The organism is Shewanella scandinavica (genome assembly GCF_031932065.1).
Lineage (GTDB): Bacteria > Pseudomonadota > Gammaproteobacteria > Enterobacterales > Shewanellaceae > Shewanella > Shewanella baltica.
Genome location: NZ_JAUOES010000016.1, coordinates 57,672 through 105,252, shown reverse-complemented (window position 1 = coordinate 105,252; position 47,581 = coordinate 57,672). Strand labels below are relative to the sequence as shown.

Sequence of the window (47,581 nt, the reverse complement as noted above, 5' to 3'; positions counted from 1 at the left end):
GGGGCGTTCATAATTTTGAACGCTATCTATAGTATTGATTGTAATTGATTATTTTCCTTGCTTTCTCAGAATCTCAAAAAAGAGGTGTGCTCGGATATACCAACTTCAACAGATCGATTTTGTGATCCTTTGATCTTTGTTGAATGAGGCCGATATAAGAGTGAGATATGCGATGAACTCTTGGTTAGTTCTATTACGATGCTCATGATATTTTGTACTTTCAGCTAGTGCAGTACCGAAATGACTTTCGTCATCTCGGCTGTAATACATTCTTCATTAGAAGCTTGGGTAAAGAAAAATAATAGGTTGTACATCTTTAATTCAGAATTTCTAATGCACAAGCAATTCTTACTTTAAGGCAAGCGATTGAGCAAATTCTATAATGTGAGTTGGCTGCCAAACTGATTGGTTTCGGTGCGAAACGACAACCAGTGTGCAGCTTTGTTCGCAAATAGCTTTGGCAACGCGCTTTTCCGTCTCCTCATCCAATGCCGAGGTGGCCTCATCCATTATCAGAATCGATGCATTTTTGATAAGCGCGCGTGCTAAGGCAAGCCTTTGGCGTTCCCCTCCCGATAACCCCGCACCTTGTAAGCCGACTTCTTGGTATATGCCCAGTTCTGATCTGTCTAATACTTCATCCAGTGCCACTTGGCGTGCCGCTTTATCTACGGCTTGATCGTCGGCATCAGGGTTACCAATGCGAATATTACTGGCAATGGTGCCTGTAAAGATGAGTGGATCCTGCGGCACATAGGCGAAAAAGCGGGCAAGTTCAGCAGCAGGGATTGACGTGAGTGGTACCTTGCCCAAATTGATCAGGCCTAGGGTGGGATCATCAAAGCGCATTAATAGCTTAAGTAGGGTTGTTTTTCCAGAACCGCTAGGGCCACAAATCAGTACGCGTTCACCTGGTTCGATAATGGCATTGATATTTTGCACCGCAGGGGGAAATGTTACGTTATTCAGTTCGATTGTATGATTGTGCGGTGTCTTTTGTTGCGCTTGGCTTGGCTCTTTGAGCGTTGGCGCATTAGTCGCTTGTCGATAGTGTTTAATAGCCGCTAACTGATCATTAATGCCTATTGCCGCCACGGCGAGAGTCTCAAGTGGCGCTGATGCGCGCATGGTCAACATCAAGACAGCGAGCAGCATTGTCGTATTGTTTACGCCTGATAACACGAGATAGAGAGCCATGCCGGCAATAGGTAAAAAGCTGGCGATAGCCGACAGTAATGTTGCTATAGCGGCGGCGCGATTAGTTCGACCCAGTGCGATTTCTTGCGCCTGCCAGTTTTGCTCTAAACGCTCGGTCGCACGATTGTATCCCGCTGCTGTACGGAGTAATTCTACGTGATCTATAAGTTCAAGAGTGGATTGATTCGTTGCCAGTTCAGCGTTGTTTCGGTCCATATCTGCGCGGGCAAGGGCCCGTTGCGCCATACTCTGAATCACAAATGATATGAGCAACAAGCTAGCCAACATCATTACCAGTGGTATGCCACCGATCAATCCGATGCCAAAAGTAATGCAGAGCGGAATAAGCGGTGCATGAATAAAGACCTGAAATTGATGTGCCGGAATACTCATAAAGCCAGGAATACTCCGAGAGACGGTTTCTATAAGTAGTGTCCTGACACTGGGTGTAAACCAAGAGAGCTTAGCTTGTTGCATGGTCGCGCCTAGGGCACTGTAGAGCGCATTAGCTAGCCTTGCGCCAGCCCAAAAACCAGAACGCGAAGCCTGTATTGTGGTGAGTATGGTTATCGCGGCAATGAATAGCACTATTTGTGGTGATTGCTGCTCAATAATGGCTAAAGCCAGTTGAATGTAGCATGCCGCTTCCAATATGGCCGCCACAGCCCAACCGAAGGCAACAGGTATTAAGTGTTTTATGGCGGCGTAATCTTGGGGACGATTTATCATTGGCCTTCTCCTTCTATGTGATGATGCTTGAGTGTGAGCTTGTCATCCGCCAGCTCAGAAAGCGTTAAGTCATGGGTGACCATCACAATCGTTTTGTGGTTTGTTTTTGCGTGATGGCTTAGTGCTGTGAACACGTTAAATGCCGTTTCGCTGTCTAGGGCCGATGTAGGTTCATCAAGCAATATCACGCGAGCGGGTGAAAGAAACACACGGGCAAGATTAACCTGTTGTATTTCACCACCAGACAAGGTGTTTGCATGAGTATTTAAGGGTTTATCCAATTGTGCACAGTGTAATGCCACTAAGTAATCTTCATCCGTGGCATCAGGTGCGGTGAGCGCGAGATTGTCGGCGATGGAGGTTGCCAGTAGTCCCGCACTTTGCGGTAATAGCATGATCGCGCGATTAATTGAGGCTTCATCCATCTCATTGAGTGCAATACCAGCGAGTCGAATATCTCCGGTATTTAGCGGCTCCATGCCAGCTAATAAGCGCAGCAATGTGGATTTGCCAACACCGCTGATCCCTGTCACTGCCGTGATTCTGCCAGATCTAAATTGATAGTTAATTGGCACTGTTTTACTGCTTGTAGACAGTGAAGGCACGACATCGGTGAGAGTGAGCGGCATAGGTGTATTAAGCTCAATATTGCCGCTACCAACAGGGACTCTCGACTGCCCAAGAAAATCCGTTAGTCGCTGAGCTGCAGCGCGGCCCGTGGCAAGATAATCGAGCCCATGCCCAAGCTTTAGGGCTGGCGTGACTATGGCCAGACTGAAGAACAAGACTGCAGCAAGCTTTTCTGGGGGCCATTCATACCCGATGGCATAGACAATAGCAAAAGTGCAAACAGCCTGCAGTAATGATGTGGCCACTGCGACTGAAGTGGATACCTTGCTTACCCGCTCTATGATCTCCTCAATAAAATGCTTAGTTGCCTTTTGGTAGTCGGCTATTGCGCCAGTTTGATCGCCATAAATTCTAAATACTGGTGCACCACGTGAGTAATCATCCACTGCAGCAGTGATATTTCCCATCACATTAACTCTTGCTTCACCCTGTTTAGCAGCAAGCCTTGGTACCACCACCAAATAGAAAAGCGCGGCGACGAGGCCTGGGATAAGGGCAAGTAATGACACTGGGCCCGCGCTTAAGATCAGCAAACCGATAGTAATGGCAGGGACAATGATAAAGGTCGCTAATTCTGAGGGTAAATGCGCGATCATATGATGCAATGACGCTATGTCATCGACCATTAATCGCTTTAACTTTTCGCCCTTATATTTTGCCAAAGTACTTGGTGGCAACCTAACAAGATGCGCTGCAACATCACGCTTAAATCTTCCAGAAAATTGCGCCTCAGCATTGTGATTAATCCAAGAGGCGCTACCAGAAAGCTGTGCCGACAATATCCAAAATATGAGCGCACCCGCTAACCAAAATGAATGATACCCAGCAATAAGCTGTATTACGCACCAGAGTGCGCTTAGTGCCATCACGCCGGTACCAGCCGCTAGTAATGTTCCGATAGTGAGTGCGGGAATCATCGGACGTAAGGCCAAAGCTAGTTTTGAATGGGGGCTGAAAAGTAACTGCATTTTAATGTTCACCTAAAAAATCGAAGTGGATCAGGCCGGGCTTCTGTCTGGAAAGTGTGATTAACACAAGGCCAATGAAGCGATGAAGTCTTGATATCACTGAGTAAAAAATAGTCTGAGTGCCAGAGTTTATGGGCAAATGAACATCCACGAGCCAAATTCCTTGTTTCATAAAAATTGAACCGCCATGAGATGGCGACCATATTAAGCGGTCATTTTTATTTATCAACATGGTGTTGATAAATGTTTTGAACGGCGATAATATAATTGATAACTATTCTCATTGGCAACAAATCTTTCGTATAAGGAGTTATTAAACATGCCCCGATTTGGTAAGTTTTACCCACAATCAAAGTGGGTTATCGGTTCTCTTGCGCTGGGGCTTAGCGCTATTTCCGGCTCAACTATTGCTGACAGTGGAGCTGCTCCAGATAAGCAATCCAAGCAACAAGATGCAGCGGGAAACATTGAAGTCATTACCGTTTACGGTCAGAAAATCGAGCGAACGTTGAAAGAAACTGTGAGTTCAGTGACGGTCATCACTGAAGAACAGTTGAGGAAAAATGCGGACCAATCAACGATTTCAGAAATTCTCGGCGGTACACCAAATTTAATTTATGCCGGAAATACCGATGCGCCCATTATCCGCGGCACGGATACCAAAGGGCCTGTAGCAGCGGGTAATGCCTATTTATCTAAGCCTGTACCCGGAGCAACTATCAGTGTTGATGGTAAATATCTGAGCCCCGCAGAACTGGATTTAGGCGCCGCAGGCGTGTGGGATGTGTCGTCTATTGAAGTCTATCGTGGTCCGCAAACGACCAGTCAAGGAGCCAACAGTATTGCTGGCGCCGTAGTCATTCATACCCATAACCCCACTTATACGCCAGAGTTTGCAGCGCAAGCACTTTATGGCAGTCGGAATAAGAAGCGCTTTTCGGTCATGGCGTCCGGTGCGCTAAGCAATGACTTTGCCGCAAGAATTAGCGCAGATTACAGCGCTAGAGATACCTTTGTTGATTACGTTAATCCAGAATTTACTGCCCATGATTTGGATTTTGAGTTTAAAAACCAAAATCTACGGGCGAAGTTGCTATGGGAACCAGAAAAATACAGTAACTTTTCCGCCATGCTGACTTATTCCTCCACTGAGGCTAAACGTCCCAGAAATGAGGTGGTATCAGAACCCTATGATGACTTAGAAAATCGTTCAATTTTTCAGGACAATCAAGAAGTCAGTAATCATGTCGGGATTTTTGATCTTGAATATGTGTTCGACAATGGGATGAAGTTACATAACCAACTGCAGTACTCAGAAGGGCAGTTTGATTATCGATTTGCAGCACCTTATCAAGGGATCGCAAAACGAGATAATGAAAACTTTTCGAATGATATAAGGCTGAACTTTGGTGACAAGAGTTCAGAGTTTAGTGGGGTTGCCGGTGTCTTCTACTGGGACGATAAAACGAATAACAAGTTGAACAACGTATTTGGTAATGCCGACGCCGATCTGAGGCATACCAGTTTTGCCCCCTACGGTGAAGTCATATGGCGCTTCTCGCCTAAGTGGGCATTCACCAGCGCACTTCGTTATCAGTCTGATGAAATTAGCCACGATGGTATTGCCAGCTACATCCCAGGTGTGCGCCATCAATATGAAGAGACGTTTACGGCGTTATTACCTAAGGTTGCCCTGTCCTATGATCTGACTGATAACGTCCTAATCGGCGCTATGATCAGTGAAGGCAATATTCCTGGTGGTACAGGCATTAACTTCCGCGGTGGCGAATATTATACATTCGATGCCGAGTCGGCATGGAACTATGAACTTTTTACCCGTATCGATCTGCTTGAACAACGCTTGATCATAAATAGCAATCTCTTTTACACCCGCTTTAAAGATTCACAACGTTCAGTTACTGACTACCTAGATGGACGACCCTTTGGTTCTGTCATTATTAATGCTGATGAAGCGCAAAGCTATGGGATTGAATTAGATTGGAACTTTAAAGTTGCCGATAGTTTTAGCTTATATGGTGGGCTGGGTTTACTTGAAACTGAGATCAGTGAATTTAATGACTACCGTGGCGAGGAGTTTGTCGGCAACGAGTTTAGTAAAGCGCCAGGATATATGTTCAATCTTGGGTTTGACTATGCGATCACAGACGCCTTTAAAGTGAGCGGTGATGTGCGTCATACGGATGGATACTTTTCAACGGATACCAATGAGCCTGAGTTAAGAGTGGGGTCTTACACAACGGTAAACCTGAATTCTTCCTATCAAATCAATCAATATTTTGAAGCCTTTGTTTATGCACGCAATTTACTGGATGAACGTGCTCCTGTGGCAAAAATGGCTGACAGAAGTACCGGAGGCGTGGATGCATATTTACTTGAACCACGAGAAATAGGCGTGGGCGTTAGGGCGAAGTTTTAGCGGCTAGCTTCTACCCGCTGTATTGGGTATTGCCATGCAGCGGCTAGCTTCTACCCGCTGTATTGGGTATTGCCATGCAGCGGGTAGCAAGAGCGGTTAGAATGGCATTTTTGCCTTGGAAACCTTATCGATATGACACAAGTACCGGATCAACCGACTCAAAAACGCCAGCGAGGCAGACCTAGCCGTATTTCCCGTGAGGCTATCGCTAGAGCCGCGTTGGAGATTGGAGTTGATCAAGCGACCATCCCAGCTATAGCGGCGCATTTAAAGGTCGATCATTCTTCACTCTACCATCACGTAGCAGGTCGGAATGATGTTATCTCCATTGCCGCAGAGCTTGCAATTAATGAGTTGGACTGGCGAGCGCCAGCAGCCACAGATTGGCGGAGTGAATTGATCATATTGACCGATGCCATTTGGACACTCTATGAGCGTCATCCTGGCCTCGCTGAATCTATCCATCAGGCCAGTGTTACACCGTCATCGGGTATACGTTCTTTTGCTGAATCGGTCGAAAAGCTGCAACTCAAAGGCTTCTCCCTTGATGAGGCAGTGCTTGCCGTTGATATCTTAGTTGACATGGTGGGGGAGTGTTTTTTGGGATGGTGGTCAACCACTAAACCAGAAGCCGATGGCCGAACGCGTAAAGAGCGAATTATCGCAATTTGGGAAGATGAAGCCACCAAGCTCCCTGATAAAGCTGAGCAGATAAATGCGATGGTAGACATCATGAAGGTCGGTGCCCGCAAATGGTGGGAGCGAAAACGTGACTTAGTGTTAGCGGGTATTGCCGTTACCCATGCTCAAAAGGCAGGGGGATCCGATAAGGTTCAAACATAGTGCATCGATATGAACATTTCATAGCGGCTGCAGATTAGTACAAGATTTATTGCGTATAGGAAGTATCAGTTTGTGAAGGTAGTTTATGCACTGACGTGCTTTTTTGTGCTTTGTTTCGCCTCACTGCTGCTAGGTGCAAAGTATGCCTCTGTGACGCAGATGCTGACGTTCTCGGATGATGTCTGGTTGGTGTTATCTGCGAGTCGTCTACCGCGGCTTTTTGCCTTGATTTGCTCAGGCGCAGGGCTCGCTGTCTGTGGTGTGATTTTGCAGCAGATTGTGCAAAACAAGTTTGTTGAACCTGCTACTTGTGGCGGGCTTGATGCCGCCAAACTAGGCATATTAATTTCAATCATTCATGCTCCAAGTATGGGTGTCACCGCCAGAATGTTAGGCGCTTTGGTTTTTTGCCTGCTTGCGAGCTTAGCCTTTATTCTGATTATTCGTGGTATTCGGTATAAGAGTCCGGTGCTCATTCCAATTATTGGGATTATGTTTGGCAGTGTACTCAGTGCGATAGCGGAACTCTATGCCTATCAAAACAATATGATGCAGAGTATGCAGGGATGGATGCTGGGTGATTTTTCAAAAATCGTGCAAGGTAACTACGAAATCATCTATCTGATCCTTCCCATAGTCATGCTGACCTACCTTTATGCGCAGCGCTTTACCATTGTAGGAATGGGCGAAGGCTTGGCTACCACACTAGGACTGAGTTATTTCAGTCTAGTTATCTTAGGGTTAGTACTGGTTTCCCTAACCATAGCCACCACAGTTATCACAGTCGGGAGTATTCCATTTATTGGTTTAATTATTCCTAACCTTGTCGCTATGCGTTACGGCGATAATTTAAAACGTACTTTGCCTATTATCGCCTTTGCTGGCGCAACGCTATTGATTATCTGTGACCTACTTGGTCGGCTTATTTTATATCCGTTTGAAATTCCTATAGGTCTAACGGCAAGCTGTTTAGGTGGGCTCATCTTTTTAGTTATCGTTTGGAAAATCAAATGAAAAACAGTGCATGGCATTTTTTGAGCTGGGGGCTGCTTGTAATATTAGCAGTCACATTTTTATTGATGGGCTCAGGTTTTGATTTTGACTATGTCATACCTAATCGATTGGTGCGTTTGGGTACAATTTGCCTTGGTGGTGTCTGTATTGCGTTTTCCTCGATACTGTTTCAGACCTTAGCTGGAAATCGCATTTTAACGCCATCTATCATGGGGTATGAAGGGGTTTACTTGATTTTGCAGGCACTGCTGATCCTTATCTTAGGGACGGGCAGCAGTATTTTGATCACCGCTAACAGTAATTTCTTTGTTTCAGTCGTAGTGATGTTGCTTTACTCAATGGCGATTCATCGTTGGCTATTTAGCGGAGATCGACATGATGTATTCTTCCTACTGCTTGTTGGCTTAGTACTTACTGTGGTGTTAGGCAGTTTTACTCAGTTAATCCAATATTCTATCAGTCCTAGTGAATTTTCAATTTTCCAGAGCTATAGCCTAGCGTCGTTCAACCGCGCTCAACCAGAGCAATTACTTATTTCTTTAGTGCTTGTCGGTGCCGTGTGTATTGTCGCTTGGAGATCGCGAGCTGTGCTCGATGTATTACTGATGGGACGAGAGCCGGCAATTTCTCTCGGTATTGATTATCAAAAAGTGGTCCGCCTGTTATTAGGCCTTATCGCGGTATTGGTCGCAATATCAACCAGCTTAGTAGGGCCTACGGCCTTTATGGGGATATTTGTCGCGAATATGGCCTATACACTGGCAAGGCATCCGTCGCACTCATTTACCTTGATAACAGGATGCGCCGTTGCTATCTCAGTTTTTCTTATCGCACAAATACTTGTTGAGCACCTGTTTAATTATCAAACCAGTGTTGGGCTGTTAATTAACTTATTTTGTGGTGCCTATTTCTTTGTATTAATTCTTAAACCTCGGAGCGCAGTGTGATTACCGTCAATAACTTACATCATTCTTATGGCGCGAAACCTGTGCTTAAAAATGTTACCACGCAATTTCCCGAACATCAGATTACATCACTCATTGGTCCCAACGGCGCTGGCAAAAGTACCTTATTGATGTCGATTGGTCGGTTACTGAATATCCAGCAGGGCGAGGTATTACTCAAAGGTACTGCTATCCACAACATTCCCCTGAAGGATTACGCCAAGCAAGTGGCAACTATGCGTCAGTTTAACAGCCTCAATTTACGCCTGACGGTCAGGGAGTTAGTGGCATTTGGTCGCTTTCCCTATAGTCGAGGCACACTCACAAAGGCAGATCATTGTGCCATTGATGAAGCTCTGTCGTTTTTAGCCTTACAGTCATTAGCTAATGCATTTATCGATGAGCTTAGCGGCGGACAACGCCAAATGGCCTTTCTGGCAATGGCGATTGCACAGCAAACAGATTATTTATTGTTAGATGAACCACTCAATAATCTGGATATGAAACATGGCGTTAGCATAATGCGGGCGCTTCGCCATCTGTGTGACGACTTCAAGCGAACGGTAGTGTTAGTGGTTCACGATATTAATTTTGCGGCTAATTACTCCGACTATATTGTCGGCATGAAGCAAGGCGCTGTGCATTGCGAAGGACCCGTTGAAGAGGTTGTTACAGCACAAAGGTTAAAAGCACTGTACGAACTGGATCTTGAAGTGCTGAAAACGAGCCAAGGAACAGTTTGTAACTATTTCAACTTCAACTTACAAGGAGAATACAAGTGACGTCGAAATGTAAAAGCGGTACTAAAGTGATGGCGATTCTGTTATTTAGCTCGGCTTTTTTGCTGGCCTGCGACAATAAAAGCGAGCCAGTACAGCAGACGATTCTTGCAACGTCTGATACTAGCGAGTCAAATTTTACACCTGTTGAAATAACCCATAAGTTGGGCACTACAGTTATTACAAAACGGCCGGTACGCGTTGCGGCCCTCGATATGAATGAAGTCGATTATCTCGAACAGCTAGATATTCCCATTATCGGCATGCCAAAGGATTTTGTTCCTTACTACCTGCAGGACTATAGCAACAACAATGATATCGTTGATTTAGGCGCCATAGTTCAGCCCAATATGGAACGTATTTATGCACTTAAACCCGATTTGGTGCTGATGTCATCTATTCAAGCAACTCATTATCAGGCGCTTTCGAATTTGGCTCCGACCATTCATTTGGATATTGATTATCAAGACAGCAACAGCGATTACTTTGATATAGTCAAACAACACTTGTTGGTGCTGGGGAAAGTATTTGATAAGCAAACCTTGGCAAAACATAAAGTGGATGAACTGGAAAGTAAGATCGAAGCCGCCAGAATGGTTATTCAGGATAGGCCTGAGAAAGCACTCGTGGTGTTACATAATAATGGTGCTTTTCGATTCTTAGGTATTCGTTCTCGGTATGGGTTCATTTACAGTGGGCTAGGGGTTAAACCCGCTAGTTTATCAGAGCAGATGGGATTGCATGGCCAACCCGTGTCAAGCGAGTTCATTCTTGAAAACAATCCTGACATCATTTACGTGGTAGACAGAACCGCAGTAATGGAGCGAAGCCCTGTATTGGATAAACAGTCCATAGATAACCCTCTCTTACGTGAGACGAATGCTTGGAAGACGGGGAACATCATTTTTGTAGATCCTGAGGCTTGGTATATCACAGGGGCCGGAATAACATCCCTTAACATCATTATTGATGATGTATTAAAGGGCTATGTAAAGTAGCAGGTTGCAAATCGTCTATGGACGGCATAGCTAATGACTCATGAGATAAGTTACCTCTTGTAACATTTAAGCCCTACGGCTTAGGTAAATCGGTTTGCAACTTTAGTAGTGCTTAACATACAATCGCCTGCCAAATTATCTGAGGAAGTAGGGTTTGAATAGTGTGATACAAACAAGACGCACCCTAGCAATATGGCTTGCTGCCATATTGGTGCTATTGTCTGTTGCCATTGCTGTTCACAGTGTTTCCCATGCTAGTGAAGACTCCAAGGCCAATTGTTCGCTGTGCTTACATCAGCACCAGTTGCAACATGCGCTAACCAGTACACCCTTTCATTTCCAACTCGCTCAACAGGGTTATATTTCGGTTGAGTTTCAGGCCGTTTCCTTTAAGCGACCTTTTAGTCGTTTCTTCAATAGTCGTGCTCCGCCCATAACAGCATAAGTTACTGTTTATTTAATTTATCTTAATTAACTTTGAGCGCCTTGGCTTAGCTAAGGCGCCGATGCTGTTTATTTTCGGAGTGAAAATGACTTCTTTTTATGTCCCTAAGCGCACTGCGCTGTTGCTGGGCGCCTTGTTTGTGCTCAATCCTATTTCAATGCTGTTGGCCGCAGAAAGCAGTCAATCGAGTTCACAAGCTATTGATACTGTAAGTGACGCAGTGCTTGACACTGACATTGAACGTTTAAGTATCCACTATCGCCAAGCCTATCGTGGCAATGTGTCCTCAACTGAACTTCCCCAAGCGATCAGTGTGTTAGACGAGCAATTGATAAAAGATGCGGGACTGACGCGGTTTCAAGATGTACTGGACTATTCCGCGAGTGTGGCGCGGCAAAATAATGGCGGCGGCTTATGGGATAGTTTTTCCCTACGCGGCTTTCCGGGCAACGAAAACATGCCATCGGGGTATTTAATTAATGGATTTAATGGTGGCCGAGGTTTTAGTGGTCATAGAGATTTATCAAACGTTGCCTATGTCGAGATTTTAAAAGGCCCAGGTTCGGCACTTTATGGCCGCTCGGAGCCCGGTGGCACAGTTAATATCGTCACTAAGAAACCCCAATATGAAACCAGTGGTTATTTAAAGGCGTCGGCTGGGAGTTTCGACCAATATCGGTTAGAAGGTGATGTGACCTCTGGTTTAACCGATAACTTGGCATTTCGGATTAATGGCGCTTGGCAGGAACACGATAGTTTTCGTGATTATGTGTTTAGCGATAAAAAAATCGTTACGCCGTCTATGCGTTGGCAGATTTCCGAAAAAGCTTCCTTGCTGTATGAAATGGAATACCTCAAGCAGGAACAGCTATTCGATCGCGGTATTATTGTGCTCAATAACGATATTAATACCGTACCCCGCTCGCGTTATTTAGGTGAGCCTAATGATGGCGCAACGGAGGTGAATGCCACAGGGCATCAGCTGACCTATGACTATGAATTAAATGATGATTGGTCATTAACTGCTGGCTATAACTACCGAGACTCTAGCTTGAAGGGGTATTCGTCTGATGCTGAGTTAGCAAAGGGGCGGCAATCGCTATTTGATGATGGTCGCACACTGACTAGGCAGCACAGATATCGTGACTACGCCTCTGAGGATAATTCGCTGCGTCTAGAGTTAAGTGGCCATATGGATACGGGTTTTATTCGCCACAATTTGCTGCTCGGCGCCGATGCCTATCGCTACAGTTTAAAAACAGGCTTGTATCGCTATCGCGGCCAAAAGGGCGAATATGCCATTGATATTTATGAGCCGCAATATGGCGGACCTCAGCCAGAGGTGAGTTTGTTGTATGAGAATAACGAGACTCAAAAGGCGTGGGGGACCTATCTGCAAGATCAAATGGATTTAACAGAAAAGTGGAAGTTGCACCTTGGGTTAAGGTTCGATAGTTATCAGCAAGATATCAGTGAAGTCGCGAAAGATACTCTGTCAGAGCAAACCGATAGTAGAGTCAGCCCCAAGGTGGGTCTGGTGTATTTATGGTCCGATGCCTTAAGTTTCTATAGCTCTTATTCTGAAGGCTTTTTACCGCTTTCTGGAACTGACTTTGCGGGTAAGCCCTTCGAAGCGGAAGAGAGTCAGTCGGTTGAACTGGGGATGAAGTTTAATGGTACTTGGTTAAACGATCTTCCTATAAACGGTAGTTTAGCCGTGTTCGATGCCCAAAAGAGCAATATCTTGACCTCAGATCCTATCAATGTTGGTTTTTCTGCCACCTTAGGTAAAGCCAAAAGTAGCGGCGTTGAACTCGATTTAGTTGCCGAGCTGACGGAGGATTTACAGGCAAAATTATCCTACGCCTATTTGAATACCCGCACTGCCAACGACAGCTTGAATCCCGACTGGGGCGTGCTTATCCCTGCGGGAAGTCCATTGGTGAATGTGCCCAAACATACCGCGAGTGTGATTCTGAAACAGGATTTGAATAGGCTTTCTATTGATGGACATTTAGGACTGAGCTGGCGATATGTGGATTCGCGCCTCGGTGATTCTGCCGATCCTAGCTTTCAATTGCCTTCTTATCAGTTAGTTGGACTGTTTATGAATACTCACCTGAGCGATAACTTCATCCTTGGCGTCAATCTGGACAACTTATTGGATGAAGATTACATCGCCAGCAGTTATTCAGCGCTCTGGGCTGTGCCGGGTGAGCCACGTAGCATTAAAGTGAGTGTCAGCTATGAGTTCTAACATTTCTAATAACAGCTCTAACATCAGTTCGTGCATAAACACAAGTCCTGAGTTACCGTCAGGTTTTGCCGTCCAAGAATCGACTCCAGCTATCGTCCGAACTGGTATCAAGAGTCGCATCAATAGTATCGATATGATGCGCGGCCTGGTGATGCTCATCATGCTGCTCGACCATGTGCGGGAACGGTTTTTCCTGCATATGCAGGTGAGCGACCCCATGGATTTGAGTTCGACCTCTTGGGGACTTTTTCTAAGCCGCTTTGCCGCGCATTTTTGTGCGCCAGTGTTTGTGTTTCTAACGGGCGTTTCTGCTTGGCTTTATGCCAATCGCAGTCATGGACAGCCGCGTTCAGCGCGGGCGTTTTTGATTAAACGTGGCTTATTTTTAATCGTGCTCGAAATCTTAGTGATTAATATCTCTTGGATGGGCAACTACCACACGCTCTGGTTGCAGGTCATTTGGGTGATCGGCCTGAGCATGTTAACGCTGGCGGCACTGATAAATCTGCCTAGACATTGGATGGCTGTTTTAGGGTTAGCGATTGTCTTTGGTCATAATCTGTTGACGCCAATTCATTTTCAGCCGAGTGAATGGGCTTATAGCCTGTGGACCCTATTGCACGACCGCGGATATCTTGTCAGTGAAGGGGCGCTTAAGATCAAAGTGAGTTATCCTGCGCTGCCTTGGATGGGCGTGATTTTACTGGGTTATGTGGCTGGGCCTATTTTCAGTCAAAAACTGAATAGTAATCTGCTTGAAGCCTCGCAGCGCCAGCAAACACTGCTGAGGTTAGGGATAAGCTGTTGGGTACTTTTTGCAGTGCTACGCGGGTTTAACCTCTATGGCGAAACCTTGCCTTGGCAGGCGGGGGCACATTTGGGTGAAACCTTAATGTCGGTATTCAACTTAACCAAATACCCACCATCATTAAGCTTTTTACTGGTGACCTTAGGCGGCATGTTTTTCTGCTTGGTGGTGTTTGAGCGACACTTTTCATCAGCAGGAAAAGCGGGCGAGAGTGGTAGTGAGAGATTAGCGCGAGTCGGCCATGGGTTGTCTGTGTTTGGCTCAGTACCTATGTTCTTCTATATCTTACATTTGTACGTGTTATTAATGCTTTATAGCTTAGCGAAATTCATTTTTGGTGCGAACCATGGTGAATTATTTGGGGTGAATAGTATGGGATGGATTTGGTTCATCGCGGGCGTGTTAGCTATCGCGCTGTATTATCCCGTTAAGCGGTTTAGCGAGTATAAAAAACACAGCACTCAGGCTTGGATTAAGTACCTCTAAATTAAAAAGCTTCTAAATTTAAGCGCTTCTAAACCTAAGTACTTTTAAACCTGAGTCATGTCGCTTTAAAGAAAAGTCGCCAAGCGGTTATGCTTGGCGACTTTTTGTTTGACTTGTGCCGCAATCGGGTTAGTTAATTATTCCGTTAATAAGCTGCGTAGCATCCAGGCATTTTTCTCATGCTGTTGAATGCGCTGGGTAAGCAAGTCCGCAGTGGCTTCATCATTAGCTTGATTCACCTGTGGATACAGGGCTCTAGCATTACGGATCACTAACTCTTGATCGTTTAACAATTCGCGGATCATGGTTTCGGCTTTGGTGACGCCCTGATCTTCTTTAATTTCAGTCAGTGCGGCATAAGCCGAATAGGACCCTAGCGCTCTGGCGCCTAATGCACGTACTCGCTCTGCGATAAGGTCGACCGCAAGGGCAAGCTCGGTATACTGCTGTTCAAATAGCAAATGCAGGCTAGTGAACATGGGGCCGGTAACGTTCCAGTGAAAGCTGTGAGTCTTAAGGTAAAGACTGTAGCTGTCTGCCAATAGTTGGTTAAGGCCAGCGGCGATTTCTTCTCTGTTGGCTTGATTGATACCTATGTTAATCATGGCGTTCTCCTGCTATTGTCTTACTGAGTGCGTTCAGTCTAATCTTCTGATATTAAATGTAAAATTAGTAAATTAGATTTTGTAAATCTATAAATTCGATTGAACTTTCCTGCGTTAAACGTCGTAATTGTGCTGCCATTAATCGGCTTGTGCCCAACTCCCTTAGCCGCATGGCAGTAACAATGCCTAGGCAGAACTGCTATCCTAGCGGCATGTTGTGAGTCGATACTTGAATTGAATAAAACTGACCCTAATGAATAAATCAGCCTATTTAACCGCCATGAATGTGACAACTTGGCGAGTGCGCGACACTAAGGTGAAACCTTATTTAGTGATTTGGGATGAACACGGTGAGTTACCCGAGGCTGAGCCACTGATTGACGCTGTGCTAACACTTATCGACATAAAGCGTGATGAATGTGATTTTGATTGTGAGCCCCATACGGGTAAACAGATTGTCTGGGATTTGCGCCGCCATAAAGTTAGGCCACGTACCGCATGGTTAGTGTCTGAACCCTTGGCCGATTTATTAGTGGGTTGGCAGGCTAAAAGCGCGCTCTGGCAGCAGATTTACCAATGGCGCGAGCAAGTGAGTGGCCAAGCTCCAAGCAAGTCTTGATCTTTACTCGTAAATATCATTAATAACCAATACTTTGGAATACCAGCGTTGAACATCCCACCAGAAGATAGTCTATTCACAACACCCTTCGCAGCACAATTGACAGCAGGTTTGCCTGTTGAGCTTGTGGCACTCACGCTTAAAGATGTTCCTCAAATGGCGCAGCTTGAATCTATGGCCCATAGCCACCCCATGAGTGAGGGCAATCTTGCTGATTGTTTCGGGCATTTATACCGAGTTCTAGGTTTAAAGCAGGCGAAACCTAACGCAGCTTCAGTTTCGGATTCGGTCGATGGTCTTTTAGGCTTTGCGATAGTGCAGCAAATTGTTGATGAAGTGACTTTGTTGGATATTTGCCTATTACCAAGCCAGCAGGGCAAAGGTTACGGCAAGTTATTACTTAAGGCTGTGGTAGCTTCGGCCAAGGCTTCGGACGCCGTGGTGCTTATGCTAGAAGTGCGAGAATCCAATCTTGCCGCCCGTGCTTTATATCAAAAGGCTGGCTTTATTGAATCGGGACGTCGCAAAGGTTACTACCCAATAGCTGGCGGTAAAGAAGATGCTATCTTGATGGATTTAGCGATAACCCAAGAATAAGTTGAGCATTAGCATTCATGTTGTAAAACGATGGCTAGTTGAGTAGTGGTTATAAACAACAGCTATAAAACATTTCATAAAAAAAACAGCGCTTAAGCGCTGCTTTTATATTTTATTAACCCTGAACTCTACATCACTTGAGCTCTACATCTAAGCAAGAAGGTTATTTCACTTCTTTACCTTGGGCTTGCAGGTCTGCATGGTAGCTTGAACGCACTAATGGGCCACAGGCTGCATGGGTAAAACCTAATTCATCGGCTAAGGCTTTAAGCTCATCAAACTCTGCTGGTGGCACATAACGTTCAACCGGCAAGTGGAACTTAGACGGTTGTAGGTATTGGCCTAAGGTCAGCATTTCAACCTTGTGCTCACGCAGGTCACGTAGCACTTGGGCGATTTCTTCATTGGTTTCACCCAGTCCCATCATCAGGCCAGATTTAGTCGGCACATTTGGATGACGTTCTTTAAAGCGTTTGAGCAGATCGAGCGACCATTGGTAATTTGCACCCGGGCGCGCTTTACGATAATGCATTGGCGCTGTTTCTAAGTTGTGGTTGAACACATCAGGCGGCTCAGTCGATAAAATATCTAAGGCGGCATCGATACGACCACGGAAATCAGGCACTAAGGTTTCGATCTTGATATCTGGATTCAGTTTACGAATTTCGCGGATACAATCGGCAAAATGCTGGGCGCCACCATCACGTAAATCGTCACGATCTACCGAAGTGATAACCACGTATTTCAGCTTCATATCGCGGATCGTTTGCGCCAATTTAACCGGCTCTTCAGCGTCAGGCTTAAGCGGACGACCATGGGCTACGTCGCAGAATGGACAACGACGGGTACAAATCGCACCCAAAATCATAAAGGTCGCTGTGCCGTGGTTAAAGCATTCGGCGAGGTTAGGGCAAGAAGCCTCTTCACAGACCGAGTGCAGGCCATTTTTACGCAGTGCTTGCTTGATCTCTAAAATGCGTTGATTCGATGCCGGCAGTTTAACCCGTAACCAATCGGGTTTACGCAACATAGTGTCGCGCTCTGAGGGGACGATTTTGACCGGAATACGAGACACTTTATCGGCATCTCTTAATTTTACTCCGGGTTGTAAACGTTCAGGCCTATTCATGACGCTGCTAATCCTTGATGATGAACTAGGTGTTGATAGCCCAGTAATTGGCTAAAAGTAATGGTGAGTTGCTCGCCTGCTTCAATCACGGTTTGTGGTCCGCCAAGCGCTTTGCATTGCACCATTTCAAGACCGGCATAACCACAAGGGTTGATGCGGCGAAATGGCGCCAGATCCATGTCGACATTGAGGGCTAATCCATGGAATGAACAGCCTTTACGAATGCGTAATCCTAGGGAGGCGATTTTGCGTTCATCCACATATACGCCCGGCGCATCGGCCTTGGCATAAGCGTTAATGCCGTACTTGGCGAGCATATCGACAATGCTTTGCTCTATATGGGTGACGAGTTGACGTACGCCGACTTTACTACGTTTTATATCGAGAAGAGGATATACCACTAGTTGGCCTGGGCCGTGGTAAGTGACTTGACCGCCGCGATCTACTTGGATAACCGGAATATCGCCAGCATTTAAAATATGCTCGCTCTTGCCGGCTTGGCCTTGGGTAAACACGGGCGGATGCTCGACAATCCACAGTTCATCATGGCTTTCGCTGTCGCGCGTATCCGTGTAATGCTGCATCGCATGCCACACTGATTCGTAATCTTGTTTTCCAAGATGTCGAATGTGCAAAGTCGTGTCTTGCAAGGGCAACCTCTCCCCTTAGAATTGAGTGGCGCTATTATACGCCTCTTGACCATAAATGTAAGACAGATCACATTTCATGGCCTTGAGGAATATTTATAGTACGCGGCGTACGCCTTCAATGGCGGCAAGTTCTGTGTACAAAATTTCGATATGGTCTTTGCTGGTCACAGTCACGCGGATAGTAATGGAGTGATAGCTACCTTTGCTCGATGTTTTGGTCGATGGCGAATAATCACCTGGTGCATGTTTTTGGACCACAGCCACGACTTTGTCAGTTAGCGTTTCATGGGCTTCGCCGACGACCTTGAAAGGAAATGCGCAGGGGAAATCCATCAGTTCATCAAATTTAGTGCCTAACATAATCAGTACTCTTAGCTGTTTCAATGAAGTCTATATGGTGGTTATTATACCCGATTCAAGGGCGGCGGCAGCCAAAAAAATAAAGCCACCCAGAGGTGGCTTTATTTATATGATTTAGCTTAGCTAAACCAACCAGAAAACAGTTGTTTAAAGTAATCAACTAATTTACTAAACCAGCTGCCTTCGTTGACTTCTTGCAATGTCACCAGTGGGAACTGGGCAATATCTTTACCGTCAAGTTGGAAGAATAGACGGCCAACCGTTTCGCCTTTCTTCAAAGGAGCATCTAATGGTTTAGTCAGTTCAAAGTTGGCTTTTAAGTCTTTACCACGGCCACGGCTAATGGTGATAGGTGTGTCAGTTGCCACGCCTAAATCAACCGTGCTCTTGTCACCGTACCAAATCGGCTGAGTAATAAAGCTGTCGCCAGCTTTATAGGGGGTTACCGTTTCGAAAAAGCGGAAGCCATAGGTCAGTAATTTCTTACTTTCAGCTTTACGGGCTGATTCACTTTGCGTGCCCATTACCACTGAAATTAAGCGCATGCCGTCTTTGGTGGCCGATGCCACTAAGTTGTAGCCTGCACCTGATGTGTGGCCGGTTTTAATGCCGTCCACGTTCATGCTGTTATCCCACAATAAGCCATTACGGTTGTATTGTTTGATACCATTGAAGGTATAGAATTTCTCGCTGTAGACGCGGTATTCTTCTGGTACGTCGCGAATTAACGCGGCGCCCAGTAATGCCATATCATAGGCGGTAGATTTGTGATTTTCTGCATCTAAACCGTGGGAGTTTTCGAAGTAGCTATCACGCATTCCCAGTTGTTTGGCCCATGAATTCATCATGTCAACGAAGGCGCCTTCAGTACCAGCTATGTGTTCGGCCATGGCCACACATGCATCGTTACCCGATTGAATAATGATACCGCGGTTTAGATCACCCACTTTAACCGTAGTGCCGACTTCAATGAACATCTTAGAAGAGTCAGAGAAGTTTTTAGACCAAGCATTTTTACTGATAGTCACATCATCATCAACGGAGACATTGCCCGCTTTGATTTCTTGACCGATCACGTAACTGGTCATCATCTTAGTTAGACTGGCTGGGTTAAGGCTTTCGTAAGCGTTACTTTCAGCGATAATCTGGCCCGAATTATAATCCATCAATACGAACGCTTTGGCGGCTACTGAAGGTGCATCAGGTGTAATAATAGGCTGCGCAGCATAAACGGGGAGAGAGACACTGGAAATTAGCAGCAATGTTTTAATGGGACTTTTTACAAAATTCATCATTAACTTGGCACGTCTTTTAGTTGTATTAAATGGAAAGGATTCGAGAAGATCTTCAACAGTGTACCACTTTCGGACAGTGAGTTTTAGTGAAGGTTCCTTCATCTCTATTTTTAAATCAATTCTGTTCAGAGCAAACGGTCATTATTCATGGACGATATAGCCCTCAGGAAACCCATTTTGCTTGACGTTATTGAGTAGCTTATCGGCTAACTCTGGCTGGCCTATGGGGCCGAGCTGTAGTCTAAACATATTGTTTGCCGCTTGTACACGGGTCTTGACCTGATATTTCTGTTCAAGCTCTTTCGCCATGGCATTGAGTTTGGCCCTATCTTTGGAGGCAACTAACTGAATGTAATGATTGCCCGTATCTTGCGCGCTGGCTACGCCAGAATTAGTGGCTGCAACACTGCCAACATAAACCACATCCAGTTTGATCCGTGCTGTGCCTTTGCCGAGCATACCGAGTTTATAGGCGGCGGCGTAGGAGACATCGAGAATACGATCTGAGTGGAATGGTCCACGGTCGTTGATGCGAATGATCACTTGCTTATTGTTATCTAAGTTAGTGATCCGAGCGTAACTCGGCAGTGGCAGTGTCTTATGGGCGCCCGACATGGAATACATGTCATAGGGCTCGCCATTAGAGGTCTCGTAGCCATGGAATTTTTCACCATACCAAGAGGCGCGACCAGTTTCACTAAAGCCTTGGCCCGTGTTCATCACAGTATAAGACTCACCGTAAACCGTATAAGGTTTGTTGCCACGGCGGCTATAGGGCTCGTACTTAGGCGTCGCGTTCGGCACATTATCCACATTCGGTGGATTCAGTGGCAGCTTGTCATTTTTCAGCGAATAACGGCCCTTGTTCGGGTCCATATTTTTCTTGCTGGCGTTGTTTGGGCTCGAAGAACACGCCGCAAGGGCGAAGCACATAACTAAGGCGGCAAGCTGTAAAAGATTATTTTTTAGAGGCATGCTGTTCTTTTAATTGTTGGCTAAATTGATAAACGGCCATTGAATACAAAGGGCTACGATTATAGCGAGTGATCACATAAAAGTTATTTAAGCCAAGCCAGTAGTCACTGTGATCGGCTTGTTCTAGCTCAATCAATAAGGCTTTTTGCGAAACATCTAAGTCCCGGGCATCGGCGAGGGCTAAGGTCGGCGTTAAAATATCTGCAACTTTATAGTTCAGCTTTTCACCTGCCCACACTTTCGCTTTAGGTGCTGCTTTGCTGTTATTGACTAACGGTAAAGCGACCGGCGCATTGGCTTGCCAACCGTGTTCATGGAAATAATTGGCCACACTGCCGATAGCATCCTCTGGACTTTGTAATAGATCGCGATTGCCACTGCCATCGAAATCAACCGCGTAATGGCGGTAACTTGAGGGAATAAACTGCCCATAACCCATAGCACCCGCGTAGGAGCCCTTGAGGGTATCGATATCTAAATGTTCTTCTTTCACTAACTTCATCAGCTCGCCAAATTCCTTACGGAAAAAGGTGGCGCGCGGCGGATAGTGAAAACCTAGGGTATAGAGGGCATCAATCACAGGATAATTGCCCGTGTATTGGCCGTAGAAGGTTTCAATGCCGATGATGGCGACAATAACCTGTGGATCAACTTGGTACTTGGCCGCCGCTTTGGCGATGGTTTTCTCGTGTTTTTTCCAAAAGGCAAGACCTGCGTCGAGGCGTTTCTCGGTTAAGAAGATGGGATAATACACATGCCAAGGTTTTGCTTCCCATGGGCGGGTCATTGCATCGATAACCCCTTGGTTGTATGTTGCTTTATCGAGAAAAGCGAGCACTTCTGCCCGAGTAAAACCTTGTTTTACTTGAGCTTGGATAAACTCTTCTTTGAGTTCAGCGGGAATTGTGGGCGCGATTTCAGCGGCCGGCGCCACTGGCGTGCTTGGAGCGGGTGCCTGCATGGGTGTCGGTTCGTTCGCCGTGGTACAGGCGACTAAGCATGAGCTTAAACACAGTAAGCCGAGTGGAGCTAAAAAAGCTCGGAGAGTAGGCATGAAAAGTCCCTAAAAATTATCTATCTACGAAACGTCTATGGGTATGAATGCTCATAAGAATGCCAAACCCTGTCATCAATGTCAGCATGGAGGTTCCACCGTAACTGACAAGGGGCAGTGGTACACCGACCACGGGCAGGATACCTGAAACCATGCCAATATTCACAAAAACATAAACGAAAAAGGTCAGCGTGATACTACCTGCGAGTAGTCGAGCGAAACTGGTTTGGGCGCGCGAAGCGATGACTAAGCCGCGGCCAATAATATAAAGGTACATAATTAACAGTAAGATACTGCCAATTAAGCCAAATTCTTCACCGATCACCGCAAAGATAAAATCGGTATGGCGCTCGGGGATAAATTCAAGTTGCGATTGAGTACCGTCGAGCCAGCCTTTGCCCCAAAGTCCGCCGGAGCCAATTGCGATTTTCGACTGAATAATGTGATAACCCGCCCCCAATGGATCTTGCTCAGGATCGAGTAAGGTTAATACCCGCGTTCTTTGGTAATCGTGCATCAAGAAATACCAAAGAATAGGCAGGAAGGCGAGTACTGCCGCGATAAAACCGCCGACAATGATCCAACTCATGCCCGATAAAAACAACACGAAAATCCCCGATGCGGCCACCAGAATCGAGGTTCCGAGATCGGGTTGTTTTGCGATAAGCAGAGTCGGCACCAGTAAGATTACAGCAGCACCAGCAAGATAGCGTTTCTTCGGCGGCAGAGGGAACTTACTGATATACCAAGCCATTGTGATGGGGAAGGCAAGCTTAATCAGTTCTGAGGGTTGAAACTCCATAAAGCCTAAGTTCAACCAGCGTTGTGCGCCTTTGTTAATTTCACCGAAAAAATGTACCCCGAGCAGCAAGACAATCCCCGCCAGATAAATGGGTAGGGCCCAGCGTTTAAGCGCCTCAGGATTGATCTGAGCCATAGTGAACATAATGCCGAGCGACAACACCATACGGAATAGCTGCCGCTCCATCATCTCTAAATCTTCGCCGCTGGCAGAATAGATGACGAACAGGCCAAAGCCCATGACAGCCAATAGGCCGAGCAATAATGGCAAGTCTATGTGCAAGCGTTGCCAGATGTTTTGATATTGGCTATGGCTACTCATGGCTGCGGTTTCCAAGTATCTCTAAGCATATATTCATCGAGCATGGCGCGGGCGACAGGGCCAGCATTTGCGCCACCCCATCCTGCGTTTTCCATCACGACGGCGAGGACGATTTTAGGATCTTCGAAGGGCGCATAGGCCACAACTAAGGCATTATCGCGGAAATGTTCGGCAATTTTATTTGCATCATATTTGGTATTTTCGGCCACGCCAATGACCTGCGCCGTACCGGTTTTCATTGCGGCGGTGTAAGTGGCATCAGTGAAACGTGACTTATGTGCCGTCTGGCGCATCGCTTCGTTAATGATATTCCAGTTACGGGGATTTTTAAGTTCGATTGGTGGTAACTCATTAATCGGAGAGTCAATTTTGGCAGTATTGTCTTTAATCGATCTCAGCAGATGCGGCGGGAAACGACGGCCCTTATTCGCCATAATGCCTACTGCATTCGCCAATTGTAATGGGGTTGCCGTCCAATAACCTTGGCCAATACCGACGGAAATGGTATCGCCTATGTACCAAGCTTGATTGTACTTTAAGCGTTTCCATTCTTTGGATGGCATGTTGCCAGAAGATTCTTCAAAGATATCGATTCCGGTATTTTGACCAAAGCCAAATTGCTCCATAAAGCGAGCAATATGGTCTACCCCAACTTTGTAGGCGAGTTCGTAGAAGAAGGTATCACAGGATTCAGTAATGGCACTGTAGACGTTAACCCAGCCGTGTCCCCAGCGTTTCCAGTCGCGGTACTTACGTTCAACACCAGGAATCTGCCAAAAACCTGGGTCCCATACGCGGGTGCTCTCGGTAATGACTTTTTCATCAAGCCCTAAAAGTCCAAGATGTGGCTTGATGGTTGATGCTGGCGCATATTGGCCTTGGGTTGCACGGTTGATCAAAGGTCGTGATTTATCATTGAGCAAGGCGCTGTAATCTTTGTTATTAATCCCTTGCACAAATTGGTTTGGATCATAGCTTGGACTCGATACCATAGCTAAAACCCCACCATCACGGGGATCGATTGCGACAATAGAACCACGCAAACCTGTGAGTAGCTCAACCGCTTTTTGTTGCAGCTTGAGATCTAAGGTCAGGTAAATATCTTGTCCCGGCTCTGGCGGTACTATTTTTAAGGTACGAATTGCGCGGCCGCGGTTGTTCACTTCTTCTTCTAAGTGCCCCGGTTTGCCATGCAGTAGGGATTCATAAAACTTTTCAATGCCTTGCTTACCAATGTCCTTGGTGGCCGCATAGTTTTTCCACAGATCGCTGCGCTCTAACTGGGCTCTGTCTCGGGTGTTAATCTTGCCAACATAACCCAGCACATGGGTGATTTGCGCGCCGTAGGGATAATTACGCTTCAGACCCGCTTCGACGGAAATGCCTGGAAATTTATGTTGGTTAACACTGAAAATCGCCACTTGCTCTTCGGTGAGCTGGTTTTTGAGCGTCAGTGGTTTGAAGCGGCGATGAAATTTCAGCGCTTCGGTAAAGGTTTCGCGTTCATCTTCACTGATCTCAATTAACTTGCCGAGCTCATCTAAGGTCTCTGACATGTTACTGATTTTTTCAGGAACCAGATCGAGGGAATAGAAGGGTAAGTTTTCGGCTAACAGCACGCCGTTACGATCGTAAATGAGGCCGCGACTAGGAGCAATGGGAACAACACGAATGCGATTATCATTCGAGCGAGTTGCATAATCCTTATAGGATTCAACCTGTAAATGATAAAGGTTGGTGACTAATACGCTTAATAGGGCGAAAACGCAAAAAAAAGTGAATAGCGCTCGGCGCTTAAAAAGAGACGCCTCGGCGGCGTGATCATGCATTGTTATCCGCTTTTTTGGCGACACTTATGCTATCTCCGGCTGATCCCATGACGGGTGGTTGACACTCGTTAACATCAAGATCCCGCTATTCTCTATGGTAGGGGTGATTCGTGTTCACGCTCCACGCGCGGTACAAACTTTCGGCGACCACAACCCTAACTAAGGGATGAGGTAAGGTTAATGCCGATAGGCACCAACTTTGGTTTGCCGCTTCTTTGCAAGCTGGCGCTAATCCTTCAGGTCCGCCGATCAGTAAACTGACGTCGCGACCATCGAGTTGCCATTTAGTCAACGCGGTTGCAAGCTCGGGGGTCGTCCAGTTTTTTCCGGGGAGATCTAAGCTAACAATATGATTGCCTTTGGGAATAGCCGCCAACATTTGTTCGCCTTCCTTTTGAAGGATCCGGACAATGTCGGCATTTTTCCCCCGCTTTCCAGCGGGTATTTCGATGAGCTCCAGCGCCATATCACGGGGAAAACGGCGCTGGTATTCTTCGAAACCACGGGTAACCCAATCGGGCATCCGTGTTCCTACTGCGATGAGCTGTAACTTCATCAGTCTTGCTTTTCTGACCAGAGCTTTTCAAGCTGGTAGAAATCACGGGTTTGATCTTGCATAACGTGCAGGATCACATCGCCCATGTCCACAAGAACCCATTCGCTGCTTTCGCGGCCTTCAACACCTAAAGGTGGAATACCGGCTTTTTTCGCTTCAACCACAAGGTTTTCAGCGATAGCTTTAACGTGAGTCTTTGATGTACCTGAACATATGACCATGTAGTCAGTGATGTTAGATTGCTTGCTGACATCCAGAACAACAACGTCTCTGGCTTTCAAGTCGTCGATCTTGTCGACAACAAACTGTTTTAATTCCGCGCTCTGCACGCTGGCGTACCTCATTAATTTTAAATAGCGCGGTAGTATACCAGTGTTGCTGCTGGGAATACATTGCCATTGGCAGTTGAGTTGGCGATATCTGCTTACGGTTCGAGCTAAGGTAAGTAAAGTCGTTGATTTTGGATGTAATCTAGCGTGATGGGCATGAGTAAATCGGCGGGAATTTCGCCTTTTGCCAGTTGTTCGCGGATTTGAGTCGAGGAAATATCCTGTGGCGTAATTGTCACAGGGAAAATCTGCCCACTGTTTTTATGGGTACTTTTAGCATGCTCTTCGTGTGTTTCTTGGGGCGCTTGACTGCGGGCCGTTAATATCTGCTGCATAGGATGCGCAGCATCGAGCTGCCACCCCGGGCGCTGGCAGACAACGAGATAGGCAAAGTCGAACAAGCGTTGCCACTCATGCCAGCTTTGTAATTGGATGAAAGAGTCCATCCCCATGATAAAAAACAGCTCATCTTCAGGATGTAAGGCTTTCAGTTGCTCTAGGGTGACCACTGTGTAGGAAGGCGTGTCGCGCTTTGCCTCGATATCGCACAGCTCAAAGCCATCAAGCTGCGAGCAGACATCGGCAACCATATTAAGCCGCTGCGCTGTGGTTAAGTTAGGCTGATGTTTATGGGGCGGAATATGGTTCGGCATCAGCAGGATTTTATCCAAGGCTAATGCGTGTTTCACTTCAATCGCCGGACGGATATGACCATAGTGTATCGGGTCGAAGGTGCCGCCTAAAATACCAATGCGCATATCAACTCTTTGGTTAACCTATGATTAGTCTATGGCTATATGTGCCAGATGCCGATGGGCTCGAGGATCAAATAACAGACACAGGTGGCTCAGCCCAGTCCAGTCCTCTTTACCCTGCTGCTTTAAGTTGAGCTCAAGTTTCGAGGCAAGGGCGAGCATGTGTTCGAGCTGTTCGAGGCTGAGCCGTTGCAGCGCCGCTTGATAAAGAGGCTTACGTTTATCCCAAATTCGATGTTTACTCCAGAGCGCACTCAGCGCGACGCCTTGGGCTTGCTCGCATTTCAAATTGAATAACAAGCCGAGCTCTTTAAACAAGGCCCACAGCAGGATAGGTAAGGCTGTGCCTTCGCCATTGAGCTGGGCCAGCATGTGCTGCGCGCTATCCTGTTTATTATTCAGTAATGCATCCGTGAGTTGGAATACGGTGAAGCGCGACTGATCCTCAAAATAGTGGCTCAGTTCATCGGCACTGACGGGATTTGTTGGACTCAGGAGTTGCAGCAACTGCATGGCTTGATCGGCAGCCAGTAAATTGCCTTCATAAAGCGAATGCAACATAGCGCGGGCATCCGGCTGCAGATTGAGCTTAAAGTGCTTGATGCGGCCATCAAGCCAGCGCATAAACTGATCGCCCTCTGGCGTGGCGCAGGGCAGATACATGCCATGGGCATCTAAGGTCTTAAACCATTTGCTGTTGGTTTGCTCGTTGGCGAGCTTTGGCCCTTCGATAATCAACAGCATATCGGGATTGGGCGTCTGCAATAGGGCTTGCAGTGTGCTTGAGCCTTCGGCACCGGGCTTAGATTGTGGAAGGGTTAACTCAATCAGACGCTTACTGGAAAACAGGCTCATGGCCTGCCATTCCTGAGTCAGGTCGTTCCAATTAAAGCCCGTCTCTTGAATGAGTTGGACTTTTTCATCGAATCCCTGACGCTTGGCGAATTGGCGGATCTGATCTTTGGTGGTTTCAATCAACCAAGGATCATCACCAAAAATCAGATAACAAGGAAATAATTGGTTAAGGTGGCGGGAGAGTTGATCGGGATAGACTCTCATTTAGTCGATTATCCGCATTGAATTGATGGCCCGCATTAATTCACCTCAGTACTGGCCATCGCTTGCAGAATACGATCCGCAGCTTGGATACGCATTTCCTTCGTCAGCAATTCCATTTCACGACTCTTTGCCAATGCGGTACGTGGATCGTCTAAGTAGTCGCGGCGAATTTCAACCTTGAAAGGCTGCGCTTCTTTGCCCGGCAATGCCACAGCAAATTCGACTAAATAAATCAGCTCATACTCGGCGACGTTACCCGTGGGATACAAAGATAAGGTCGAGCGTTCTAGAGAGTCGGTGATTAACCTTAATACTGGAACGTCATCGGCGGCGTCGACAACTTGGATATTATTCAAGCGCAGGCGTTCACGTACTAAACGGGTGAGTTCGCTGTATTCATCCGCGCTGCTCAAACTCAAATGATTGAGGACATCGGGGATTTGATAACTGCGTTGAAGCTTAAAACCGCAACCGGCGCTAGTCATAATCACTAGTGCCATGATTGCGAAGCATATGCGTTTGATTAGCATAGATTTCGCGGTTTCCTATTCGTGGTATACCCTGCGGACTTGAAGTTGCAGCTATGCTGCAACTTCAATAGCTTTGAGTATAGCGAGTTATTAGCAGCCGTTAGTTAGCCACTATGCTAAGCAGTTTGCCCGGCACATAGATCACTTTACGCACCGTCAGGCCGTCTAGGTATTTGATCACGTGCTCATCACTCATACCTAATGCTTCTACTGATTCTTTATCAGCATCGGCAGCCACTGTGATTTTTGCGCGAACTTTACCGTTAACTTGCACAACGATGAGCTTGCTGTCTTCAACGAGCGCAGCTTCATCAACGACTGGCCATTGGCTATCTTCGATGTTGCTTGCATTGCCTAACTCGTTCCACAGGTTAAAGCTCACATGCGGAATGATAGGGTACAGCAAACGCACTATGGCCGATAAGGCTTCGCCGATAATGGCGTTGTCTTGACCTGTGGTTTGTGGCGCTTTTTGCAGATGGTTCATCAGTTCCATCACGGCGGCAACCGCAGTGTTGAACATCTGACGGCGGCCGATATCGTCGGTCACTTTAGCGATAGTCTTGTGGACTTCACGGCGCAGCGCTTTTTGGTCACTTGTTAACGTGCTGACATCTAAGGCTTCGCTGTTATCTTGGTTCACATGCTCGTTTGCCAATTTCCACAGACGTTTAATGAAGCGGTGTGCGCCTTCAACGCCAGACTCTTGCCATTCCAGAGTTAATTCTGGTGGTGAGGCGAACATCATAAATAGGCGAACGGTATCGGCGCCGTATTTTTCGACCATGACTTGAGGATCGATACCGTTGTTTTTCGACTTAGACATCTTGCTCATGCCGGTATAAACCAGCTCATTGCCGTCTTTGTCGATAGCCTTAGTAATGCGGCCCTTGTCGTCTTTTTCTGTGGTCGCTACATCTAAAGGAGAAACCCATACACGGGCGCCTTTTTCGTTGATGTAGTAGAAAGCATCGGCCAACACCATACCTTGGGTCAGCAGTTGTTTGGCTGGCTCGTTAGAGTTAACCAGACCTGCATCACGCAGCAACTTGTGGAAGAAGCGGAAATATAACAAATGCATACAAGCGTGTTCGATACCGCCAATGTATTGATCCACAGGTAGCCAGTAGTTGGCTTTAGCGGGATCTAACATTTCGTCTGCATGCGGGCTGCAATAACGGGCGTAATACCAAGATGATTCCATAAAGGTATCGAAGGTATCGGTTTCGCGCAGCGCATCTTGACCGTTGACTTGGGTTTTCGCCCATTCTTTATCGGCTTTGATAGGGCTTTGAATCCCGTCCATCACGACATCTTCTGGCAGCAATACTGGCAGTTGATCTGCTGGCGTTGGGATCACAGTGCCGTCGGCTAAGGTCACCATAGGAATAGGTGCGCCCCAGTAACGCTGACGTGAAACACCCCAATCGCGCAGACGATAGTTGACTTGGCGCTTGCCTTTACCTTCGGCAACTAACTTATTAGCGATGGCATTAAAGCCTGCTTCAAAGTCTAAACCGTCGAACTCACCCGAGTTAAACAGTACGCCTTTTTCGGTATAAGCGGCTTCGCTAATGTCCACTTCGCCATCAACTGGCTTGATCACAGCCTCAATTGCTAGACCATATTTTTTTGCAAATTCAAAGTCACGTTGGTCGTGGCCTGGAACTGACATCACAGCGCCTGTGCCATAGTTCATCAACACAAAGTTAGCTGCCCAAATCGGGACTTGCTTACCAGTGATAGGATGAATGGCGAAAAGCCCTGTAGCGACACCGCGTTTTTCCATTGTCGCGAGTTCGGCTTCTGATGTTGTGCTGTTTTTGCACTCATCGATAAAGGCGGCAAGCTCAGGATTCGTTTGCGCGGCGATTTCAGCCAATGGATGACCTGCGGCAATCGCCACATAGGTCACGCCCATTAAGGTATCTGGACGTGTGGTATAGATATCGAAGCTTTTATCGTGACCTGCGACGCCGAAGGTCATTTCCACACCTTCGCTGCGACCAATCCAGTTGCGCTGCATGGTCTTGACCTGTTCAGGCCAGCCATCTAAGGTATCGATATCGTTTAACAATTCTTCTGCATAGGCAGTGATCTTAATAAACCACTGTGGAATTTCTTTTTGTTCCACAGGGGTATCACAGCGCCAGCAGCAACCGTCTTGAACTTGCTCGTTCGCCAGTACGGTTTCATCGTTTGGACACCAGTTGACTGAAGCTGTCTTTTTATAGACTAGGCCTTTCTCGTACAACTTAGTGAAGAACCATTGTTCCCAGCGATAATATTCAGGGGTACAAGTGGCGATTTCACGGCTCCAATCGTAACCAAAACCCAGCAATTTCAGCTGGTTCTTCATGTATTCTATGTTTTCATAGGTCCATGGCGCAGGCGCAGTCTTGTTGTTAATCGCGGCATTTTCTGCGGGCAAACCAAAGGAGTCCCAACCAATAGGCTGGAGCACGTTTTTGCCTTGAAGACGTTGAAAGCGTGCAACTACGTCACCTATGGTATAGTTGCGTACGTGTCCCATGTGGAGTCTGCCAGAAGGGTACGGAAACATCGAAAGGCAATAAAACTTTTCTTTGTTTGCGTCTTCAGTGACTTCGAAGGTTTTGTTGTCATGCCAGTGCTTTTGCACTAAGGCTTCAATTTCTGAGGGATTATATTGCTCTTGCATCACTCTATTTCCGGCAGTGCCGCCTATTATTTGATCTAACGCCATATCAGCGCGAGTAAGATCTGCATAGAATAAACTAGAAGCGATGCATTAAAAAGGTTCGTATGAAGGAGTATTGGTTATGAATGATAGAAGTAACGTGTTACTAGGACTGTATCAAGCCTTAATTACCGAAGTGAAAGCTCAATTTGCAGAAGATAACACGCTGACTGTAAAGAACTTATTTAACTCTGTCACTCAAGGTAAGGAGTTTTTACGTCTTAAACAACAGGCTGGAGAAGATGAGCTCGCTTTAGTAGAACAATTCTTAAAACGTGATATTACCAGTTTTCTTCGCGAGCAGAACGCCGATAGTCTGAGCCACAGCCAAACTGTGATTACTTTGGAGAATACGCTTTGGCATTGGTTGGGTGAAATAACCGATCGCAGCCAAGTGGAATGGCATGAATTAACGCAAGATTTTAAGCAAAATGGTTATTACAAAAGTGGCGACATAGTAAGTCAGGGCATCATGGTATGCACTAACTGTGGCAATGAAATGAGTATTGAATTTCCGAGTCCCATCCCTGATTGCCCAGAGTGTGATCACGAAGAATTTACCCGCGAGCCGCTAACGCCTTAGTCGCGTTAACGATCTTATTTCGTTAAAACGACGCATCTGCGTCGTTTTTTTTTGATCAATTAAACCGAAATCACCGCTATCTTGGTTAATCAGACAATATCAGCTGTTCGTACGACAGTAACTGAGGATTTGGCCACCGAAAGGCGCCAATAAGAATTCAGTGTGAATGGGTTTATGTTGTGTGTGTTCGTAACCTAAGGTGACCATACGTTTACTGAATTTGGCATGATTACCACGACCGGGATCAACCAAGACCACATCGCAAACCGGTTTAGCATGCTGCTCAATAAATTGTGACAACAGATCGGCATGTTCTTGTTCGTACAAGAGATCGCTACCAATGATCAGATCAAATAAGCCTAAATTCGTTTCTGCATCAGCCCAGCCAGTGCGCACAAACGGGATCGCCCGACCATGATTTAAATCGACATTCTGCTTAAGGAAATTTCCTGATTCTGGGTGATAGTCGGTTGCTGTGATATCGGCGTGTCTATGGTTGAGCACTAGACTCGCGAGCCCAATGCCACAGCCCACTTCAAGAATACGTTTATTGCCAATTTTGTAGTCTGCCATGTGGTGTGAGAGCACTTGGCTCGATGGCCAGACTATGCCAAATAACGGCCAAGTTGCGGAGGAAATACCGAGCTTTTCAGCTTCGCCATCGATGTCGTCAAATTCCTGATTGTCTCTTAGGGTTCTGACATGAATATCGAGATCGCCAAACTCGTGGGTTTGGTAGCGCACGCGAAGCAGTGCCATAGAGTTGCCTTGATGTGTACCTTAGTTAAGGAACGAGGTAATGGTACCAATCTATTGGCTATGCAGACACAGTAACAGTAACTATGATTGGTATAAGGCCACGTCTAATCGTTCACCTTAACGTGGAACGCGCAATCAGCCTAATCTATTCGCAGACAATTGCGGGATAACACAGGTTAACTGAGTGTCAGCCTAACAACCTTGGGTGTTGACATCATATAGCGGCGGGGTGTTGGCATCGCTGGCTTGGGTGTAGCGGAAATAGCATTGATCGTCATCTACTAAGGTATTGTTGTTAAGATCGTAACCTATGTAAGTGATATCAACGCCTTGATATTGAATGATGAGCTTATCATCTGAGGTGATCCAGTTTTCCACATCGGTATTATCGAGGTAATCCCATTTCAATCTGGTATCGGGCGTGCCATCACCATTGAGGTCGATATCAATAATATCGTCGCGGCCTGCAACGGCTTGGCTTCGCAGGCTGGGCATTTGCGTTTTGGAGTAGGCCAGTGTGTTGGCGGTTTTTACGCTGGCCTGTAATTGGCTCAGGGTTTGTACCCGAGCCTCTTTACTCAAACCGATAAATTTAGGCGCGGCAATCACTGCCAAGATCCCAAGTACAATAATCACCACGACCAGTTCTATCAAGGTAAAGCCAGCCGCATCTTGTTTATTGATTGCGTAACGCATGGTCTCGATCCTATTGCGCTTTTACACGTCGGCCAAAGCCGAGTAATACCAGTAAGCTACACAGCAGTAGCAGGGGAGTTTGGCCTAATTTTGCGAACCAAGTTTGGCCTGTTACCAAGGGAATGGTTGCGCTTAGCACGCCGGTTTCAAACTGGGGTAAGGATGCTGTGATATTGCCATGTTCATCGACTACCGCAGTCACGCCATTGTTGGTTGCCCGCAATAGAGGGCGGCCCAATTCAATTGCGCGCATTTGGGCGATTTCCATATGTTGTAATGGGCCGTTTGAACTACCAAACCAAGCATCGTTAGAGACAGTTAACAGTATATCTGTCCCTTGATTAACGCTGTCGCGTAATTGCTCTGGGAAGGCAATTTCATAACAAATGGCGGGCGCGATTTTATGGCCTAGGGCACTTAGATTTGGCTGTTGATATTCGCCTCTAGCAAAGGAGGACATAGGCAAATTAAAGAAAGGCGCAATCGGGCGCAGCAGCGCTTCAAAGGGCACAAACTCGCCAATCGGCAACAGATGATGTTTCTTAAATTGATTGCTGCCATCGCCCTCATAGTCAGGGCCAGCTTGTTGTTTCTGATTATGATTACCAAGCACAATCAATGAATTATAAAACTCATTATTTTGATGGCTAATAATGCCAGTGATGATTGAGGTATGGTTTAGATTGGCGACTTTATTGGCGTTATCTAAAAAGTCCTGCACCATAGATTCTGGCGCGGGAACTGCCGCTTCTGGCCAAATAATGATATCGGCATCAAAATGTTCGCGGGATAAATCCATGTATTTTAATAGGGTCGGCCACAGGGCGTCGGGTTCCCACTTCATGCTTTGGGGAATATTGCCTTGCACCAGTGCCACTTTAACATTTTCACCCGTAGGATGAATGTCGGAAACCTTAGGTGCAGCCCAAACTGCCAGAATACTGAGTGGCAATAAAAGCAGTAAACTCTTATAACGCTTAGTAAAACAAAGGGCTAATGCACCTGCTAGCATGGCCAGCACAAAGCTTAACCCGAGTGCGCCTATAATACTGGCAAGGGGTTTTAGCGGCCCTTGGGTTTGCGAGTAACCGGCCCATAACCAGGGGAAACCTGTCATCACCCAGCCACGAGCCCATTCGGTCAAGGTCCACAGGGCGGGGAACAGGGCGAGATTACGCCAAAGGCTAAACGTGGTTTCGCCATTTTTACTGAGCGTTTTAGTTAACCAAGCCAGCGCTAAACCTGTTAGTGCCGGATATAAGGCTAAGTACAAAGCCAACAAGGCCATCAAGCCAACGGAGGCGATGAGCGGCATACCACCAAAGGTATCCATACTCACATGTACCCAGCTGATCCCTACGGCAAAACAGCCAAATCCAAAGCTTAACCAATAGTAAAAGCTTGCCTTAGCGCCAAGCGCTCGGCTATGCCAGAGGGCAATCGCCATGGCAAACGGATAGATTATCCAAATGGAATAGGGCGCAAATGAAAGCGCCGTACTGGCGCCAAGGGCAAATGCCAGTACGAGTCTCAAAGCACTAGGTCGGGACTTTTGTTGGGCAAAAGCCCGGATTTGTTTTAGCACGAGTGATTATTCTACGTCTTCGCCAGTATTAGGATCGGGGAGTTTAACTCTGAGTTGGATTAAACGCCTTGTGTCAGCATTGATAACTTTAAATTCAATGCCTTCAATTATGATGCTCTCGTTGCGTTCTGGCAGATGGCCAAAGGCGTGTGAGACTAAGCCACCGACGGTATCAAACTCTTCATCGCTGAATTCAGTATTGAATTCTTCGTTGAAATCTTCAATTGGCGTCAAGGCCTTAACCATATAAACCGTGTTGCCGACTTTGCGGATCTCGGTTTCTTCTGTGCTATCGTGGTCGAATTCGTCTTCAATCTCACCGACAATTTCTTCCAAAATATCTTCGATAGTCACCAGACCTGACACACCGCCGTATTCATCGACCACAATCGCCATATGGTAGCGCTGTGAGCGGAATTCTTTTAACAATACATCGACGCGTTTGCTTTCGGGTACAACCACAGCAGGACGGATCACGCGGTCCAGTGAGAAGGGCTCATCACTGTTGGAGAAACCGTAAGGGATCAAATCTTTAGCAAGCAAAATGCCTTCGATATGGTCTTTATCTTCGTTAACGACGGGGAAGCGCGAGTGACCTGAACCAATCACTGTGGCGAGTAATTCTTCGACCGAGTTGTCTATCTGGAGGGCGACAATTTGAGCTCTTGGGATCATGATATCCCGAACACGCATATCAGAAACGTCTAATACACCTTTTATCATCTCGCGGGTGTCTTGAGTGATCAGATCGCGCTGTTCTGCACCATCAATCACATCGACTAAATCTTCGCGATTTTGAGGTTCGCCCTGAAATAGCTGACTTACTCTATCAAACCAACCTTTCTTGTGGGCGTTCGTACTCGGGGGGATATCGTCACTCATAGTTTTCTCATTAGCTTTTGATAGGGATTATCTTAGCTAACTATTGTTCCTTATATGGGTCAGTAAAGCCTAAGCCTTCAATGAGTTGGGTCTCTAACGACTCCATCTCTTCAGCTTCTTCATCTTCGATGTGATCATACCCTAGCAGATGCAAGCAACCATGTACAACCATGTGTGCCCAGTGCGCTTCTAAGGTTTTATGTTGTTCACGGGCTTCATTTTCAACGACTGCCGCGCAAATGACAAGATCTCCGAGTAAAGGAAGTTCAATTTCTGGCGGTGCCTCAAAGGGAAATGACAGCACATTGGTCGGTTTGTCTTTGCCGCGGTAGGTGCTATTGAGCATCTGACTCTCACGGCTGTCGACGATACGTATGGTTAATTCAGCTTCATCCATGCTATTGCCAATCGCGGTTGTGACCCAAAGGGCAAATTGTTCGTCCGTTGGCAACCCGTCGCAGGCGGTGGCATGTTGAATATCTAAGGCTAAATCAAGACTCATGTGCTGCGGCTTCCTGTTGTTTCTGGTATTGGCTTTCTTTCTTAGCCTTTAAGGTTTGCTCTTTTAAATCAAATGCCTCATAGGCTTCGACGATACGAGCAACCACAGGATGGCGCACGACGTCTTGGGAGACGAAAAAGTTAAAGCTGATTTCGTCTACTTGGCTTAACACTTCAATCGCGTGGCGTAGGCCGGACTTTTGATGTTTAGGCAAGTCGGTTTGGGTGATGTCGCCTGTGATCACCGCGCGGGAATTAAAGCCGATACGGGTAAGGAACATCTTCATTTGCTCGATTGTGGTGTTTTGGCTTTCATCGAGAATAATAAAAGCATCGTTCAAGGTACGGCCGCGCATATAGGCAAGCGGCGCCACTTCGATGACGTTTTTCTCAATTAAGCGTTCCACTTTTTCAAAGCCGAGCATTTCGAAAAGTGCGTCATAGAGTGGACGTAAATAAGGGTCGACCTTTTGACTTAAATCACCGGGTAAGAAACCGAGTTTTTCACCCGCTTCCACCGCTGGGCGAGTCAGCAAAATACGGCGTACCTCTTGGCGCTCTAACGCATCCACTGCCGCTGCTACCGCAAGGTAGGTTTTGCCGGTTCCCGCAGGGCCGATACCAAAGGTAATGTCGTGGCGCACAATATTGGCCACATATAAGCTTTGATTCGGATTGCGTGGCTTAATGACGCCACGGCGGGTTTTGATATTAATGCTGCTGTCGTCGCTCACATCTTCTTGCTCTAGGGCGATGGCTTCTTGAATGGCGATATGGACTTGTTCAGGCTCAAGATCGGGCGTGCTGCCTTTGACCGTTTGGGTCTCGATATAGAGCTCTTTGAGTAAGTTGTTGACGCTTAAACAATTGCGTGGCAGTCCGGTGATCTGGAAATGATTGTTCTTGCGGACGATTTCAACGCCAACGCGACGTTCTATCTGCTTGATATTGTCATCGAATGGACCGCACAGTGAAGCCAAACGGCGGGTTTCTGCGGGTTCGAGATACAGATTCATGGTAGTTAATTTACTGGACAAATAGCACTCCCAATAGCGAATAAGAAAGTAAGGTACGAGGTTGGTTAACCATCGCAAGATAATTTCAGTTTACGAGCCATAGCCGATAATTGCTAACGGAAAATAGCAATTGCCTCGGTAGACTTAAACAAAAGTGCGTGAAAGCAAAAGGGCGACTAAGTCGCCCTTCTTTATATGTGTACTGATATGGGTACTGTTTAAGCCGATTTAAAGCTTATGGCTTAAATTGAGTCACACCCAGTTCATCATCTTGTTTGCGCTTGGCCAGAATTTCAGCCGGACGCAGGCTACGACGTAGATCCATTTCATCTTCGCCGCGGATAAAGACACCGCGCAGTGAGTTAGTGTATACGTCGACGATTTCGACATCTACGAAAGTACCAATGTGTTTTGGCTGACCTTCGAAGTTCACCACTCGGTTGTTCTCAGTACGGCCACGCAGTTCCATTGGGTTTTTCACCGATGGACCTTCAACCAGAATACGTTGCACTGTGCCCATCATGTGGCGGCTGTAGCGCATGGCTTGCTGGGTGATGCGGTCTTGCAGAATCGCGAGACGTTGCTTTTTCTCTTCCATATCGACGTTATCGGGTAAATCCGCCGCTGGCGTGCCCGGACGTGCGCTATAGATAAAGCTAAAGCTGTGGTCGAAACCTATGTCTTCAATTAATTTCATAGTATCGGCAAAGTCTTCTTTGGTTTCGCCTGGGAAGCCAATGATAAAGTCTGAGCTGATTTGAATGCCTTCACGGGCTTTACGCAGGCGGCGGATAATTGACTTATATTCAATCGCCATGTGGCCGCGCTTCATCGCCGTGAGAATACGGTCAGAACCCGATTGCACTGGCAAGTGTAAGAAGCTCACTAGCTCTGGGGTATCTTCGTAAACGTCGATAATATCTTGTGTAAATTCAATCGGGTGACTGGTCGTGAAGCGAATACGGTCGATACCGTCGATGGCTGCCACGAAACGCAGTAATTCCGCAAAGGTACAGATAGCGCCATCGTGAGTTGCGCCGCGATAGGCATTCACGTTTTGGCCTAGCAGGTTCACTTCGCGCACACCTTGCTCCGCCAATTGGGCGATTTCAAGGATGATGTCGTCCGATGGACGGCTGACTTCTTCGCCGCGAGTATAAGGCACTACACAGAACGAGCAGTATTTGCTACAACCTTCCATGATAGACACAAACGCGGTTGGGCCTTCGGCGCGTGGCTCTGGCAGACGGTCGAATTTTTCGATTTCAGGGAAGCTGATATCGATAACCGCTTTGTCACCACGGCGCACTTGCTCGATCATCTCGGGCAGACGGTGCAACGTTTGTGGGCCAAAAATAATGTCGACACATTGGGCTCTGTCTTTAATCGCTTTGCCTTCTTGTGAAGCAACGCAGCCGCCCACGCCAATAATCAAATTGGGATTTTTATCTTTAAGCGTCTTCCAGCGTCCTAGCTGATGGAACACTTTTTCCTGCGCTTTTTCACGAATTGAACAAGTGTTCAGCAGGAGAATGTCTGCCTCAGACGCTTCTTCAGTCAAGGTATAACCTTGGTATTCGCCTAACAGATCAGCCATCTTGGATGAGTCATACTCATTCATTTGACAGCCCCAAGTCTTGATATGGAGTTTCTTACTCATCAGTTGTGTCGCCCTAAGATGACCAATAAAAATAGCGCGACATTTTACCTGCTGTTATGGCTGCTGACCAGCTTTGTCCACACTTTTACCGATTGGCTTTTGCTGAGGGCGATACCCATACAAATGCTAGGTTTTTATTACTCGCTTGTACTTGGGCGAGGTTAAGACGGTTAACATGCTGAGCTTTGGCCATTTCCATCAAGCTATTACGCGCTTGGATGCCGATGTCTTCACGAATTTCTAGTCGAAATGCGCTCAACATTTCCGTGGTATGTTGATATAAGGCATAATCGAGCGGATCGCGATAGGTCACTGTGATGGTTTCAATGTTTGGGCTCGCGACTGAGTTAGTTGCTGAGCTAGCCGCGATGGCTTGGCCTAGCGGTGCAATGCCTAATATGAGTGCCGTGCCCAATGTAAATACTGTGCCTTGTGTAAGTGCGCTGCAAATTAATAAGCGGCTGGCTATGGGTAAAAGAGTCAGTGTTTTCATGACATCCTCGCTAATTTATACGGTGGATTCACTTGTTAACTCGTCCAATACGGCTTAGGGCTGGGTGCTAGTTAAGTGAGAGTGTTCAGCACGGATAACGCCAGCCAAATCACAAAATCGCGATTAAGTGATTTTGGCTATGATGCCCGTGCCACTTGAGTTTAGTCAGTGTTGAAACGGGTAAGTCTTGTCTTTGTAAGCAACTGTGAGCAGACGGGCTGATAGCAACATTTGCTCACGTTTGAGTGCTAAGAGACATACTTTTGATACAAAGTTCGTGGCTATCTCCTACATAGGTTTAGCCAATGCTGTCTGGGTAAAATAGCTGGCGCATAGACTTGCGCATAGATAGTGTAAAGACGTCGCTTGGGCAGCAATAAACATGGCAATAAAGGTGGTAACTAAGGTGGTAAGTAAGATGAGCCAAATTGATGAAGCAAGTGCACCGATGACATCTGATACAACTCATTCTGACGTGACTCATGTTGATGTGATTCATTCAGACGTCACTCATGTTAAAGGCACTCATGTTAAAGGCACTGAGTTCGATGTCATTCTCGTCGGCGGCGGTATGGTCGGTGCGGCGACAGCAATTGGATTAGCCCTGCAGGGCTTGCAAGTGGCGGTGATTGAATCATTTGCGCCAGAGGCTTATCAAGCCGAGCAGCCGTTAGATGTGCGAGTCTCGGCCATCAGTGTGGCCTCTGAAACGCTGCTTGAACGTCTTGGCGCCTTGGACTCACTGCTGAAAATGCGCAATGTGCCTTATCTTGGCTTAGAAACTTGGGAGCTTGATGGCTGCATCACCCAATTCCACAGCTCGCAAATTGGCGCTAGTCATTTAGGTCATATAGTTGAAAACCGTTTAATCCAACTTGCCCTGTGGCAACAGATGGCGCAATTGGCTGGCATCACCTTATATTGCCCAGATAAAGTGGTGGCATTTGCCCGTGATAGTGATAGCGTCAGTGTGCACTTACAATCGAATAGTAAACTTAACGCTAAGTTATTGGTCGGTGCCGATGGTGCGCACTCACAGGTACGCCAATGGGCGGGGATTGGGATTTCAGGTTGGGATTACGCTCAATCGGCGATGCTGATCAATATCAACACCGCACAGGGCCAGCAAGATGTCACTTGGCAACAGTTTACGCCTAAAGGACCGCGTTCATTATTACCTCTGCCCGGCAACAACGCGTCGCTGGTGTGGTACGACGACGCCAACCGAATAAAACAGTTAATGCAGCTTAACAACAAACAGTTGGCCGAACAGATACGTTTGCATTTCCCTGCGCGCTTAGATGCCGATTTCACCGTTGAGAATAAAGGCAGTTTTGGCCTGACTCGTCGCCATGCGCAGCGTTATTATAGTCAGAACGTGGTGATTTTAGGGGACGCCGCCCACACGATTAACCCGCTCGCAGGCCAAGGGGTGAACCTTGGGTTTAAGGATGTTGAAGCTTTTTTGGCGGTCATCAAGGATGCATTAGCCCAAGATAATATCTGGTGGTCGAATGAAGTGCTTGCCCAATATCAGCGCAAACGCTATCGCGACAACCAACTGATGATGACGGCGATGGATTTGTTTTACGCAGGTTTTAGCAACGATATCCTGCCGTTAAAGCTGCTGCGTAATGGTGCGTTAAAGTTGGCAAACATCAATTCTCCGATCAAAAATACCGTCCTTAAATATGCAATGGGGCTTAATTAATCCTGAGTTGTTCTGCGTTCTGACTCAGTGTGATGACGTGGCATTTGTTGACTTGGGCTTTGAGTGCTAAAATGCCGCGTTTTTAGCAGCTATGGTCAGTTCAGTCGGCGCTTTGCGCGGCTGCCATCGACGAAATAACGATATTGAGTGTCATGAGCGAAATAAAATTAATAGTTGGCCTGGCTAACCCTGGTGCTGAATATGCGCACACTCGCCATAATGCGGGGGCTTGGTACGTACTAGAGTTGGCTCGAATTTGCGGCGTGACTTTAGTGGCCGACAGTAAGTATTTTGGCTTGACCGCCAGAGCCGTATTGCACGGAAAAGATGTCCGCTTGTTGATCCCGACGACTTATATGAATCTAAGTGGTAAAGCCGTCGGTGCTTTGGCGAACTTTTTTCGTATCACACCGGAAGAGATTCTGGTCGCTCACGATGAACTCGATTTGCCGCCTGGCGTTGCCAAGTTCAAGCTCGGTGGGGGTCATGGCGGCCACAATGGTTTGAAAGATATTATTGCTAAACTGGCTAACGATAAAAATTTCTACCGTTTACGCTTAGGTATCGGTCATCCCGGCGATAAAAACCAAGTCAGTGGTTACGTACTAGGCAAAGCACCTGCCAAAGAGCAAGAGCTTATTGATGCGGCGATAGATGAAGCTGTGCGTTGTACAGAGATTTTGTTTAAGCAAGACATGGTGAAAGCCATGAACAGATTACACTCCTTTAAAGCGGAGTAGGTTTTGCTTTGGCGAGACCCAAGTATAAAGTGATTTAATTATTCAGTAATGTGCTGCCATAGGGCAGGACGACTAAACCTCGCTGATGAGTGTGACTCGTTAGCCAATAATCGAGAGAAAGGTAAGCATATGGGTTTTAAATGCGGCATTGTTGGTCTTCCTAACGTTGGTAAATCAACGCTTTTTAATGCGTTAACTAAGGCTGGCATCGAAGCGGCTAACTTCCCGTTTTGTACCATTGAACCTAACACGGGTGTTGTACCTGTGCCGGATCCACGTCTGGATGCGTTAGCTGCGATTGTGAATCCACAACGTATATTACCGACCACTATGGAATTCGTGGATATCGCGGGTCTTGTGGCTGGTGCATCTAAAGGCGAAGGTTTAGGTAACAAGTTCCTTGCTAACATCCGTGAAACCGATGCCATTGGTCACGTAGTACGCTGTTTCGATGATGACAATATTGTTCACGTTGCTAACAAGGTTGATCCCGCTGGCGATATCGAAGTGATTAACACTGAATTAGCCTTAGCTGACTTAGACAGCTTAGAGCGCGCGGTTCAACGCCAGCAAAAACGTGCTAAAGGCGGTGATAAAGACGCTAAGTTTGAAGTGGAAGTATTAGAAAAAATGCGTCCAATTTTAGACGAAGCGAAAATGCTGCGTTCAATGGAATTATCTAAAGAAGAACTGGAAGCCGTTGCTTACCTTAACTTTTTAACCTTAAAGCCGACCATGTATATTGCTAACGTGGCGGAAGATGGTTTTGAGAATAACCCACACTTAGACGCTGTTCGCGCTATTGCTGCCACAGAAAACGCTATCGTTGTTGCTGTGTGCGCCGCGATTGAATCTGAATTAGCTGAAATGGACATCTCAGATCGCGATGAGTTTATGGCTGATCTGGGTATCGAAGAGCCTGGTTTAGATCGCGTTATCCGTGCTGGTTATCAATTACTGAATTTGCAAACCTATTTCACCGCAGGCGTGAAAGAAGTGCGTGCTTGGACTGTGCCAGTCGGTGCGAGTGCCCCGCAAGCGGCAGGCGTGATTCACACCGATTTTGAACGTGGTTTTATCCGTGCTCAAGTGATGGCATTTGATGACTTTATCGCTCACAAAGGTGAAGCGGGCGCGAAAGAAGCCGGTAAGTTACGTGTGGAAGGCAAAACCTATATCGTTAAAGATGGCGATGTGATGCATTTCTTGTTTAACGTATAACTAGGATTAGACAAGCCCTAAACCTTGATAAATTAAGCTAAGTACGAGTAACAGTGTGTTATTTAGCACATCTGTTGCTCAGTTTGGTGAAGTAATAGCCGAACAGCTTAACCTAAGGGAAATAGCGAAAAAAAGCTGTTGACCTCGATACCTCGAATAAGCATAATACGCCCCGTTCCTCGCTGAGAGGGGCGCGTAATATCGAAGTGGCAATGTAGCTCAGCTGGTTAGAGCACAGCACTCATAATGCTGGGGTCGCAGGTTCAAGTCCCGCCATTGCTACCATTTTATTTAAGAAGCATATTCTTATATAAAATAGACGGCGATTTTACTCTAGCATTGATTGCTAGCATCTCTTCAAGATGTAAACACGAAGCTGTGCGGGAATGGTGAAATTGGTAGACACGCCAGATTTAGGTTCTGGTGCCGCAAGGTGTGAGAGTTCAAGTCTCTCTTCCCGTACCATTTTTAGAAACATCGGCGATAGCGGATGTTTGAAACAGAGTTAGTTGGGGTATCGCCAAGTGGTAAGGCACCGGGTTTTGATCTCGGCATTCCAAGGTTCGAATCCTTGTACCCCAGCCATTTTTTCTCAGTTTCCAAGTTGATTGGGGTATCGCCAAGTGGTAAGGCACCGGGTTTTGATCTCGGCATTCCAAGGTTCGAATCCTTGTACCCCAGCCATGGCAATGTAGCTCAGCTGGTTAGAGCACAGCACTCATAATGCTGGGGTCGCAGGTTCAAGTCCCGCCATTGCTACCATATTTAACTCTGTTAAAGTGATTTATCAGAGAAAAATCCAAAGCTGTTGAACAAACAATTTTGGTACATTTTGATGCGGGAATGGTGAAATTGGTAGACACGCCAGATTTAGGTTCTGGTGCCGCGAGGTGTGAGAGTTCAAGTCTCTCTTCCCGTACCATCAAAATGCAATCTTCAGAAAGAAGATTAAACACAGTTTATTGGGGTATCGCCAAGTGGTAAGGCACCGGGTTTTGATCTCGGCATTCCAAGGTTCGAATCCTTGTACCCCAGCCAAAAATTAAAAAGCCTGTCTTCGGACAGGCTTTTTGCTTTCTGGTTTTTCACTATATCCTTACTAATCGTTTTCACTCTCTATCTGCTTTCGCATTATTCGCAGTTTGGTTTCTTTCGCTTTCTTCGTTTAGCATTTCCCTTTTCCCTTTTCTATCAATGTCCTTGCTATAGCTGGCTTGAATTTCTGTCGTTTGTTTTTATCAAGCCGTTTATAGGTTGGGTAACTCAATAATGATGTATTGGATTTTAAGTCGTCAGCAAGCTGAATAAGCCTTATCTGTTTAGTTCTGGGATTCAGAGAGTGGAGTGAAGCTTAGAGTTAGCAAGCACAACTAATCTTTGAGTGAGTATAAGAGCCAACATAAGCACTAGCATAATAGCAGGCATAAGAAGCTGGGCTTGGATCAGAATGTCGAACTGGGGAATTGGCACTTTATAAGACGACAGTGAATACCACAGTGCCAGTTGATTAGGCACTGTGGTGATCTGTGTTATTGCTTTTTGACTTCTGGCACGACAGGCAGCGATTTTATTTCCGCTGGAACCGCTGGAACCGCTGGAACCGCTGGAACCGCTGGCATTGCTGGTGTGGCTACTTTTGCTGCCGCATCAGTGATAGTTGCTGGCAATACAGCATGCTCAGTGACAGCACTTTGAACCGCGTTAACCTCACCCGTGGCAACCGCTTTGACGGCATTAGGCACTGCTAACTGTTGCTGAACTTGATTCGCGCCCGCATCTAAGGCTTTTTGTTGTAACTTCTGCGGATCGGTATAGTCGGCTAATTCCTTCGGCCAGCTTGGGACCAGCTTTTGCGCTTGATTACTAAATTGCTCAGAGAACACTGAGGGCGCGCCGCCTTTCATTAGCATGACTGCCATTTGGTTGGTGTCCGAGTTCCAAACCAGACCGGCTTTTTCTGCCATCTCAGGTACAGGAGTATAAGTTGACACTAAATAGATGAGTGGACCTTCCTGCTGGATCTTGTCGGCCGTTTTTAGCAGCGACAGGGTAGTATCGTAATTTTTACCCAGCAATTCCTGCATACGGTTCTTAATGAGTGGCTGTTCGAATAAGCCGACATCATTTGGATCTAAACCGACAAGGGGCTTGAGCAAGGCCCACATCAATTGACCTTGGGGCGACATTAATAAAAGTGGAGCAACACAGGCGTTGAGCATTAACGCGAGCCACAGAATATGCAGGCAGCGCATTTTTTTGAGCAGAGATGTACTCAAGATGATATTTCCTTGGGAGTACCAGCAAGTCGCCGGCGGCGGATTGTAGCCGATTGGCATGAGGTAAACGAGAGGGGGCGTAAAGTAAATTTTATGCCAAAAAGTTAGCGTGAATGTTGGATTTTATCTATATGAATCTAATGAATATTTACAGCTGATACCGTAAATAACTTGCTGCTAATTTAATCAAAGATAATGGCTTTTGAGTGTTAAATGCAGATTTGCCTGTAAGCGGTTTATTTTTTCAGTCTTATTTTTCAATTCTATATTTCAGCTTCTTTTTCAGTATTGAATATGTAAAGTTTGTAAACTTTGTTCTATTTGATAATCGATCTCATTTAATCTCGCACATTAAATTAGTTTAATGCAGCTCATTTCAGTCTTAGGCTGCATAGGGAAAGCCAATTCTAGAGGCATTTCTCTTCGGGTTGCTTTTGAGAGTGCACCATTGAAATTAAGAGTCAGTAAGTCGTCTTTGTTCTTTGCTCGAATTATCCATGTATATGTATCTATGGCGTTGTTGTTGCTGATGCTGTTTTTTGCGTTGACAGGCATAACGTTAAATCACCCTAATTGGTTTTCTCAAACAGATCAGGAACCTAAACGGGAGCAAGTGCCCATTCCTGCCTATTTATTACCCGTCGATACTCAAGATGCGCAGTGGCGTTTGGCAACGGGCCATTGGCTGAAAAGTGAATGGGCTATGGATATGGCTACTGCCGATATAGATGAAGACGAAATTAGCTTAGTCAGCAAAGGGCCCGGCACTTACCGCAGCCTGACGTTGGACCTACTCGATGGCCAAGCCTATGTCGAAACCTTAGAGTACGGTGTCGTAGCCGTAGTGAATGATTTGCATAAGGGCCGTAACACAGGCACTGCATGGGCTTGGATACTCGATCTTAGCGCCGTGCTGATTATTTTATTTTCGCTTACTGGGGCTTACTTATTATTGCCTCAAACCAAGCGCCTCAAAAAGTCATTGTTATACATGGTACTTGTCAGCGGTAGTTGCGGACTTGTGTATGTTTATTTCGTTCCATAAGGAGTGTAGGCCGAGTATGCGTCATCTTATTCGTACCATTGCGGCGAGTGCTTTGTTTGTGAGTTCTGCTGCGTTTGCGGCGCCGCAAATGACTGTTGATTTAACTTTACCTGAAATTACCGAAGGCCAATATCACAGACCTTATGTGGCTGTGTGGGTTGAAAATACCCAAGGGCAACCGGTAAAAACCTTAAGCCTTTGGGTTTGGGATGAAGGCCATAAATGGCTTAAAGACATCCGTCGTTGGTGGCGTAAAGCGGGTCGTGACGATATGAGTTTTGTTGATGGTATTGCATCTGCCACACGTCCTGCAGGTCATTACAAAATCGATTGGGATTTAAAAGATGAGGCAGGCAAAGCGCTGGAACCTGCTCGTTACACTGTGTTTATTGAAGTGGTGCGTGAGCATGGCGGTCGCGATCTCGTGCGACAAAACATCGATTTAGCTGCGGGGGACTTCTCAGTGCAGTTACCCGCCACCACTGAAACCGGCGTTATCGACATACGCTTAAGTGGCATGGCTCGCTGAGCCTGCTACTGAATATATTGCCCGTACATTACTCGTTAAACTTAAGGAAAAGGCATGAAATTACGTCTTATTGCATTACTTAGCACACTTTGTATTAGCCCGTTGGCAAGCAGCCACGACAGATGGATTTTACCTAGCCACTTTAACGTTTCGGCCGAAAGCCAAGAAGCCGTGTGGATAACCTCTGATGTGTCTGCTAGTAATCAAGTGTTTATGATGGATAAACCTTTCAGTGCCAGTGATGTACGTGTGTTATTGCCCAATGGTGAGTCAAGCTCTCCAAGCTCAAGTTATACCGGCGGCCGTAAGTCGGTATTTGACGTGCAATTGCTGCAAGATGGCACCTATAAGTTCGAGAAAGAAGTCACGCCGCGCTACTTCTCCCGCTATAAAGTAAAAGGCAAAGAAGGTTTTGTTCGTAGTCGTTTAGATAAAAATGCAACCGCCGCAGTCATGCCTAAAGGTGCCTCAGAATTAGAAGGTTCTTTAAATGTATCGCGAGTGGAAACCTACGTGACGCGAAATAAGCCGACAGATAAGGTTTTGGCTCCTAAGGGTGAGTATTTGGAATTAGTCCCTGTGACCCATCCTGCCGATATCGTTGAAAATGAACCCGCCACATTGCAGTTTGTTTATGATGGTAAACCCGTGGCAGGCGTCAGTGTTGCGATTATGAAAGACGGCAGTTTATACCGAAACAAGCCTGAAGAAATCGCCTTAACCTCAGATAAAGACGGTAACGTGGCCATGACCTTGCCAGCGGCGGGACGTTATCTTTTACATGCATCTATTGAACGTCCAAACTCAGACACTTCCCTTGCCGATAAAACCGTTAGTGAGATTTTCCTTACGTTTGAAGCTGGGCTTGAATAGGATTCATTTTCCGCTTAAGTGACTAAGCGTTATAAATGGTTGAGTGTTATTAATGAGTTAGCCTTCATAGTTAAATGCCCACAGCCGCAACGTCGAGTGGGCATTTTTGTATTCAGCCTCCCTTTATCTATACGGCTTTTTATCAATGTCACCACAATGATCCTATCTGGCTCGCGGATTTAGATTTCATTGCTGGTAACTCCGCTTAAGGTTGGGTAAGCTGCGTCAATGCATTGTTCTTGATGCATCAAAGGCGCATAACGATTAGAATAGCGCAATTCCACCCTCATTT

Annotated in this window: 44 protein-coding genes and 7 tRNA genes; 25 read left to right on the top strand and 26 right to left on the bottom strand. The window is 46.5% G+C overall.

Annotated features, from left to right (window positions below; translation table 11 throughout):
- Positions 1-348 precede the first annotated feature (348 nt).
- Both Q4Q50_RS14610 and Q4Q50_RS14605 read right to left on the bottom strand, forming a co-directional pair.
- Positions 349-1,926, bottom strand: coding sequence for an ABC transporter ATP-binding protein (locus tag Q4Q50_RS14610; RefSeq protein ID WP_311899918.1), 1,578 nt, complete (start codon positions 1,924-1,926; stop codon positions 349-351).
- On the bottom strand, positions 1,923-3,524 hold the full coding sequence (locus tag Q4Q50_RS14605) for an ATP-binding cassette domain-containing protein (protein ID WP_311899917.1): 1,602 nt from the start codon (positions 3,522-3,524) through the stop codon (positions 1,923-1,925). Before Q4Q50_RS14605 ends, Q4Q50_RS14610 begins: the two co-directional genes overlap by 4 nt.
- Before the next feature lie 319 nt (positions 3,525-3,843).
- Here Q4Q50_RS14605 and Q4Q50_RS14600 point away from each other — a divergent pair, with 319 nt between their 5' ends.
- From Q4Q50_RS14600 to Q4Q50_RS14560, 9 genes are all read left to right on the top strand, one after another.
- Positions 3,844-5,961, top strand: a complete 2,118-nt coding sequence (locus tag Q4Q50_RS14600) for a TonB-dependent receptor (protein WP_311899915.1) — start codon at positions 3,844-3,846, stop codon at positions 5,959-5,961.
- A 132-nt stretch (positions 5,962-6,093) separates the two neighbouring features.
- Entirely contained in the window at positions 6,094-6,804 is a 711-nt protein-coding gene (locus Q4Q50_RS14595) for a TetR/AcrR family transcriptional regulator (RefSeq protein ID WP_263205826.1), read from the top strand.
- 72 nt (positions 6,805-6,876) lie between these two features.
- Positions 6,877-7,818, top strand: coding sequence for an ABC transporter permease (locus tag Q4Q50_RS14590; RefSeq protein ID WP_063883358.1), 942 nt, complete (start codon positions 6,877-6,879; stop codon positions 7,816-7,818).
- On the top strand, positions 7,815-8,765 hold the full coding sequence (locus tag Q4Q50_RS14585; RefSeq protein ID WP_311899909.1) for an iron chelate uptake ABC transporter family permease subunit: 951 nt from the start codon (positions 7,815-7,817) through the stop codon (positions 8,763-8,765). Before Q4Q50_RS14590 ends, Q4Q50_RS14585 begins: the two co-directional genes overlap by 4 nt.
- Positions 8,762-9,544 (top strand): iron ABC transporter ATP-binding protein, encoded by a 783-nt coding sequence (locus Q4Q50_RS14580; protein WP_006086973.1) that lies wholly within the window; start codon positions 8,762-8,764, stop codon positions 9,542-9,544. The genes Q4Q50_RS14585 and Q4Q50_RS14580 overlap by 4 nt, the downstream gene beginning before the upstream one ends.
- Positions 9,541-10,539 (top strand): siderophore ABC transporter substrate-binding protein, encoded by a 999-nt coding sequence (locus Q4Q50_RS14575; protein WP_311899907.1) that lies wholly within the window; start codon positions 9,541-9,543, stop codon positions 10,537-10,539. The genes Q4Q50_RS14580 and Q4Q50_RS14575 overlap by 4 nt, the downstream gene beginning before the upstream one ends.
- Before the next feature lie 154 nt (positions 10,540-10,693).
- Complete coding sequence (locus tag Q4Q50_RS14570) at positions 10,694-10,984, top strand: DUF2607 family protein (protein WP_028761491.1); 291 nt, start codon at positions 10,694-10,696, stop codon at positions 10,982-10,984.
- Between the two features lie 85 nt (positions 10,985-11,069).
- Entirely contained in the window at positions 11,070-13,241 is a 2,172-nt protein-coding gene (locus tag Q4Q50_RS14565) for a TonB-dependent siderophore receptor (protein WP_311899905.1), read from the top strand.
- Positions 13,231-14,535, top strand: a complete 1,305-nt coding sequence (locus Q4Q50_RS14560) for an acetyltransferase domain-containing protein (protein ID WP_311899903.1) — start codon at positions 13,231-13,233, stop codon at positions 14,533-14,535. The genes Q4Q50_RS14565 and Q4Q50_RS14560 overlap by 11 nt, the downstream gene beginning before the upstream one ends.
- A 137-nt stretch (positions 14,536-14,672) precedes the next feature.
- Here the strand turns inward: Q4Q50_RS14560 and dpsA are convergent, their stop codons facing one another.
- Positions 14,673-15,140: a DNA starvation/stationary phase protection protein DpsA gene (gene dpsA / locus Q4Q50_RS14555; RefSeq protein WP_311899901.1), complete on the bottom strand. Its 468-nt coding sequence runs from the start codon at positions 15,138-15,140 to the stop codon at positions 14,673-14,675.
- Between the two features lie 253 nt (positions 15,141-15,393).
- Between dpsA and Q4Q50_RS14550 the strand changes: the two genes are divergently transcribed.
- On the top strand, positions 15,394-15,759 hold the full coding sequence (locus tag Q4Q50_RS14550) for a hypothetical protein (RefSeq protein ID WP_106651378.1): 366 nt from the start codon (positions 15,394-15,396) through the stop codon (positions 15,757-15,759).
- A gap of 48 nt (positions 15,760-15,807) precedes the next feature.
- Positions 15,808-16,356 (top strand): ribosomal protein S18-alanine N-acetyltransferase, encoded by a 549-nt coding sequence (gene rimI, locus Q4Q50_RS14545; RefSeq protein ID WP_371830300.1) that lies wholly within the window; start codon positions 15,808-15,810, stop codon positions 16,354-16,356.
- 163 nt (positions 16,357-16,519) lie between these two features.
- Here rimI and lipA read toward each other — a convergent pair whose 3' ends face one another.
- From lipA to leuS, 14 genes are all read right to left on the bottom strand, one after another.
- Positions 16,520-17,485, bottom strand: a complete 966-nt coding sequence (gene lipA / locus Q4Q50_RS14540; RefSeq protein WP_283627954.1) for a lipoyl synthase — start codon at positions 17,483-17,485, stop codon at positions 16,520-16,522.
- Complete coding sequence (gene lipB, locus Q4Q50_RS14535; RefSeq protein ID WP_063883405.1) at positions 17,482-18,135, bottom strand: lipoyl(octanoyl) transferase LipB; 654 nt, start codon at positions 18,133-18,135, stop codon at positions 17,482-17,484. Before lipB ends, lipA begins: the two co-directional genes overlap by 4 nt.
- 93 nt (positions 18,136-18,228) lie before the next feature.
- Positions 18,229-18,495 (bottom strand): DUF493 family protein YbeD, encoded by a 267-nt coding sequence (gene ybeD, locus Q4Q50_RS14530; RefSeq protein ID WP_063883373.1) that lies wholly within the window; start codon positions 18,493-18,495, stop codon positions 18,229-18,231.
- Between the two features lie 119 nt (positions 18,496-18,614).
- Positions 18,615-19,790 (bottom strand): serine hydrolase, encoded by a 1,176-nt coding sequence (locus Q4Q50_RS14525; RefSeq protein WP_106651376.1) that lies wholly within the window; start codon positions 19,788-19,790, stop codon positions 18,615-18,617.
- Positions 19,791-19,931: 141 nt separating this feature from the next.
- Positions 19,932-20,765: a septal ring lytic transglycosylase RlpA family protein gene (locus Q4Q50_RS14520; protein WP_259522239.1), complete on the bottom strand. Its 834-nt coding sequence runs from the start codon at positions 20,763-20,765 to the stop codon at positions 19,932-19,934.
- Positions 20,749-21,819 (bottom strand): lytic murein transglycosylase B, encoded by a 1,071-nt coding sequence (gene mltB / locus Q4Q50_RS14515; protein ID WP_311899895.1) that lies wholly within the window; start codon positions 21,817-21,819, stop codon positions 20,749-20,751. The genes Q4Q50_RS14520 and mltB overlap by 17 nt, the downstream gene beginning before the upstream one ends.
- Before the next feature lie 16 nt (positions 21,820-21,835).
- Complete coding sequence (gene rodA, locus Q4Q50_RS14510; RefSeq protein ID WP_106651373.1) at positions 21,836-22,942, bottom strand: rod shape-determining protein RodA; 1,107 nt, start codon at positions 22,940-22,942, stop codon at positions 21,836-21,838.
- Entirely contained in the window at positions 22,939-24,795 is a 1,857-nt protein-coding gene (gene mrdA / locus Q4Q50_RS14505; RefSeq protein ID WP_311899893.1) for a penicillin-binding protein 2, read from the bottom strand. The genes rodA and mrdA overlap by 4 nt, the downstream gene beginning before the upstream one ends.
- 61 nt (positions 24,796-24,856) lie before the next feature.
- A complete protein-coding gene (gene rlmH / locus Q4Q50_RS14500) occupies positions 24,857-25,327 on the bottom strand; it encodes a 23S rRNA (pseudouridine(1915)-N(3))-methyltransferase RlmH (RefSeq protein WP_006082752.1) in 471 nt (156 codons plus the stop codon).
- Entirely contained in the window at positions 25,327-25,656 is a 330-nt protein-coding gene (gene rsfS / locus Q4Q50_RS14495) for a ribosome silencing factor (protein WP_006082751.1), read from the bottom strand. Before rsfS ends, rlmH begins: the two co-directional genes overlap by 1 nt.
- A 107-nt stretch (positions 25,657-25,763) precedes the next feature.
- Entirely contained in the window at positions 25,764-26,414 is a 651-nt protein-coding gene (nadD, locus tag Q4Q50_RS14490) for a nicotinate-nucleotide adenylyltransferase (RefSeq protein WP_311899890.1), read from the bottom strand.
- A gap of 24 nt (positions 26,415-26,438) precedes the next feature.
- A complete protein-coding gene (gene holA, locus Q4Q50_RS14485) occupies positions 26,439-27,470 on the bottom strand; it encodes a DNA polymerase III subunit delta (RefSeq protein ID WP_012587018.1) in 1,032 nt (343 codons plus the stop codon).
- Positions 27,471-27,505: 35 nt separating this feature from the next.
- Positions 27,506-28,000, bottom strand: a complete 495-nt coding sequence (locus Q4Q50_RS14480) for an LPS-assembly lipoprotein LptE (RefSeq protein ID WP_006086960.1) — start codon at positions 27,998-28,000, stop codon at positions 27,506-27,508.
- Between the two features lie 100 nt (positions 28,001-28,100).
- A complete protein-coding gene (gene leuS, locus Q4Q50_RS14475; RefSeq protein WP_311899888.1) occupies positions 28,101-30,680 on the bottom strand; it encodes a leucine--tRNA ligase in 2,580 nt (859 codons plus the stop codon).
- Between the two features lie 121 nt (positions 30,681-30,801).
- Here leuS and Q4Q50_RS14470 point away from each other — a divergent pair, with 121 nt between their 5' ends.
- Positions 30,802-31,302 (top strand): zinc ribbon-containing protein, encoded by a 501-nt coding sequence (locus Q4Q50_RS14470; protein WP_006082746.1) that lies wholly within the window; start codon positions 30,802-30,804, stop codon positions 31,300-31,302.
- A gap of 99 nt (positions 31,303-31,401) precedes the next feature.
- Here Q4Q50_RS14470 and Q4Q50_RS14465 read toward each other — a convergent pair whose 3' ends face one another.
- The 8 genes from Q4Q50_RS14465 to Q4Q50_RS14430 all read right to left on the bottom strand — a co-directional run bounded on the left by Q4Q50_RS14465 (position 31,402) and on the right by Q4Q50_RS14430 (position 38,894).
- Positions 31,402-32,061, bottom strand: a complete 660-nt coding sequence (locus tag Q4Q50_RS14465; protein WP_006082745.1) for a class I SAM-dependent methyltransferase — start codon at positions 32,059-32,061, stop codon at positions 31,402-31,404.
- 192 nt (positions 32,062-32,253) lie between these two features.
- Positions 32,254-32,757, bottom strand: coding sequence for a pilus assembly FimT family protein (locus tag Q4Q50_RS14460; protein ID WP_311899885.1), 504 nt, complete (start codon positions 32,755-32,757; stop codon positions 32,254-32,256).
- Positions 32,758-32,767: 10 nt separating this feature from the next.
- On the bottom strand, positions 32,768-34,342 hold the full coding sequence (lnt, locus tag Q4Q50_RS14455; protein ID WP_311899883.1) for an apolipoprotein N-acyltransferase: 1,575 nt from the start codon (positions 34,340-34,342) through the stop codon (positions 32,768-32,770).
- A gap of 6 nt (positions 34,343-34,348) precedes the next feature.
- On the bottom strand, positions 34,349-35,224 hold the full coding sequence (corC, locus tag Q4Q50_RS14450; RefSeq protein ID WP_006082742.1) for a CNNM family magnesium/cobalt transport protein CorC: 876 nt from the start codon (positions 35,222-35,224) through the stop codon (positions 34,349-34,351).
- Positions 35,225-35,264: 40 nt separating this feature from the next.
- A complete protein-coding gene (ybeY, locus tag Q4Q50_RS14445) occupies positions 35,265-35,726 on the bottom strand; it encodes an rRNA maturation RNase YbeY (protein ID WP_106651365.1) in 462 nt (153 codons plus the stop codon).
- Positions 35,716-36,762: a PhoH family protein gene (locus tag Q4Q50_RS14440; protein WP_311899881.1), complete on the bottom strand. Its 1,047-nt coding sequence runs from the start codon at positions 36,760-36,762 to the stop codon at positions 35,716-35,718. Before Q4Q50_RS14440 ends, ybeY begins: the two co-directional genes overlap by 11 nt.
- Before the next feature lie 214 nt (positions 36,763-36,976).
- On the bottom strand, positions 36,977-38,401 hold the full coding sequence (gene miaB, locus Q4Q50_RS14435; protein ID WP_006082739.1) for a tRNA (N6-isopentenyl adenosine(37)-C2)-methylthiotransferase MiaB: 1,425 nt from the start codon (positions 38,399-38,401) through the stop codon (positions 36,977-36,979).
- A gap of 85 nt (positions 38,402-38,486) precedes the next feature.
- Entirely contained in the window at positions 38,487-38,894 is a 408-nt protein-coding gene (locus Q4Q50_RS14430) for a hypothetical protein (RefSeq protein ID WP_311899879.1), read from the bottom strand.
- Positions 38,895-39,312: 418 nt separating this feature from the next.
- Between Q4Q50_RS14430 and Q4Q50_RS14425 the strand changes: the two genes are divergently transcribed.
- The 10 genes from Q4Q50_RS14425 to Q4Q50_RS14380 all read left to right on the top strand — a co-directional run bounded on the left by Q4Q50_RS14425 (position 39,313) and on the right by Q4Q50_RS14380 (position 43,604).
- Positions 39,313-40,605 carry an FAD-dependent monooxygenase gene (locus Q4Q50_RS14425; protein WP_311899877.1) on the top strand — a complete coding sequence of 431 codons (1,293 nt, stop codon included), beginning with the start codon at positions 39,313-39,315 and terminating at the stop codon, positions 40,603-40,605.
- Between the two features lie 152 nt (positions 40,606-40,757).
- On the top strand, positions 40,758-41,345 hold the full coding sequence (gene pth / locus Q4Q50_RS14420) for an aminoacyl-tRNA hydrolase (protein WP_106651361.1): 588 nt from the start codon (positions 40,758-40,760) through the stop codon (positions 41,343-41,345).
- Between the two features lie 129 nt (positions 41,346-41,474).
- Entirely contained in the window at positions 41,475-42,566 is a 1,092-nt protein-coding gene (ychF, locus tag Q4Q50_RS14415; RefSeq protein ID WP_106651360.1) for a redox-regulated ATPase YchF, read from the top strand.
- A 208-nt stretch (positions 42,567-42,774) separates the two neighbouring features.
- Positions 42,775-42,851, top strand: a tRNA-Met gene (locus tag Q4Q50_RS14410).
- A gap of 95 nt (positions 42,852-42,946) precedes the next feature.
- Positions 42,947-43,031: transfer RNA gene (locus tag Q4Q50_RS14405), tRNA-Leu, on the top strand.
- Between the two features lie 45 nt (positions 43,032-43,076).
- Positions 43,077-43,151 (top strand) — tRNA-Gln (locus tag Q4Q50_RS14400).
- A 24-nt stretch (positions 43,152-43,175) separates the two neighbouring features.
- A tRNA-Gln gene (locus Q4Q50_RS14395) sits at positions 43,176-43,250 on the top strand.
- A gap of 1 nt (position 43,251) precedes the next feature.
- Positions 43,252-43,328 (top strand) — tRNA-Met (locus tag Q4Q50_RS14390).
- 75 nt (positions 43,329-43,403) lie between these two features.
- Positions 43,404-43,488 (top strand) — tRNA-Leu (locus tag Q4Q50_RS14385).
- Positions 43,489-43,529: 41 nt separating this feature from the next.
- Positions 43,530-43,604, top strand: a tRNA-Gln gene (locus Q4Q50_RS14380).
- A 491-nt stretch (positions 43,605-44,095) separates the two neighbouring features.
- Here the strand turns inward: Q4Q50_RS14380 and Q4Q50_RS14375 are convergent.
- Positions 44,096-44,818 carry an Ivy family c-type lysozyme inhibitor gene (locus Q4Q50_RS14375; RefSeq protein ID WP_311899922.1) on the bottom strand — a complete coding sequence of 241 codons (723 nt, stop codon included), beginning with the start codon at positions 44,816-44,818 and terminating at the stop codon, positions 44,096-44,098.
- Between the two features lie 472 nt (positions 44,819-45,290).
- On the opposite strand from Q4Q50_RS14375, the gene Q4Q50_RS14370 reads away from it, so the two are divergent.
- Genes Q4Q50_RS14370 through Q4Q50_RS14360 form a run of 3 tightly spaced genes read left to right on the top strand, consistent with a single transcriptional unit; the run spans position 45,291 to position 47,289 of the window.
- A complete protein-coding gene (locus tag Q4Q50_RS14370; protein ID WP_311899875.1) occupies positions 45,291-45,887 on the top strand; it encodes a PepSY-associated TM helix domain-containing protein in 597 nt (198 codons plus the stop codon).
- A gap of 16 nt (positions 45,888-45,903) precedes the next feature.
- Positions 45,904-46,416, top strand: a complete 513-nt coding sequence (locus Q4Q50_RS14365) for a DUF2271 domain-containing protein (protein WP_259522251.1) — start codon at positions 45,904-45,906, stop codon at positions 46,414-46,416.
- 54 nt (positions 46,417-46,470) lie between these two features.
- Complete coding sequence (locus Q4Q50_RS14360) at positions 46,471-47,289, top strand: DUF4198 domain-containing protein (protein ID WP_311899872.1); 819 nt, start codon at positions 46,471-46,473, stop codon at positions 47,287-47,289.
- The last annotated feature ends 292 nt before the right edge of the window (positions 47,290-47,581 follow it).

Bases quoted from the DNA above. Each gene is read 5' to 3' on its own strand.
- Q4Q50_RS14610 (WP_311899918.1), bottom strand. From the start codon at position 1,926: ATGATAAATCGTCCCCAAGATTACGCCGCCATAAAACACTTAATACCT.
- Q4Q50_RS14560 (WP_311899903.1), top strand. From the start codon at position 13,231: ATGAGTTCTAACATTTCTAATAACAGCTCTAACATCAGTTCGTGCATA.
- Q4Q50_RS14430 (WP_311899879.1), bottom strand. From the start codon at position 38,894: ATGAAAACACTGACTCTTTTACCCATAGCCAGCCGCTTATTAATTTGC.
- ybeD (WP_063883373.1), bottom strand. From the start codon at position 18,495: ATGTTAGGCACTAAATTTGATGAACTGATGGATTTCCCCTGCGCATTT.
- Q4Q50_RS14465 (WP_006082745.1), bottom strand. From the start codon at position 32,061: ATGGCACTGCTTCGCGTGCGCTACCAAACCCACGAGTTTGGCGATCTC.
- Q4Q50_RS14375 (WP_311899922.1), bottom strand. From the start codon at position 44,818: ATGCGCTGCCTGCATATTCTGTGGCTCGCGTTAATGCTCAACGCCTGT.
- ybeY (WP_106651365.1), bottom strand. From the start codon at position 35,726: ATGAGTCTTGATTTAGCCTTAGATATTCAACATGCCACCGCCTGCGAC.
- Q4Q50_RS14470 (WP_006082746.1), top strand. From the start codon at position 30,802: ATGAATGATAGAAGTAACGTGTTACTAGGACTGTATCAAGCCTTAATT.
- Q4Q50_RS14360 (WP_311899872.1), top strand. From the start codon at position 46,471: ATGAAATTACGTCTTATTGCATTACTTAGCACACTTTGTATTAGCCCG.
- leuS (WP_311899888.1), bottom strand. From the start codon at position 30,680: ATGCAAGAGCAATATAATCCCTCAGAAATTGAAGCCTTAGTGCAAAAG.
- miaB (WP_006082739.1), bottom strand. From the start codon at position 38,401: ATGAGTAAGAAACTCCATATCAAGACTTGGGGCTGTCAAATGAATGAG.
- Q4Q50_RS14605 (WP_311899917.1), bottom strand. From the start codon at position 3,524: ATGCAGTTACTTTTCAGCCCCCATTCAAAACTAGCTTTGGCCTTACGT.
- Q4Q50_RS14365 (WP_259522251.1), top strand. From the start codon at position 45,904: ATGCGTCATCTTATTCGTACCATTGCGGCGAGTGCTTTGTTTGTGAGT.
- Q4Q50_RS14480 (WP_006086960.1), bottom strand. From the start codon at position 28,000: ATGCTAATCAAACGCATATGCTTCGCAATCATGGCACTAGTGATTATG.
- Q4Q50_RS14595 (WP_263205826.1), top strand. From the start codon at position 6,094: ATGACACAAGTACCGGATCAACCGACTCAAAAACGCCAGCGAGGCAGA.
- lipA (WP_283627954.1), bottom strand. From the start codon at position 17,485: ATGAATAGGCCTGAACGTTTACAACCCGGAGTAAAATTAAGAGATGCC.
- rodA (WP_106651373.1), bottom strand. From the start codon at position 22,942: ATGAGTAGCCATAGCCAATATCAAAACATCTGGCAACGCTTGCACATA.
- Q4Q50_RS14550 (WP_106651378.1), top strand. From the start codon at position 15,394: ATGAATAAATCAGCCTATTTAACCGCCATGAATGTGACAACTTGGCGA.
- holA (WP_012587018.1), bottom strand. From the start codon at position 27,470: ATGAGAGTCTATCCCGATCAACTCTCCCGCCACCTTAACCAATTATTT.
- Q4Q50_RS14425 (WP_311899877.1), top strand. From the start codon at position 39,313: ATGAGCCAAATTGATGAAGCAAGTGCACCGATGACATCTGATACAACT.
- corC (WP_006082742.1), bottom strand. From the start codon at position 35,224: ATGAGTGACGATATCCCCCCGAGTACGAACGCCCACAAGAAAGGTTGG.
- Q4Q50_RS14460 (WP_311899885.1), bottom strand. From the start codon at position 32,757: ATGCGTTACGCAATCAATAAACAAGATGCGGCTGGCTTTACCTTGATA.
- pth (WP_106651361.1), top strand. From the start codon at position 40,758: ATGAGCGAAATAAAATTAATAGTTGGCCTGGCTAACCCTGGTGCTGAA.
- rlmH (WP_006082752.1), bottom strand. From the start codon at position 25,327: ATGAAGTTACAGCTCATCGCAGTAGGAACACGGATGCCCGATTGGGTT.
- Q4Q50_RS14520 (WP_259522239.1), bottom strand. From the start codon at position 20,765: ATGCCTCTAAAAAATAATCTTTTACAGCTTGCCGCCTTAGTTATGTGC.
- Q4Q50_RS14525 (WP_106651376.1), bottom strand. From the start codon at position 19,790: ATGATGAATTTTGTAAAAAGTCCCATTAAAACATTGCTGCTAATTTCC.
- Q4Q50_RS14585 (WP_311899909.1), top strand. From the start codon at position 7,815: ATGAAAAACAGTGCATGGCATTTTTTGAGCTGGGGGCTGCTTGTAATA.
- ychF (WP_106651360.1), top strand. From the start codon at position 41,475: ATGGGTTTTAAATGCGGCATTGTTGGTCTTCCTAACGTTGGTAAATCA.
- dpsA (WP_311899901.1), bottom strand. From the start codon at position 15,140: ATGATTAACATAGGTATCAATCAAGCCAACAGAGAAGAAATCGCCGCT.
- Q4Q50_RS14565 (WP_311899905.1), top strand. From the start codon at position 11,070: ATGACTTCTTTTTATGTCCCTAAGCGCACTGCGCTGTTGCTGGGCGCC.
- nadD (WP_311899890.1), bottom strand. From the start codon at position 26,414: ATGCGCATTGGTATTTTAGGCGGCACCTTCGACCCGATACACTATGGT.
- mltB (WP_311899895.1), bottom strand. From the start codon at position 21,819: ATGCCTACTCTCCGAGCTTTTTTAGCTCCACTCGGCTTACTGTGTTTA.
- Q4Q50_RS14600 (WP_311899915.1), top strand. From the start codon at position 3,844: ATGCCCCGATTTGGTAAGTTTTACCCACAATCAAAGTGGGTTATCGGT.